This is a genomic window from Actinomadura sp. 9N215 (assembly GCF_044326345.1).
Taxonomy (GTDB): domain Bacteria; phylum Actinomycetota; class Actinomycetes; order Streptosporangiales; family Streptosporangiaceae; genus Spirillospora.
In genome coordinates this window covers 57,193-114,735 of record NZ_JBIRBA010000030.1, presented here as the reverse complement: position 1 = coordinate 114,735, position 57,543 = coordinate 57,193, and the positions used below count along the sequence as shown (strand labels likewise).

Sequence of the window (57,543 nt, the reverse complement as noted above, 5' to 3'; positions counted from 1 at the left end):
GGGTCGTGTTCGCGTGGCGGGAGCCGGCGCTGTTCGCCGCGGGGACGGGCGCGGAGATCCTCGCGGCGGCGGGCGTCGAGGTGGTCGAACTGCCCGAACTGGCCGCCCGCGCCCGCGAACCGAACACCCACCTCCTCTAGGCGGACGTCCGGTCTGGATAAGCCCGGCCCTAGGAGACATCCGGCCCTAGCAGACGTCCGACCTTAGGAGACGTCCGCCTCTCTGGGAGACGCCCACCTGTGGCAGACGTCCCGGCTAGCAGACGCCGCCTCTGGCAGACGTCCGGCTTTAGCAGACGTCCGGCTTTAGCAGACGTCCGGCTTTAGCAGACGTCCGGCTTTAGCAGACGTCCGGCTTTAGCAGACGTCCGGCTTTAGCAGACGTCCGGCTTTAGCAGACGTCCGGCTTTAGGAGAAGTCGGGCTTTAGGAGAAGTCGGGCTCGGCGTGTGGGCGGCCCTTGAGTTCGTGGAATCCGGGGGCGGCGGCGACGATGAGCGTCGCGTCCCAGAGCCGTCCGGCGTCCTCGCCGCGCGGGATCCGCGACATGACCGGGCCGAAGAAGGCCGTCTCCCCCACCGCGATCACCGGCGTGCCGATGTGCGGGCCGACCTTGGCGACGCCCTCGGCCGTCGAGGCGCGGACGGCGTCGTCGTACTCCGCCGACCCGGCCGCGGCGGCGAGGTCCGCGGGCAGGCCGGCGTCGGTGAGCGCGTCGGTGAACGTCCGCTCCTCCATCTCGCCCCGTTCGTGGTAGCGGGTGCCGAGCGCGGTGTAGAAGCGGCCGAGCGCCTCCTGCCCGGCCTCGGCGGCGACGGCGGCGCAGATCCGGGCGGGTATCCACAGGTAGCCCTCGGGGTCGCCCGCCGGGTCGTCGTCGCGGCCCTCGTTCAGCGCGGCCAGGCCCAGCACGTGCCAGCGCGGCTCGATGGGCCGGACCTTCGCCGCCTCCAGCACCCAGCGCGACGTGATCCAGGTGTAGGGACAGGACACGTCGAACCAGATGTCAGCGATGTCGGCCATGGCCCGGTTATACCGGAAGTGCGGTGAGACGCGAGTCTCATTCCCCTTGCCAGCGCCCGGGGATCACATGCGATGCTGTGCCCAAGCAAGCATTCGGTTACCACCGTCGCCCCGGGTCGGGCAGGGAGGCACGGCAGCATGCGCGAGCACGATCGGCTGTTCATCGGCGGCGAGTGGACCGCACCGGCCGGCGCCGCCACGATCGACGTCGTCTCCCCGCACACCGAGGAGGTGATCGGGCGCGTGCCCGAGGGCACGGAGGCCGACATCGACGCCGCAGTCGCCGCGGCGCGCCGCGCCTTCGACGACGGCCCCTGGCCCCGGATGACGCCGGCCGAGCGCGCCGAGATCGTCGGACGGCTCTCCGCCATCTACGCCGAGCGGCAGGGCGGGATGGCCGAGCTGGTCACCGCGGAGATGGGCTCGCCGATCCTGTTCTCGGTGTTCGGGCAGGCCGCCGTTCCGCAGCTGGTGCTCCAGTACTACGTCGACCTCGCCGCCGCCTACACCTGGGAGGACGAACGGCAGGGCATGCTCGGCCCGGTCACCGTGACGCGAGAGCCCGTCGGGGTCGTCGCCGCGATCGTCCCGTGGAACGTGCCGCAGTTCACGCTCATGCTCAAGCTCGCCCCCGCCCTCATCGCCGGCTGCTCCGTCGTCGCCAAACCGTCCCCGGAGACGCCCCTCGACAGCTTCCTGCTCGCCGAGTGGATCGAGGAGGCCGGGATCCCGGACGGCGTCGTCAACATCGTCCCGGCCGGACGCGAGGTCGGCGCGTACCTCGTCGCCCACCCCGGCGTCGACAAGGTGTCCTTCACCGGCTCCACCGCCGCCGGACGCAGGATCGGCGAAGTCTGCGGCCGGCAGCTCAAGCGCGTCACGCTGGAGCTGGGCGGCAAGTCCGCCGCGATCATCCTGGACGACGCCGACCTCGCCGCCACCGTCGAGGGCTTCAAGCTGGCGTCGCTGATGAACAACGGAGAGGCGTGCGCCGCGCAAACCCGCATCCTCGCGTCCCGCCGCCGCTACGACGAGGTCGCCGACGCCCTCGCGGCCATGGTCGGCGGCCTCGCGGTCGGCGACCCCGCCGACTACGGCACCGAGATCGGCCCGCTCGTCGCGCGGCGGCAGCAGGAGCGCGTCGAGAACTACATCCGCGTCGGGCAGGACGAGGGCGCCAAGCTGATCACCGGCGGCCTGAACCGCCCGCACGACCGCGGCTGGTACGTCGCCCCGACCGTGTTCGGCGACGTCGGCAACGACATGCGCATCGCCCGCGAGGAGATCTTCGGGCCGGTGCTCGTCCTGATCCCGTACGACGACGAGGACGACGCCGTCGGGATCGCCAACGACAGCGAGTACGGTCTCGGCGGCTCCGTCTGGACGTCCGACGTGGCCCACGGCGTCGACGTCGCCCGCCGTATCCGCACCGGAAGCTGCGGCGTCAACATGTACACCCTCGACCCGAACACCCCGTTCGGCGGCTTCAAGAACAGCGGCCTCGGCCGCGAGCTCGGCCCCGAAGGGCTCGGCGCCTACGTGGAGCACAAGTCGATCCCCCGGGCGAGCTGATCGCGTTCAGCACAGGAGCGACACTGTCCAGCCGTGGCGGGCGCGGCAGGCCCGGGCCGCTTCGGCGGACGGGGCGCCGGTGACCAGCAGCCGCACGCACGGGACGGGCACACGGCCATGGTCGAACGCGATCGCGCGGAGCTTCGCCGGCGTGACGACCGCGACGGTCGCCCGATGGTCGACGATCGCTTCGAGCAGGTCGCGCGGGCCCGGCGCCGGCACCCCGACGAGGGTGGCGCCCTGGGTGACGCACAGATCGGTCAGCCCGATCCACGTCAGGGCGGGGACGTCCGCCCCGCAGAGAACGAGCACGTCGCCGCCGCCGAGGCCCAGCGCGCCGCCGAGCCGGTAGAGGTCGGCGAGCCGATCGGCGTGCGTGACGTCCTCGGACGGTGCGCACAGCCGCAGCGCCGTGTCGCGCAGCGGATCGGGCGCCGGCGGGGCGCCGACCGCCGGGCCGGGCTCCAGCAGCCGCCCGAACGGCGTCGTGCCCGGAACGTCCCCGAACGCGAAGACCTGTCTGACGTACGAGCGTTCCGCCGCCGCGAGGGACCGGCCGGCGGTGTCCACGCCGGTCAGCAGGAAGCGGGCACCGGACGCGTTCATCAGCGCCGCGACCTCGCCGGCCGCCGCGCCCGGCGGGAGGAGCGCGGGCACGGCGCCGGCCGCGGAGACGGCATGGACGGCGCGGGCCAGGTCGCACACGCCCGCCACGTGGACCGCGCCGACGTCGCCGGGACGCACGCCGTGCCTGCGCAGCCCGTCCGCCGCCGCCGTCACCTCGTCGGCGAACGCCCCGGATCCGAGCTTCCGCGCCGGGTCGATCAGAGCCGGCCTCGCGCCGCGACGTGCGGCGCCGGCCCTGGCCGCGTCCAGGACGGCCTCGGTGATCGTCGTGCCGGCGGCCACGGGCGGGGCGACGCTTCCCTCGGGCATGGGCCGAACGTACGCCGCGCGCCTCCGGCGCCACATCCGAAGAAGTGTGTAGGCGGATGTGTACGTCATGGGGCGAGCCCGACGCGTTCCAGCAGTTCCCGCCGCCGGACCTGCCCGTCCGCCGTGCGCGGGATCCCGTCCACGACGTGCACGGCGGAGACCGCGCTGGTCCGCGGAACGTGCCCGTTCACGTACGCCAGCAGCTCGATCTCGGACGCCGGTTCCGCCAGCACCACGAACGCGTGCGGCGCGAGGCCGAGATCACCGTCCGGCGCCGGGATCACGACCGCGTCGCCCACCGCCGGATGCGCTGCCAGCACCGCCTCCGGCTCGCCCGGCGGATCGGGACGCACGCCGGTCACGCGGCCGAGGACGAAGACGCGTCCGTGGTCGTCGGCGAACGCGGAGTCGCCGGTGGGAAGCCACCGGACGGGCACCGCCGCGGTCCGCGCGGCCGGGAGGCGGACGCACAGCTCGCCTGGCTGGTAGGACGGCTGCGCGACGCCGCTGCGGGGATGGACGATGCGCCACATCACGCCCGGCAGGCCCCGTCCGACCGAGTCCAGCGTGCCCTCCTCGGCGGCGCGCAGGTTGAGGTGCGTGATCCCTCCGGCCTCGGCCAGCCCGTACGCCTGCCGGACGGGGCAGCCGAGCCGGGCCGCGGCGGCGCGGGCGTCCTCGGCGGCCAGCGGCCCGCCCGCCGCGACGACGGCGCGCAACGGGCGCAGGTCGTACCGGGACACGGCACGGTCGCGGGCGAGGGCCTCCACGAGCCGGGGCGGCAGCACCGCCACGGTCGCCCGGTGGTCCCGCAGGGCGCGCAGCAGGTCATGCCCGCCGAGACCGACGACGGTGGCGCCGAGCCGCAGCGCCGGGTTGAGCACGCCGTTCAGGGCGAGGACGTCGCTGAACGGCAACGCGCTCAGCACGGTGTCGCCACCGCCGATCATCCCGGCGTCCGCGACGCGGACCAGCCCGGCCACGACCTCGGCATGCGTGAGCCCGGCGGTCCGGCCGGCGCCGCGCGTGCAGGCGAGCAGGGCGACATCACGGTCGGGATCGGCCTCCGGCACGGCAACGCCCGCGGCATCCCCCGCCATCAGGCGGTCGAACTCCAACACCCGCGCCGTGCCGTCGAACCGCCCCGGCGCCGCGATGGCGGCACGGGCGCCCGCCGCGTCGACCAGGTACGCCGCGTCTACCGGGAACGGCACCGCGCCCGCCGCGGTGACGGCGTGCAGCGCGACGGCGAACTCCGGCCCGTCCGGCAGGAGCAGCCCGACCACGTCCCCGGGCCCGATCCCTTCGCGGACGAGCCCGGCCGCGGCGGCCCCGACCCCGGCCGCGAGCTCCGCGTACGACACCGAACGCCCCGACTCGGCGTCCACGACCGCGACCCGCCTCGGATCAGCGCCCGCACCGAGCACCGCACGCGTCACCGTGACCGCCGGATAGGCGGCGGCCGGGTCCACACCTTTGGAGACCATGCCGAGAACCTAGATCGACGCTCCGCCCCCGCACATGCTCCGAACTGCGCAACCACCGTCGTATTCGACACGCCCCCAATAGCCACTCCTATGTACACACGTAAGCCCGGGCTCAGGACGGCGGACGATCGCGGGGCATGTTCTCCACGGCCCAGGCGGCTATCTGGGCGCGCGAGGAGAAGCCGAGTTTGGTCAGGATGTTGGTGACGTGCCGGGCAACGGTGGCCGGGCTGATGACGAGCTCATCGGCTATGCCGCGATTGCTGAGCCCGCGCGTGACGAGGCGGGCGATCTCGCGTTCGCGCGGGGTGAGGGTGCTCGGCGGCGTCACCGGCAAAGCGGCACGACCATGACGCCCGAACCCAGCGACAGCACCCCCTCCAAGAGGGGAACGCCCAACCTCCTCAGAGGCAGGTCCAAGCTCCCCGTAAGCGAAGCGCCCAGACTCATCGCCCCGCCCACCCGACCCAACATCCGCGCCCCCGTCAGGCTCGGCACCAGTTGCAGACCCACCAAGAACAGAACCCCCGAACTCATCATCGACGAGACCGGATTCTCCGAGATCAGAGCGCCCCGCCTCAGCGCCACGAGCCGACAGCCCGCCCTCAACGGCACCAGAACCAGACCCTTGACGACCAGAACGCCCGCTCTCGTCAGCGGCGAAGGCGGGCCCCCCGGACTCGGCCCGCCCGGACTCGGCAACGTCGGCAAAAGATCCAGGCTCGCCCGCCGGAGCGGGCAGCCCGGCCTCGGTCGCGTAAGCAGAAGGCCCAGGACCCACGGCGGCGGGCAGCCCCACCTCGGCAGCAGCAGAGGCGGGCCCTCCGGTGGCCGACCCCCCGGCCCCGGCAACGTGGGCAGATGAAGCGGGATCCACCCCACCAGCAGGCAGCCCGGCCTCGGCACCAGGGCCAAGCCCTCCGGGCACAGAGCGCCCGGCGGCGGTCACCTGCGCAGATGAACCGGGACCGGCCGTGGAAGCGGTGAGCCCAGGCTCAGCAGCAGAGGCAGGCTCTCCGGAAGCGGAGCGCCCGGACCCGGCTGCACGCGGAGATGATCCGGGGTCTGCCCCACTGGCGGGCAGTCCGGGCTCAGCAGCGGCGGGCCCTGCAAGAGCGGAACGCCCGCTTTCGGCGCCGGCGGGAGCAGGCCCTCCAGGGGCGGGGCGCCCGGGGTCGGCGGCACAGGCGGATGAACCAGGATCGGGGGCGAGCGATCCGGGGGCGGCAGCAGCAGGTGCGAGCCCTCCGGAGTTGGGGCGTCCAGGGCTGGCGGCACTAGCGGATGATCCGGGATCCGTGGTGGGGGCGGGCAGCCCGGGTTCGGCGGTGGCCGCGACAGGCCCTGCGGGCGCGGAGTCGGCCGCGGGGTCAGGTGAACCGGGACCGGCCGTGGAAGCGGAAAGGCCGGGTTCGGCGGTGGTGGGGGCGGGCCCGCCAGGAGCGGGGCGCCCGGGGTCGGGGGCGCGGGCAGGTGAACTGAGATCCGCGGCGGGGGTGGGGAGTTCAGGCTCGGCGGCGGTGGGGGCTGCGGGAGCGGGGCGTTCGGGGGCGCGGGTAGATGGGGCGGCGGCGGTGGGGAGCCCGGGCTTGGTGGTGGAGGAGGCGGGGCGTTCGCGGGCGGTGGCGTGGGTGGGTGGTCCGGGGGCGGGGTGTTCGAGGCGGGGACGAGGGACGCGGTTGGTGGCGGGGGCGCGGAGGGCGTAGCTGATCGCGTCGTCGGTGGGGAGGGTGCGGCCCTCGCCCCAGAACTGGGAGACTAAGGGTTCGCCCAGTTTGCGGCGGATCGGTTCCAGAGTGCGTTCGCGGCGGGCGCCGGTGCCGGGGGCGCGGCCGGTGGCCTCGCGGAGGGCGGACGCGGCGCCGGCGAGCGTCACCGCGCCGCGCGCGTCGCCCTCGCGGGCGACGAGGTCGGCGAAGGCGTCCAGGGCGCGGGAGATGTCCAGCCGGATGCCGGACGAGCGGCTCAGCGTGAGGCTCTGCGAGAGGGACTCGCGGGCGGTGCGGAGGTCGTCCTGTTCGAGGGCGACGCGGCCCAGGCCCGCGAGGGCCCGCGCCATCTCCGGGCGGGCGCCGATCTCGGCGAGGATCGGCAGGACCTCGGCGTAGTGCCCGCGCGCGGACGCGTGGTCGCCGCGCAGCTCGGCGAGGCGGCCGAGGCCGATCATGGCGTGGGAGGCGCCCCACAGCTGCCCGATGCCGTGCATGACGGACGCGGCGGCGTCCAGGTGCTCGCGGGCCTCCCGCAGGCGCGAGCCGCGGATCAGCAGGTAGCCGCGGACAGCGGCGGCGTAGGCGCGGTTCCATTCCTGGCGGGGCGCGGCGGCGATCGCGTCGGCCTCGTCCAGGCGGCCGGCGGCGTCCGCGAGGCGGCCGGCGCGGACCAGGCATTCGGCGCCGGCGATCAGGGCGGACGCGGTCATGAAGTCGTCGCCGCAGGCGCGGCAGGACTCCAGCCCGTCGTCGGCGTACCGCGCGGCCTGCGCGTAGTCGCGGCCGCCGAGGGCGAGCTGGGCGCGGGCGACGAGCGCCGGGCCGAGAACGTCCGGGCCCAGGCCGGGCGCGGCGGCGAGGAAGCGGTCGGTCCAGTCGGCCCATTCGGTGACGCGGCCGCGGACGATCCAGAACGTGCGCAGGGCGGTGCAGATCCGCAGGCCCTCGCGGACGTCGCCGCGGTCGAGGGACCAGGTGAGCGCGGAGCGGACGTTGCCGAGCTCGACGTCGTACCAGTTGAACAGCGCCACGCGTTCGGCCCAGGCGGCGTCGTCGAACGCGACCGCGATCCGGCCGTGCCGCTCGGCCGCGTTCAGGACGGCGTCGCGGTGCCGCCCGCGGAACGTCTCGTCCTCGCCGGCGTCGGCGAGCCGCTCCGCCGCGTACTCGCGGATGCTGTCGAGCTGCCGGAACCGGACCTCCCCGGCGAGCTCGCCGGTCACGGCCACGAGCGACTTGTCGACCAGTGCGGTGAGCAGGTCGAGGACGTCGTCGGCGGGGAGCTCGGCGTCGGCGCAGACGTGTTCGGCCTGCTCCAGCGTCCAGCCCGCGAAGACGGACAGGCGGCGCAGCAGGACGCGCTCCGGGTCGTCCAGCAGCTCGTGGCTCCAGTCGATCGCGGCGCGGAGGGTGCGCTGCCGGGCGGGGGCGGTGCGGTCGCCGGCGCTGAGCAGCCGGAACCGGTCGGTGAGGCGCCGCGCGATCTGCTCCACCGACAGGACGCGGACGCGGGCGGCGGCGAGCTCCAGCGCGAGCGGCATCCCGTCGAGGGCCTGCGTGACGTCGTGGACGGCGTCCGTGCCGGCGAACGCGGGACGCGCCGCCAGCGCGCGGTCGACGAACAGCCGCATCGCCTCGTCGGGTTCCAAGGGCGGCACCCGCCAGACGTTCTCTCCCGCCATGCGGAGCGGCTCCCGGCTGGTGGCGAGCACCCGCAGCCGCGGGCAGCGGGCCAGCAGGACGCCGGTCAGCTCGGCGCACTCCTCGATCACGTGCTCGCAGTTGTCCAGGACGATCAGGGCGGCGGACGCGTGCAGCGCGTCGGCGAGCGTCTCGGTGAGCGGGCGGCCGTCCTCCTCGGCGACGGCGAGGACGGTGGCGACGCGGCGCGCTACCGGCTCCGTCGTCCCGTCCAGGCGGACGTCGGCGAGTTCCACGAACCAGACCCCGTCGGGGCCGGCGTGGAGCATCGTGTGCGCGACGTGCAGCGCGAGCCTGGTCTTGCCGATGCCGCCGGCGCCGCACAGCGTCACGGCGCGCATGCTCTCCAGGAGCCGCCCGAGGTCGCCGACGTCGCGTTCGCGGCCGACGAAGGCGTTGGGTTCGGCGGGGAGGTTCGTCTTCACGGGAGTGGTCGTCGCGGTCATGCTCCCCTGCCGTTTCCGAGCCCGGCGCGGCTCGCGCGCCGGGACATCCGTCATGGCACTGTGAGTGTGTCATCGCTCTGCGTGCATCGCCACGGTTTCGGGTTCTTGATTGTTCACGTACCCGTGGCGCCGATTCCACCTTGGCGGCGTGGTGGCCGTACCGTAGTGCGCCGTGTCCCCCACCTCCGAGAACGCGGCCGCCAGCCTCGACGACGTCCTGGTCGGCGAGGCGGTGCTGGGCGTGTACCGGCAGATGTTCGCGGCGCTGGCCCGCGACAGCGGCGCCGTCGTGGACGACCCGGAGCTCGTGGACGTCGCCGAGACGCTGCTCGCCGCGTTCGCCGACGCGGGCGAGGACGGGCTGAGCCGCGAGCAGATGCGGTACGTGTGCCGCCGCTACCCGCCGGAGGTGTTCGAGAACCGGCTGCGGGTGCTGAAGGGGCTCGGCGCCGTCCGCGAGGTGTTCCCGAAGCCGAACCAGCTCCGGTACCGGGCGTCGTTCACCAGCGTGGTCGGGCTGATGTTCGTGCGGCGGATGATGCTGGACGGCGGCCAGAGCGAGATGCACCGGCTCCTCGCCTTGGAGCAGCTCAACGTGGCCGACCCCCGGATGACGCCAGAGCAGGCGCGCGACGGCGCGGACGGCCTCGCGCGCGCGTTCCGGCTGTGGAGCGTCGAGCTGGTCACGCTGACGAACGGCACCATCGAGGAGCTCCGCGAGCAGGCGCCGAAGCTGTGGGGCACCGAGGAGATCCTGCTGCGCGCCGAGCGCCTGCACGGCGCGATCCTGCGCCGCTGGCCGCAGCTCGACCGGACGTGCACCGACCTGCGCGCCGCCATCTACGCCTACGGGGACGCGTCCCGCCGCGCGGCGGCGCGGCTGTCCGACTCGGCGGGCACGACGCGGAACCTGACCCTGCTGCCGCCGGAGACGTGGCGGACGTTCACGCGCACCGCGTCCCGCGAGGAGCTCGCCGCCGTCCTGGACGGGTTCGTCTTCGACTCCGCCGCGCCGTGGCATGAGCCGTCCGCCGTGGTCACCGCGGTGGAGGACGGCCCGCGCGCCACGCCCCCGCGCCCGGCCCCGCCCCGCCCGTCCGTGCCCGACACCGGCCTCTCGGGCGACACGGGTTCGGACACCGCCGCGATGGAGCGGCTCCGCGGCGTCGCCGAGCAGCTCCTCCGCGGCCGCGACCGGATCGCCGTCGAGGACGTCCTCGCCCAGGACTGGACGGCTGCCCGCCGCGTGCTCGCCGACCTGTCGTCCGCGCACCTGCATCCTGAACTCCCCTACCGGCTGATCTGGTCGGACGGTTTGACCGTGCACCCCACGGGCTCCCCCACGTGGGTCTCGCCAGGCTGGTTCGAGAGGACCCCGCAGTGACCGCCCCCGATCCGGTCGTGCTGGCGCGCGCCCGTGCGCGGGTGCTGGGGGCGCCGCCGATCGCCGTGTCCGAGCCCGTTCCGCCCGGTGTGGTCGGCGCGACGGACGGCACGCGCGTCTGGCTGCTCCCGGAGTGGCCGGACGGTGCGACCCCCGCGCTGCTGGAGGAGTACGAGACCCCGCCCATGCCGCTGGACCGCGCGGGGCAGGCGCGCCGCGTCCTCGGCGCCGCGCTGCGCTGCTGCTGGCCGCGCCTGGACGACGCGCCCTGGCCCGGCGTCCCGTCCAGGGTCGCGGACGTCCTGGACGTGTACGCGAACATGACGCGAGGCGACACCGACCTGGCCCGCCGCTGGGCCACCGGGGAACTGCGCCGCCTGTCGGACACGGGCTGGCTGCTCCTCGACGAGGCGGCCGGCGGCGTCCGCCTCGGCCCCCGCGCCGCCCTGTGGCCGGAGGGTTCGCTCGCGTCGCTGCGGGACCTCCTCCGCCGCCTCCCCGAGCCGCCGCGGCCGGAACCCGAACCGGCTGATTCATCAGCACCTCCTGCCTCCCCTCACCTGCAATCCGACCCTGCCGCACCCCCGGCGCCGCCCGTCGAAGAATCCGAACCTGTGGATAACTCGGAGCGCGGCGCATGAGCGAGCTGTTCGAAGGGCTCCTGCGCCCGTACGACGAGCGCCGCCGCGCCGACCTGGTCGCGGCGTACATGGCGGTGGAGCACGCGGCCGAGCCGGTGTCGGAGGTGCGGTTCGCGGCGCTGCGGGAGCCGGCGCTCCGCCGGACGGTCGAGGAGATGCTCGCGCTGAGCGGCCGGACGCTCGTCCGCTCCGAGCAGACGCGCTGGACGTCCGGCTACGGGGACGACGTCGCCGCCGAACTGGCACGAGACCCGGAGTGCGTAAGGCCCGTCCAGGAGCGGGCCGTCCTGACGCTGGTCCTCATCCATTCGGTGGCCATCCCAAGGGCGGCGGGTTCGCTGGCAGACGACTCCTGGCTGTCGCCCTACCCGACGCCCATGGACGAACTGCGCCGCCGCACGCAACTGCCCCTCGGGGAGCTGGAGGCGTCGCTGCGCAGGCTCCGGCTCGCGGGGCTGGTGTCGCAGGTGAAGGCGGGCGCGGACGACGCCGGAGGCTTCGTCCCGGGCCCGCAGTTCCACCGGCTGACGGACGCGGCGCGACGCCGCCTGCAGGAGGAGCTGATCCTGGCCGCGGGCCCCGACTCGCCGCTCGCCGCGGCGATCCGGGCGCGCCGCAGAGGCCGGGACCACGATCGGGGGGAGAACACATGACGTCCGTCCTCGAACCCGGCCGCGCGGAGCCGCCGCCGGGGCCACCGGTGCCGGAACCGCTGGTGCCGGAGCCCGCGCGCGGCGACGCCGAGAACGTCGTGGGCGGCCGGACGCTCGTGGCCGTGCAGGCGGTGAACATCTCGCGGCTGTCCACGCATCCGGTTCCGACCGTCCCCGGGACGCTGATCGTGGTCGCCGGTCAGGGGCCGAAGGACTCCAACGGCGCGGGCAAGTCGTCGTTCATCGCGGCCATAACGGCGCTCTTGGGCGATGAGCAGTGGCGGTTCGCGTCGGGTGCGCGCTCGGTGGCGGAACTGCTTTTCAACGCGGAACTGGCGGCGCAGGGCGACAGCCAGTGGGCGAGCGCAGACCACGGCTACATCGTCGGTGTCTTCGACTACACCGAGCCCATGGCGGACGACGGCGAGACTGCCGTCACCGTATGGCTGCGGGTGAATGTGGACGCGCCCCACCTGGAGATCCGCTGGCGGCAGGGCGTCCACATGGCGGCGGCCCCGTCGGAGGCCGATCGCGTGTCGCTCGCCGGCCGGCTCTGGGCGGGCCTGCCGCGCAGCGCCGGACGCCGTGATCTGGTCGCGAAGGACCTGTCCCGCGTCCTCTACGGCGGCCAGGTGCGGTGCGTGTCGTTCCTGTCGACGTCGGTGCGGTCGAAGGTCGCGACGAATTTGCTGTCGCAGCCGCTCAACGAGATCAGCCCGGAGCGGATCTTCAGCGCGATCGCGGCGCTGACCGGGCTGGACCGGGAGCTGGAGGCGGAGCGCAAGTCCCGCGCGGAGGAGCACCGCGAGCGCGCCAAGGCGGCGGAGGCGTCCGAGCGGCTCACTGAGTGGGAGCGTGAGGCGGCGTCGCTGCTGAAGACGTTCGACCGGCGCGACCGGGCCCGCGACGAGGTCGCGGCGGCGCTGCGGCACTGGCGGACGCGGCAGGCCCGCCTCCTGGTGGACGCCGCCGACGCCGCCGACGCGCACGCCGCCGAACAGGAGCGGCTGCGCGCCGAGAGCGACGAGCTGGCCGCCGCGGCCAAGGCCGCCGAACGGGAGACGGAGCAGCTCACCGGCGGCGCGCTGGACGCGCAGCTGACCGAGGCCGGAACGGCCCTGGCCGAGCTGAAGGGCCAGGTCGACGAGCTCGGCGCGGATAAGGCCGTGGCCCGCAACCGCCTCGACGAGCTGCGCCGCCGCGTGTCCGCGCTGGAGGAGCGGCAACGCGAGGCGGACGGACGCGACGGCGACACCGCACGCGCCGAACTGGCCGAGGCAGAGGCGCGACGCGACGAAGCCCAGCAGCAGCTGGGCATGGCCAAGGGCGCCGTCGCGCGCGCGGAACGATCCCTGGCCGAGGCTGAGGCCGGCGAAGGAAGTGCCCCCGCGCAGATCCGCGCGCTAGCCGCCGAGGGCATCGCCGCCGTCGGGCTCCTGGACGCGGTAGAGCTCGCGGAGGACGTCCGGGAACGCTGGGAGGCCGCCCTGTGGCCGTACCGGGAGGCCGTCGTCATCGGGACGGACGACCTCGACGCCGCCGTAGCCGCGCTCAAGGACATGCCCGGCTCGACGATCGTCCCGGCCGACGGCGACGGCCGCCTGCCCGAAGGGATCAGCTGCGAGCAGTCGCTGGGACGCTTCTTCGCCTTCCTCGACGACGATCCGGCGACGCCCAACCGGCGACCGGTCGTCATCGTGGGCGGCTTCCCCGAACCGGTGACCGGACGCGTAGCGCGAGTGCGGGCGGCCCAGGCCGCGCTGGAAGCCGCTCAGGAATCCCTGGAGCGCGCGCGGCAGGCCACGTCCGACGCCGCCGCCGACGTGGCGCTCGCCGGGCGGCGGCTCGCGGGCGCGCGCGCCGCGGACGAGCTGGACGGCGTCCGCGAGACGATGGCGGGCCTGCGGGGAAGGCTTGAGGAGCTGGCGGCCGGCGAGTCCCGGCTCGGCCCGCGGCTCGGGTCGGCGGAGCAGGCGCTGCGCCGCCTCCAGGCGAAGGCCGACACGCGCGCGCTGGAGATCGACCGGCTCCGCGGGCGCCGCGAGGCGCACGAACGCGAACGCGACAGGCTCCGGCGCGCGTCGTCCGAGCTGGCCGACAAGCGCGCCGCGCTGGGCCTGGACGGCCTGGAGAAAGACTGGGGCGGCACCCGCGAAGGCGCGGCCGAATGGCTGTCCGGCCTGGACGACGACGAGGCCACGTGGACCCCCGCCGAATGGTGGCACACCGCGGAGAAGCACCTGTCGGAAGCGCTCCGCCGCGTTTTCCCGGACGGCACGTCCGACGACGACATGCCGGAGGAGATCCGGTTCCTGCTGCGCGAACGCGCCGAAGGCGAAGGCCGCCGCACCGACCGCGAACAGGCGACGTTCCCGCGCCTGGTGAAAGCCATGGAGGCGTACCTGCGCCAACAGGAGGACTACGAAAAACACCAGCGGCGGCAGATCGAGGTGCAGCTCTCGGCGCGCCGCGCCGACCTGGAGAAGGCGCAGAAGGGCGCGACGGAGGCGGCGGGCGCGGCCGAAGCGCACCGCACGGCGCTGACCGCCGCGATCCGTGCCCGCCTGCAGCGCGTGTCCGACGCGTTCGAGAAACTCGACGTCGAGTACGGCGGCTACGGCGCGACACTGGAATTCCCCACCCCGGAGCAGCCCGCCGACCCCGAACAGGAGTGGCGCTGGCGGGTCACGCCCAAATGGCGGCGGTCGGACGGGCAGCGGTACGTCCCGTACAACCGGCGCGCCAACACCGCGCTCATGGACGAGAAGGCCGTGAAACTGGTGTGCGCGGCGGCGCTCGCCAGCTCCGGCGGGGCCCGCGAGGCGGGCGGCCAGCACGGGGCCGGGAGCCGGCTCGTCCTCGTCCTGGACGAGCTGGGCCGCAACCTCGGCAAGGAGCACCGCAAGGAGGCCGTCGCGCTGTTCCGCAAGATCGGCGAGACGCACGGCATCACGGTGATCGGCGCCCTGCAGGACGACATGGAGCCGTACGCGATCGACGCGTGCGGCCAGTACGTGAAGCTGCGCCGCTCGTCCGACACGATGCCGTACAACGAACCGCCGGTCGTCGTCGGCTACGACGAGCACGAGGCCCGCGTCCGCAAACTCGCCGAACAGGTCGCCGCCGCCCGCCCGCCCGAAGAAACCGGATGAAAGCGGCGGACTGATCGGGCAGGATGACGCGGCATGCGCGTCGAGGAGCTGCTTTCCGAGATCGAGCCGCTGCCGTTCAAGGAACGGTGCCTGCGCCTGGCCGCGCTGCGCAGCTCCGCCGGGCGACCGGAGATCGCCGCCGTGCTGGACGGCCTGTCCCAAGGCGGGAACTACGAACGCTCCCTGGCGCTGTTCGTGGCGGCCGCCGTGCGGGACGAGGCGTCGCTGGCGCACCTTGCCGCGGCCACGCGCGACCCCGACAACGAGGTGGCCTGCGAGGCGATCCGGCTGGGCGTCCGGTTCGGCGTCGACGCGGCGCCATTCCTGGACGGCCTCGCCGACGCCCCCGCGGCGACCCGGACGGCGCTGTACGACGCCGTCCGCAAGTACCGGCGCACCGACCTCGCGGACGCGCTCATCGGCGAGGTCACCGCGCGGTGGGGCGAGGACGAGGCGGCCGCGATGCTCGCCGCCTGCGGCCCGGAGGTGGCGGCGGCCCGGATCGACGGGCTCGCGCACGCCGTCCCGAACTGGTCGTCGGTGGGTCGCGCGCATCCGGGCGTCATGCTGGACCACGCCGAACGGTCGCTCGCCGACCTGCCCGAAGGCGTCCACGCGTCGTGGTGGCTCGTGCACGCGCCCGGCGTCGCCGCGGCGCTGCACCACGCCCCCGGACGAGTCGTCGCGCTCCTCGAACGGCACCTCCGCACCGGGCCCGTCCCGGACGCGCTGCTGGCCGGCACGGGCGCGCTGATCGCCGCCGAACCGGCCCGCATGCTCCGGTTGCTGCTCTCCGACGGGCACCGCGGCCACCTGCGGCGGCTGCTGTCCCGCCGGTCGGTGCGGGACCGGCTGGCCCGGCTCGGCGACGGCGACGTCGCCGCCGTCGCCCGCGCCGTCCGGGAGGACGAGCCGGCCCTGGCCCTGCTGCTCAGGGCGTTCGCGCCGGGCCGCCGCGCCGCGGTGTTCGACGCGGCGATGGACGGCGTCGACCTCACCGCGCGCGAGTTCGAAACGTCGCTGCTGGAGGTGCTGCCGCGCGCCGTCCGGGTCCGGGAGGCCCGCCGGACGCTCGGCCTGCGCAGGGTCGCCGAGTCCCCGTCGGCGGTGCGGGAGCTGACCGCGTTCCTGCCGTACGACGAGGCGCTGCCCGTCCTGTCCGAGCTGACCCGCCGCCCGGACGCCGACGCGCGCGCCGCCGGGTACGCGCTGCTCGTGGCGTGCGCGGGCCGCGACGGCGACCCCGCGACGCTGACCCGCGCGCTGGAGTCGCTCGGCCGCCTCCGCAACGAGCAGGACCCCGTCCGCTACAGCGCGCTGAACGCGCTGGCACGCGTCCCGGAGCGCCTGCTGCGCACCGAGCGCCGCGGCGGCCGGACGGTTCGCGGACGACGCGCTCAACGCCCGCGACTGCTCGATGTGGACGCGCCAGGCGCTCGGCGGGATCGCCGCGGCCTTCGCTCGGCAGGGCGCGATCCGCGACGACCCCGACCTGCTGCTGTTCGCGCTCGACCTGGCGGAACGGCTGATCGGCCACGCCGGGACGGTGTACCTGGGCCGCCTCGACGCGGTGCTGCGGCGCGGCGACGAGCACCGCCTCGGCGCCACCCTCGCGCCGTACCTGGAGGCCGCCGCGCGCCGCGACGACCACCGGCTGGCGCTGATGACCGTGCGGGCGCTCGGGCGCCGCGCCCACCGCGTACGTCCGCTGCAGGACGCGCTCGAAGCGGCGCTGGACGCCCGCGACGACGGCATCCTCCGCGAGGCGATCGCGCTGTGGCTCGAACCGCCGGGGACGCGCGCGGAGCGAGTCGGCACGGTGGTCGCGAAGGACCCGTCCGCGGTCGCCGTCCCTGCGGTGCTCGCCGCGATCGCCCGCGAGCGCACCGACCTGCTGCACCTCGTCCTGGCCGGGAACACCCCGGAGGGCCGGTTCCGGCGCGCCGACGTCGCGTACGTGCCCGCCGCGACCCGGCCGTGGACACGCCGCTGGACGGCCCGCCAGCGCGACGCCTACCTGGCGCTCCTCGAACGCGCCGCGAGCGGGAACCTCCCCGAAGCCGACCGCGCGGCCGCGGTGGCGCAGATGGCGAGGGTCCCCGGCGTGGACCCGGCCCGGATCACCGCCCGCCTCGACGACGACCCCTACGTCCGCCGCGCCGCGCTCACCGCGCTCGCCTGGACGCCGTCTCCCCAGGGCACCCTCCCTCGCCTGCTGTCGTACGCCTCGTCCGACGACGCGCACGTCGCCGTGTACGCCGCGACCCGCGCGGCCCGGTTCGCGCCGCCGTCGGCGCTGGCGGCGACGCTCGGCCCGATCCTGTCCACCGGGAAGATCACCGCGCGGAAGGAGGCGATGCGGATCCTGCTGCGCAACCACGTGCCGGACGCACTCCGCCTCGTCGCCGCCGTCTGGGACGACCCGGACCAGCACCGGGACGTCCGCGCGGCGATCGTCTCCGCCGTTCGCTCCCACCTCGGCGACCCGGTCGCGCGGCGGATCCTGCGGGAGGCCGCGGACGGGCCGCGCGACCTCGCCCGCCAGGTGATCAACACCGCGCCGCTCCACGTCGAGGAGCGGCACCGCGCGGCCTACGCCGAACTGATCCTGCGGGTGGCCCGTTCCGCCGATCCCGAGGTGCGCGGCTCGGCGCTGCTCACGGCCGCCCTGTGGGCGCCGTGGGCCCCGGACGCTCCCGCGCTCCTGGCCGACGTCGCCGCCGACCTGGGCGACACCCGCCACTGGCGGAGGACGCTGACCCTGCTCGTCGGCTGCGTGACGCGGCAGGGCATCGGCGCCGCCGAGCTGAGCAGGGTGTCCGCCGAACTGACCGCCGCCCCCGCCCTGCCGGACGCCGAGCCCGAACGCGACCTCCCGGCGGCACGGCGACTGGACGCCCTCGTCGCCGACATCCGCGGCGTGGCCGAACGCCATCGCGACGCGGCCGAGCACGCGATCCGCGCCGTCGCGGACCACCTCCCGGACCAGCCGGCCCGCGAACTGGCCGCCGCCACCCTCCGCTGGGACACCCCCGACACGGCCGCCACCCTGGACGCCCTGGTCGACAGCACCACCCCAGCCCACCCGCCGAACCCCACCCCACGCGACGCGCCGAACCACGACACACGCACCACGACGAGCCATGGCGCAGCAGGCGCGCCGGACCATGGCGGAGCAGGCGCGACGAGCCATCGCGGAGCAGGCGCGCCGGACCATCGCAGAGCAGGCGCGCCGGACCATCGCGGAGCAGGCGCGACGAGCCATGGCGCAGCAGGCGCGATGGACCATCGCGCAAGCGACCCGGCGATCCATGGTGTGGGCGGTGTGCTCGCTGTGATGCGCGTTGCCGAGGCGCTCGCCGGGGAGGAGCCGGACCGGTACCTCCAGGCGTACCCCGCCGACCAGCCCGACCCGGCGGAGGTGCTGCCGCACGCCGTCCGGCTCGCGGCGCGAGGCGACCTCCCGGGCGGGCTGTTCGCCTGCGCGCTCACCGGCCGTCACGGCCCCCGCGCAGGCTGGTCCGAAGACTGGCGCTCTCTCCTACGATCCCTCCGCACCCATCCCCTCCCCGACGTGACCTTCACCGCCCGCAACATCCACACCGCCCCCGAGTGACACCCCGCCCCCATCAGCTCAGACGACCCCCGCCTGACAGAACGCCCCCCACGCCCAACCACGGCACCGCTGACAAGCGGGGTCGCTGGCAGACAGCGTCACTGCCGGACAGCGTCACTGCCGGACAGCGTCACTGCCGGACAGCGTCACTGACAGACGGCGTCACTGGCGGGCGGTGCCGGTGCGGGCGGTGCTGTTCGGCGAACAACCGAATGTTGTTCGGTGATTAACCGGTGGGTCGTTCGTCGCGTCAGACTGGGAGAGCCGAGGACGAGCATGAGGAGCGGCCGGTGACGCGGTGGCGGGTGTCGGGGTTCGAGGAGATCCGGGAACTCGGGCGGGGCGCGCAGGGACGGGTCGTCCTGGCGCGGCCACCGGCCGGCGGCGCTCCCGTCGCGATCAAGTACCTGACCCGGGACGCCGACCCGGACGCCCGGGAGTCGTTCCGGCGCGAGGCGGTGATGCTCGGACGGGTCGGCGACCCGCATGTGGCGCGGCTGTACCGGCTGGTCGAGCACGGCGCCGAACTCGCCATCGTGATGGAGGCGGTGAACGGCGTCTCGTTCAAGGAGATCCTCACGCGGTACGTGCGGCTTGAGCCCGAGGCGGCGCTCACCGTGCTGCGCGGCTCGCTGCTCGGACTCGCCGCCGCGCACGCGGCGGGGGTCGTGCACCGCGACTACAAGCCCGCGAACGTGATCGTCCTGGCGGACGGGCTCAGCAAGCTCATCGACTTCGGCATCGCCGCGCCCGAGGGCGCGGCGTCCGGCGGCGGCACCCCGCTCTACATGGCGCCCGAGCAGTGGCACGGCGGGGCGGCCACGCCCGCGACCGACGTCTACGCGGCGACCTGCGTGTTCTTCGAGGCCGTGACGGGCCGCCGCCCGTACGGCGCGGGCGACCGCGCGTCGGTCAGGGCGGGGCACCTGTCCGGGGACGTCCCGGCCGGGGAGGTGCCCGAGCCGCTGCGCCCGCTGGTGACGGCGGGCATGTCGAAGGACCCGGCGGACCGGCCCGAAGGCGCGGCGGCGTTCGTGGCCGAACTGGACGAGCTGGCGCAGACCGCCTACGGCCCGGACTGGGAGTCGCGGGGCGTCCGCGCCCTCGCCGGCGCGGCCGTCGCCCTCGCCGCGCTCTTCCCGCTCGCGGCCGGGCTGGCCCCGGCCGCCGGAGCGGGAGCGGGCGCCGCGGCGGGCTCGACCGGGATCTTCGCGGCGGTCGGCGCCAAGACCGCCGCCGTCGTCGCGGGCACCGCAGTCGTCGGGGGCGTCGGCGTGTACGAGGCGACCAGGGAGGAACGGCCGCCCGTGGCCGCGGTGAGGGCGACCCAGGCCCCGCCCGGCGTGCCGCTGCGGATCGGCCCGATGACCCTCAGGGTCGCGTCGTCCTGGAAGGCCCATGCGGTCCCCAACCGCTCGACGAACTTCGACGGGCCGCCTGAGGATCTGCCACCCGACAGCTACTACGTGAGCACCTGGAAGACGTGCGGCAAGCAGGAACCGATCAGGGCGTCGCTGTACCCCGGTCAGGTGTGGTGTCCGGGCCTCCACGTCCTTGGGCGCTCCTTCCTCGACAACGGCGGTTCCTACATCGCGGCCAAGTACACGACGTCCGACACGTACGCCTCGCTGTTCACCCAGGACGAGGGGATGAGCTGCCCCGGTCACGAAAGCCTGCGGGCCGTCGGCGTCGAGCGCGGCGCCCGGCTGACGGCGAACAGGTTCGCCGCCGTCGGCTCCAAGAGGGCCGAGTACCGCGAATGGACCGTCCCCTGCTACACCCGCGAGGGCCCCAGCGGGTACGGCCCCACCCGCAGGACCCGGTTCACCTACGTCGAACGGCACTGGTACCTGCCGCTCTCCAAGATCTTGATCGTGGACGTCTGGAACACTCCCGGCCTCCAGCGGATCCTCCAATCGGCCGAATGGGCCTGACCGCCCCACCCCAGGCCACGAGCCGGCTCGCCGCGCCGACGCACCAAGTCAGGCGGGACAGGCTGAGGGTGAAGGGTGGTGTGCCGGCCGCTCAGGTATCGGTGTCGGTCAGGCCCAGGTGCTTCGCCTCCTTCGTCAGTTGCGCCGCGGTGGTGGACGAACCGGCCGAGTCCAGTTCGTGGGCGAGTTCCTCCAGTTCGCTGCCGCCCGCCATGAGCGCGGTCAGCTCGTCGCGGGTGATCTCGTCCTTGGTGTGGTAGCCGATGCTCCGGCCGCGGTTGAGGATGAGGAAGCGGTCGCCGACCGGGTAGGCGTGGTGCGGGTTGTGGGTGATGAAGACGACGGCGAGGCCGCGCTCGCGGGCCTGGACGATGTAGCGGAGCACGACCCCGGCCTGTTTGACGCCGAGCGCGGCGGTGGGCTCGTCCAGGACGAGGGCCCTGGCGCCGAAGTAGACGGCGCGGGCGATCGCCACGCACTGCCGTTCGCCGCCGGAGAGGGTGCCGATGGGCTGGTCGACGTCCCGCAGGTCGATGCCCATCGCGGCCATCTCGCCGTGGGCGGTCTTCCGCATGAACTCGATGTCCATGCGGGCGAGGCCCTTGCGCTTCTCGGAGCCGAGGAAGAAGTTCCGCCAGACCGGCATCAGCGGGACGACCGCGAGGTCCTGGTAGACGGTCGCGATGCCGCGGTCGAGGGCCTCGCGGGGCGAGCCGAACGCGACCTCCTCGCCCTGGACGGCGTAGCGGCCGGTGTCGTGGCGGTGCAGCCCGGCGACGACCTTGATGAGCGTGGACTTGCCCGCGCCGTTGTCGCCGAGCACGCAGGTGACCTCGCCGGCGGACGCCTGCAGGCTCACGTCGCGGAGCGCGATGACGTTGCCGTAGTTCTTGCCGACGCCGGTCAGCTCGATCAGCGGGTGCTCCGGTTTGCCCGCGTCCGCCTTCGCCGTCTCGTCCGTCATGACGATCGCTCCACTCTGCGCCGGACGATCAGGTTCACCACGGTGGCGATGAGCAGCATCGCGCCGAGGAAGAAGCGGAACCAGTCCGGGTTCCACTCCGCGTACACGATGCCCTTGTTCGCCATGCCGAAGATGAACGCGCCGATCGCCGCGCCGATCGCGGACCCGTAGCCGCCGGTCAGCAGGCACCCGCCGATGACCGCGCAGATGATGTACAGGAACTCGTTGCCGACGCCCTCGCCCGACTGGACGGTCGCGAACGCGAACACCAGGTGCATCCCGGAGAACCAGGCGCAGAACGCGACGCCCATGAACAGGCCGATCTTGACGCGGGCGACGGGTACGCCGACGGCGCGGGCGCTGGCGGCGGAGCCGCCCACCGCGAAGATCCAGTTGCCGACGCGGGTGCGCAGCAGGATCCAGGTCGCGATCGCGACGAACAGCATCCACCACGCCACAGTGATGTTGAGCCTGAGGTCGAGGGCGTCCTGCACGCCGAGGGTGTCGGCGAGGCCGAGCAGGCCGACCCGGTCGAGGACGTCGAGCAGCCTGACGTCGGACGCGAAGATCGCGCGGGCGGAGTCGAAGCCGTCCATGTCGCGGACGGAGTCGCTGGCGACGTTGCCGGTGAGCGCCTTGGTGACGCCGAGGTTCAGCCCGGCGAGCATGAAGAACGTGGCGAGGGTGATGATGAAGCTCGGCAGCTTCGTCCGGACGTAGAGCAGGCCGTTCACCATGCCGAGCGCGAGCGTCAGCACGAGGGAGATCGCCACGCCCGCCCACACGTTCAGCGTGAGCTGGTAGGCGGTGAGCGCGGCGATCAGCGCCGCCGACGTCACCATCACCCCGGCGGACAGGTCGAACTCGCCGCCGATCATCAGCAGCGACACGCCGACCGCCATGATCCCGAACGTGGAGCTGGCGTACAGCACGGTCGAGAACGACGAGGTCTGCAGGAACGCGTCCGCGACGATGGAGAAGAACACGAACAGCGCGACGGCGCCGAGGAGCGCGCCGAGCTCGGGACGGCCCAGCAGCCGCCGCAGCGGCGACCGCCGGGACAGGCGCTCGTCCGGGCCCGGCCCGGTCACCGGCGGCTCCGCCAGCCCCGATGACGCGGCGTGGGTCATCGCGTCCCCCGGTTCGCGAACGCCTCCAGCTGCGCGGCGTTCTGCTTGGTGACGATCGCGGGGCCGGTCAGCACGGGACGCCCGCCGCCGAGCGAGTTGCCGTTGTTCTTCAGCAGCCACAGCTGGTCGACGGCCTCGTATCCCTGCAGGTAAGGCTGCTGGTCGACGGCGAACTGGATGGCGCCGGAGGTGATCGAGGCGATGAGGTCCTTGTTGAGGTCGAACGTGCCGATCTTGGCCTTGCTGCCGGTCTCCTTGACCGAGTCGACGGCGGTGGCGGCGAACGGCGCGCCGAGCGTGAGGATCCCGTCGACGCCGTCGTCGGCCTGGAGCTTGGCCGTGATGGACGACTTGACCTCCGGCATGTTCGAGCCCTGGACGAACAGGTTCTCCAGCTCGCCGCCGAACGTCTTCTTCGCTCCGGCGCAACGGTCCTCCAGGCCGACGTTGCCCTGCTCGTGGATGACGCACAGCGCCTTCTTCGAGCCGATCCTCGCCATCTCCGCGCCGGCGGCCTCGCCGGCGATCGCCTCGTCCTGCCCGAAGTGCGCGACCGCGCCGAGCTTGGCCGACTCGCCCTGCCCGGAGTTGATCGAGACCACCGGGATCTTCGCGGCGGCGGCGCGGGCGAGGACGTCCTTCATCGCGTCGGGCTTGGCGAGGGTGACGATGATGCCGTCGGCCTTCTTGTCGATGGCGGCCTGGACGAGCTGGGCCTGCTTGCCGCCGTCGGGGTCGGCCGAGTAGAGGAACTCGACGTTGTCCTTGGCGGCGGCGGCCTTGGCGCCCTTCTGCACGATGTCCCAGAAGGTGTCGCCGGGGGCGGAGTGGGTGACCATCGCGATCTCCAGCCGGGGGCCGGCGCCCTCCGTGCGCTCCTCGGCCTTCTTGCCGCCCTCACTGCTGCAGGCGCTCAGCGCCAGCAGCCCCGCGGCGGCCAGGACCGCGAGCCCCCTGGACGTCCCGCGCGCGAAAACGCCTCTCATCGGCTGCTCTCCGTTTCTCCCCGAATGGTCGGTCAGAGGAGTTGATCACAGATGGTGGCGGCGTGTGCGCCGATCCGCCTCGTAACGGGCACGGGCCTCCCGGGTGGACTCCAGCGCCGCCACCTCCGCGACCGGGACGTCCCACCATGCCGCACCGCCAGGGGGGCCTGCCAAGGGGTTCGTCTCAATGTGGATAACCGTCGTCCGCGCGGCCTTCCGCGCCTGGTGGAGGGCTTTTCGCAGATCATCGAGGCCGGCGGCGCGGACGACGTCCGCGCCGAGGCTGGCGGCGTTCGCGGCGAGGTCGACCGGGAGCGGGTCGCCGTCGAGCCCGGTGGCGGTGCGGGCGCGGTGGCGGGTGCCGAACCGCTGCGCGCCGACCGACTCCGACAGGTTCCCGATCGAGGCGAACCCGTGGTTCTGGACGAGGACGACGATCAGCTTGACCCCCTCGCCGACGGCCGTGGCCAGCTCCTGCGCCATCATCAGGTACGAGCCGTCCCCGACCAGGACGAACACCTCGCGGTCCGGCGCGGCCATCTTCACGCCGAGCCCGCCCGCGATCTCGTAGCCCATGCAGGAGTAGCCGTACTCGACGTGGTAGCCCTTCGGGTCGCGGGCCCGCCACAGCTTGTGCAGGTCGCCGGGCATGGAACCGGCCGCGCAGACCACCACGTCCCGTGGCCCGGCCTCGGCGTTGACGGCGCCGATCACCTCGGACTGGGTGAGCAGTTCCCCGTCCTGGGCGGCGATGGCACCGTCGACCTTGGTGTTCCATTCGGCCATGAGGGTTCGGGCTTCGTCGCGGTAGGCGCCGGTCACGGTGTAGCCGTCGAGGGCCGCGTTGAGGCCCCTGATGCCTTCCCTGGCGTCGGCGACGACGGCGATACCGCCGAGCTTGACCGCGTCCGGACGAGCGACGTTGAGGTTCACGAACCGTACGTCCGGGTTGGCGAACAGGCTGTGGGACGCGGTCGTGAAGTCGCTGTAGCGGGTCCCGATGCCGAGAACCAAGTCCGCAGTGCGGGCGAGTGCGTTCGCGGCCGTCGTGCCGGTCGCGCCTATGGCGCCGACAGAGCGTTCGTGGTCCCAGGGCAGGGTGCCTTTGCCCGCTTGTGTCTCGGCCACTGGAACGCCGGTGCGTTCGGCGAACGCACGCAACTCGTCGGTGGCGTGGGAGTAGATGACGCCGCCGCCCGCCACGATCAGCGGACGCTCAGCAGCTTGCAGAACGGCGGACGCCTCCTCCAACGCGGCAGGCTCCGGCAGCGGACGCGGTACGCGCCACACCCGCCGGGCGAAAAGTTCCTCGGGCCAGTCGTACGCCTCCGCCTGGACGTCCTGTGGCAGGGCAAGGGTGACCGCGCCGGTCTCGGCGGGGTCGGTGAGCACCCGCATCGCCGCCAGCAACGCGCTGGGCAACTGCTCTGGACGATTGATGCGGTCCCAGTACTTCGACACCGGTTTGAAGCAGTCGTTGACCGACACGTCGTATGAGCGGGCGTCCTCCAGCTCTTGCAAGACCGGGTTGGCCACGCGGGTGGCGAAGATGTCCCCGGGCAAGAGCAGCACAGGAAGCCGGTTGATGGTGGCCAGAGCCGCACCGGTCACCATGTTGGTGGCGCCAGGCCCGATGGAGGTCGTGCAGGCGAAGGTGGCCATCCGGTCGTTCATCCGGGCGAATCCAGAAGCGATGTGCACCATCGCCTGTTCGTTGCGCGCCATGTAGTACGGGAGGCCGTCGGCGTATTCCAGCAGGGCCTGCCCGATGCCCGCGACGTTGCCGTGCCCGAAGATGCCGAAGCAACCCGCGAAGAACCGCCGCTCGGAACCGTCCCGTTCGCTGTACTGCGCCGCCAGGAACCGGACGACCGCCTGCCCGACCGTGAGCCTCATGACCGTCCCTCCGCCGACGTCAGCGGCAACCGCGCGTCGACCGGCTGTCCCGCCCAGGTGTCGCGGATCCACGCGTGCGCGGGGTCGTCGCAGATACGCCAGGCCCGCTCCGCCGCCGGGCCCGCCATCACGTTCAGGTAGTACAGGTCGTGCCCGGGCGCGGCCATCGACGGGCCGTGCCAGCCATGCGGAATCAGCACCGCGTCACCGCTGCGCACCTCCGCGAGAACGTCGATCGGCCGTCCCGGCGATCCGTACACCCGCTGGTAGGCCATCCCCGACTCGCCGGAGACCTCGAAGTAGTAGATCTCCTCCAGGACGGCCTCGTCCGGCGTCTCCTCGTCGTGCTTGTGCGGCGGGAACGACGACCAGCAGCCGCCCGGTGTCAGCACCTCGCACGCGATCAGCTTCTCCGCGAACGGGAAACCCTCGGGCGTGCCGAAGTTGTTCACCTGCCGGCTGGCCGCGCCCGCGCCACGCAGTTCCACAGGGACGTCCTCGGCGGGGCCGTAGCGCGGTTCCAGTCGCGCCTCACACCGGGCCCCGGCCAGGGCGAACCGTCCCCGTCCCTGCACGCGGACTTGCGCGTCACGCGGCACGTAGGCGAAATCGCTGACGCGGCTGAAGACGCCGTCGCGCCCGGCCACCTCGAACCGTTCCCCGTCGCATTCCACCGTGCACGACCCGGCAAGCGGCAGCACGATCGTCTCGAACTCACCGGTCTCGAACGCGTGGGAGCCGCCGTCCGGCAGCTCCAGCACACGCAGCGCCGAATGCGCCCAGCCTGCCGACTCCGGCGTCACGACCAGCGCGTACGACCCCTCACCGGCGGTACCGGCGGGCAGGTGGTACTTCATCACGCGCCCTCCAGGAGTTCCTCGACTTCGCCCTGCGTGGGCATCGCGGCGGAGCAGGCGATGCGGGACGCGACGAGCGCCCCCGCCGCGCCCGCGAACTCGATGACCCTTCGCAGGTCCCATCCGGACAGGAGGCCGTGGCAGACCGCGCCGCCGAACGCGTCTCCCGCGCCGAGCCCGTTGACGACGTCGACCTTGACCGGCGGCACCTCCACCAGCTCGGTGGACGTAGCGGCGAGCACGCCGTCCGGCCCCAGCTTCACGATGGCGAGTTCCGGGCCGCTTTCGAGGATCGCGCGGGCGGCGGCGCGCGGCTCCCGCTCCCCCACCGCGACCGCGCACTCCTCCAGGTTTCCGACGGCGACCGATGCGCGTTCCAGAGCGAGCCCTGCCCAGTGCGGTGTTTCGCTTGGGTCGTCCCAGAGCATCGGACGGTAGTCGAGGTCGATGACGGTCCGCCCAGGGTGCTCGGCTAGCGCGGTCAGTGTCGCCTCGCGGCTGGGCTCCTGCGACAGGCCAGTGACGGTGGCCCACACGATACGGGCCTCCCGGATCGCCGCAAGGTCCAGCTCATGCGCGTGGATCTCCAGGTCGGGGGCCTTCGGATAACGGTAGAAGTACAGCGGGAAGTCGTCCGGCGGGAAGATCTCGCAGAAGGCGAGCGGTGTCGGCAACCCCGGGACGGCCGTGACGTACCTGTCGTCTACGCCGTAACCCTGGAGCGCCTTGTGGACGAACCGTCCGAACGGATCGTCGCCGGTACGGGTGATGACGGCGGCACGACGGCCGTACCGTGCCGCCGCCACGGCCACGTTGGTGGGACTCCCTCCGAGGTACTTCCCGAACGACTCGACGTCCTCCAGCGGCACGCCCACCTGGTCCGGGTAGACGTCGACGCTCACCCGTCCCATGGTGATGAGGTCGAAGGTCATCGGGCCGCTCCGGCGAGGAAGTCGAGACTCCTGCGGACGTCGTCGTACGGCCCGTCGCCCTCCACGGGCTCTTCGGTCAGGACGGTGTCCTGTTCCATCACGTACCAGCCTTCGTAACCGGCGTCGTCCAAGGCGCGGATGATGCCGGTGATGTCGATGTCGCCGTCCCCGAGCGGTCGGTACAGGCCGTCGCGCACCGCGTCCGTGTAGGCGACCTCGCCGTTGAGCACCCGCCGGGCAAGACCCACGTCCACGTCTTTCAGATGGACGTGCGCTACGCGCCGGCCCGCGAAACGTGCCAGCCACACCGGATCGGTGCCGCCGACGAGCAGATGCCCGGTGTCCAGGCACAGCGGGACGCTGCTGCCGTCCAGCACCCGCTCGACCTCCGCGCGCCGCTCCACGACCGTCCCGACGTGCGGATGCAGGGTGACCAGGCGGCCGCGCGCGGCGGCGCGGAACGTGATGGCGTCGAGGTTGGCGAGCAGGGTCGCCCACGCCTCCGCGTCCAGATCCGGACGCCCGTCGTAGCCGTCGAGCCCGGTGGCGGCGGCCAGCACCAGCACGCCGTCCATGGCGTCCAGGACCCGGTCGATCTCCGGCATCGGATCGGACGCCGGATCGTGCAGCACGACCGGGACGAACGCGCCCACGAGACCAAGCCCGTAGGACGCCAGCAGTTCGTCCCTGGCCTGCGCGGCGCCCGGCAGGAAACCGTCCGGCCCCAGTTCCGTGGCCGCGAGGCCGAGCTCGCGCATCTCGGCGAGCACCCGCGCGGGCTCCATCTGGTGGCCCCACCCAGGAACTTCACACACGCCCCAGGAGATCGGTGCGCCCGCTACCCTCATCGCCGCACCTCCCCGGTCCCGACGACCCGGTTCTCCCGCAGGGACAGCTCGCACGCCTCGGCCAGGTAGAACGCCTCCAGGGCTTCCTCGGGCGGACACGGGTTGCCGCGCCGTCCGGCCACCACGTCCACGAAGGCGCGCAGTTCGGCGTCGTAGGCGTCGGCGAAACGCTCCATGAACCCGCTGTAGGCGGCCCTGGGTTCCTCACCCCGTTCGGGCAGCGCGGTCGCGGGCGTACGCTCGTCCAAGCCCGCGACGATGCTGTCCTTGGACCCGAACAGTTCCAGCCGTGAGTCGTACCCGGCGGCGTTGTAGCGGGTGGCCGACACGACCCCGAGCGACCCGTCGTCCAAGACGAGCAGCGCCGAACCGGTGTCCACGTCGCCGCACTCTCGGAAGAAGTCGTCGCCCCGGTTGGCGCCCGCCGCCATCACCCGGACGACCTCGCGGCCGGTCACGAAGCGGATGAGGTCGAGGTCGTGGATGACGCAGTCGCGGAACAGCCCGCCGGACGCCGGGACGTACCCGGCGGGCGGCGGCGCGGGGTCGAAGCTGCACGAGCGGACGGTGTGCAGCCAGCCGAGCCGTCCGGACGCCAGCGCCTCGCGCGCCGCCGCGTTCCCGGCGTCGAACCGGCGCTGGAACCCGACCTGCACCGGGACCCCGGCGGTGGCCGCGGCCGCCATTGTTTGGAACGTTCCATCAAGATCCGACGCGAGCGGTTTCTCGCAGAACACCGGAATCCGCGCGGCCACCGCCCGCTCCACCAGGCCGGCGTGCGCGTCCGTGGCCGCCGCGACGACCAAGCCGTCCAGGCCGGCGGAGAACAGCTCCTCGACCTCGTCCAGCGCCGTGACGCGTGACTCCGGGGGCAGGCGGGCGGCGAGGTCGCGGGCCCGGCGCGGATCCGCGTCGGCGACGACCAGGGCGTCCACTTCGGGCAGTTCACACATGGCCACGGCGTGGCGCGCCCCGATGCGCCCCGCGCCGGCCAGTCCGATCCTCATCGATCCCCTCCCGGTCGGCGGTCAGGTGAGAGCACGAGTGTGCTGGAGCGTTCCAGCATCGTCAACGATCGAGGGTGAGACTTATCGGCAATGGAGGTGTCCGAAATCTCGGCGATTACTCCAGGCCGACACAGCGCGCCGCCCGCCGGTATGCCATGACCAAGCGCTAGTTTGCCTGGCATGCGGGTTTTCGTCAGCGGCGCCTCGGGGTTCGTCGGATCCCACACCGTCGGCGCGCTGCTGGCCGCCGGGCACCGTCCGCGCGCGCTCGTCCGCGATCCGCGATGGGCGACGAAGGTCCTGCGGACGATCGGCGTCGCCGCCGAGGACGTCGAACTCGTCCCCGGCGACATGCTGGACGCGCACGCGGTCTACGAGGCCCTCGACGGCGGCCCCCGCCAGCCCACGCTCGACACCCTCATGGAGGGTCTCGCCGCCGCGCTCGGCAAGGTGTGGCCACTTCCGGGCGGCGGCGTTTCGGTCATCGACATGCGCGACGTCGGCGAGGCGTTGGCACGTTCCGTCGAGGCCCGGCCGGGGCAGGCCCGCTGGGTTCTCGGCGGCCACTACCTGACGTGGCCGGAGTACGCGGACCTCTGCGACCGCCTCACGGGCGTGCGCTGCCGACGCGTCCGCGTCCCCAGCCGCCTGATGCGGCCACCTGAACCCCCGCCGGGCCGGACGGCTTGCACACCCCGGCGGGCTACGCCCCAAGGAGCGACCGATGCCGACCTTCGTCCAGCGCACGTTCGGACCGGTCTTCCAGCGAATCTCCGGCGCCGAATGGTTCTCCAAGGTGGGCCCGAAGGTCGTCCCACCCATCGACCGGACGCTGCACAGGCTCACCGGCGGCCATTTCCTGCTCGGCCAGCTACTCGTCCCGAGCCTGGTCCTGACGACGACCGGCGCCGTCAGCGGCCTCCCCCGCCGGACTCCGCTCGCATGCCTCCCCGACCCGGCCCCGGACGGCGGCTGGTACGTCGTCGGCTCCAACTTCGGCCGCGAGAAGCACCCCGCCTGGACGGGAAATCTCCTCAAGAATCCAGACGCCGAGGTCAGTTTCCAGGGACGCGCCATCCCGGTCACCGCCCACCTCCTGGACGACGAGGAACGCACCACGATCTGGCCCCGCCTCATCGCCGTGTGGCCCGTCTACGACCGCTATGTGGAACGCACGACGCGCCAATTGAGGGTCTTCCACCTCGCTCCGCGCTGACCCGCGTTCTCAGGAGCCGCGAAGCGTTCTGGAAAGACGGCGGCCCAAAAGGAGATATCCGATCACGACGCCGATGACGTTGAGGATGACGTCGTCGATGTCGAAGGCCCGCCCCACGACGAACGCGCCCTGGATCGTCTCGATGACCAGGGAGAGCACGGCGGTGAGAAGGGCCAGCCGAATGGGGCCGCGGAGGGTCGTCCAGACGATCGGGAGCAGCACGCCCAACGGCATGAGAAGCATCAGGTTGCCGCCCAGCTGGAGGACGGCGTCCTTGGTCGGACGGTCCAGATAGAAGCGGAGAGAGCGGCCGGGATCGGTGTTCCCGCCCGCCTGGCCGCGGTCCGCGACGGGCGTCAGAGTGAGCTTGAAGGCGAAATAGAAGAAGACGCCGAGACCGCCGAGCGCGACCGTCACGACGACGACGCGAAAGGCCACGACATACCAGGGCGCCTTTCGGCCCGGCGTTGCGCGCTGCCACATTTCTACGAACACCCGGCGCATGCTCCCCGCCGCGTCACCGAGCATGCGCGCCCGCGGATTACGGCAGGCCCGAATCCAGGATTGACGCCGAAACGCCCGCGCCGGGGGCTGCCCGGCACGGGCGTTCGGCAACGGCGGCCATCTGGCCGCGATCACCGGTCCGCGACGCGATCGTCAGGCGGCGATGGCGGTGGTGGCCGGTTCGAGAGCCAGGTCAAGAACCTCGCGGACGTCGCTGACGGTGAAGACCGTCAGGTTCTCCAGGACCTCGTCCGGGACGTCCTCAAGGTCCGGCTCGTTGCGCTTCGGCACGATCGCCGTGGTGATCCCGAGCCGGGACGCGGCCAGCAGCTTCTGCTTCAGGCCGCCGATCGGCAGCACCCGTCCCGTCAGCGACACCTCGCCGGTCATCGCCACGTCCGACCGGACCGGCCGTCCCGACAGCAGCGACGCCAGCGCGGTCGTCATCGTGATCCCGGCGCTCGGGCCGTCCTTCGGGATCGCGCCGGCGGGCACGTGGACGTGCACGCCGCGGTCCTTCAGGTCGCCGACCGGCAGCTCCAGCTCGGCGCCCCGCGACCGCAGGTAGCTGAGCGCGATCCGCGCCGACTCCTTCATGACGTCGCCGAGCTGCCCGGTGAGCGTGACGCCGGTGTCGCCGGTCTCCCTGTCTGCCAGCGACGCCTCGATGTAGAGGACGTCGCCGCCCGCGCCGGTCACCGCCAGGCCCGTCGCGACGCCGGGGACGCCTGTCCGCCGCTCGTTCCTGCTCAGCTCCACCTCCGGGGTGTACCGCGGCCGTCCCAGATAGTCCTTCAGGTCGCCCGCGCCGATCGAGACCGGCAGCTCCGCCTTCTCCAGGGCCACGTTCGCGGCGACCTTCCGCAGCACCCGCGCGATCGACCGGTCGAGCGACCGGACGCCCGCCTCCCGCGTGTACTCGGCCGCCAGCAGCCGCAGCGCGTCGTCACCGAAGTCCACCTCGGACGCCTCCAGACCCGCCTTGTCGAGCTGGCGCGGCAGCAGGTGGTCGCGGGCGATCGTGACCTTCTCGTGCTCGGTGTAGCCGTCCAGCTGGACGAGCTCCATCCGGTCGAGCAGCGGCCCGGGGATCGCCTCCACCACGTTGGCCGTGGCGAGGAACAGCACGTCGCTCAGGTCGAGCTCGACCTCCAGGTAGTGATCCCGGAACGTGTGGTTCTGCTCGGGGTCGAGAACCTCCAGCAGCGCCGCCGTCGGGTCGCCGCGGTAGTCGGCGCCGACCTTGTCGACCTCGTCCAGCAGGACGACCGGGTTCATCGAGCCGGCCTCGCGGATGGCGCGGACGATCCGTCCAGGCAGCGCGCCGACGTACGTACGGCGGTGACCGCGGATCTCGGCCTCGTCCCGGACGCCGCCCAGCGCGACCCGCACGAAATTGCGTCCCATGGCCCGCGCGACCGATTCGCCAAGCGACGTCTTACCGACGCCAGGGGGCCCGGTCAGCGCGAGCACCGCACCGCTCCTGCGTCCGCCCACGACGCCCAGGCCGCGCTCCTCACGCCGCTTACGCACGGCCAAGTACTCGACGATGCGCTCCTTGACGTCGTCTAGCCCGGCGTGGTCGGCGTCCAGGATCTCCCTGGCGCCGGTGATGTCGTAGGCGTCCTCGGTACGGTCGTTCCAGGGGATGTCGAGGACGGTGTCCAGCCATGTACGGATCCAGCCGCCCTCCGGCGAGGCGTCGGACGACCGCTCCAGCTTGTCGACCTCCTTCAGCGCCGCCTCGCGCACCTTCTCGGGCAGGTTCGCGGCCTCGATCCGGGCGCGGTAGTCGTCCTCCTCGTCGGCGGGGTCGCCGTTCAGCTCGGCCAGCTCCTTGCGGATGGCCTCCTGCTGCTGCCGCAGCAGGAACTCCCGCTGCGTCTTCTCCATGCCCTCCTGGACGTCCTTGCGGATCGTCTCCGCCACGTCCAGCTCGGCGAGGTGGTCGCGCGCCCACCCGATGACCAGGGTGAGCCGCTCCACGACGTCCGGGGTCTCCAGGACCTCGATCTTCTGCTCGTCCGACAGGTAGGGCGCGTATCCGGCGTTGTCCGCCAGGGTGGACGGGTCGTCGATCTGCTGGACGATGTCCACGACCTGCCAGGCGCCGCGCTTCTGCAGGATCGCGCTGACCAGGCTCTTGTACTCCTTGGCCAGCTCCTGCGCGCGTCCGCCGGACACCGGCGGCGTCTCGATCAGGGTGCCCTCGACCCACAGCGCGGCGCCGGGACCGGTCGTCCCGGTGCCGATCCGCACGCGCTGCACGCCGCGGACGACCGCGCCCGGCTCCCCGCCGGGCAGCCGCCCCTCCTGCTCGATCACGCCGAGGGTGCCGACACCGGCGTACTGCCCGTTCAGCCGGGGCACCAGCAGCACCCGCGGCTTGCTCGCCGACCGGACGCCCGGCCCCTTGGACTGCGCCGCGGCCCGCGCCGCCTCCACGGCGGCGCGCACCTCGGTGCTCTCGGACAGATCCAGCGGCACCACCATGCCGGGCAGAACGGCCCCGTCGTCCAGGGGCAGCACCGGCAGCGTCAGGGTCTCGCTCATGCTCAGCTCCAAGTCCGTCTAGAGGACCCAACCGTAAGTTGAGTCATCCACACTCAAGAAAACGGAGCAGCTTTTTGTTTCCTCAGCAACGTTCGCTCTCAGCGATCAAACCCCGAGTCCTCGCGGGCGGCTGGGAGGCTGCAGGACGTCTTCGCCGGCGGTCGACGGTGAACCGCTTCCCGAACTCGAACCGTTCGGTCTGCTCGACGCTTCCCTCCGAAGTGCTCGCAGCGGCAAAGGAGTGGGAGCGCCATGTCGTTGAGGTGGTGACTGGGCTGCCCGCCGGCGCCGGGCCCGGCACGCTGTCCCCCGCCGAATACGTAAACGCACACCGCGCCAGTGGTACCTAGACGCCGGTGGATGAGCCTGGGCAGACGAACCAGCCCTGAACGATCAGCGTCATAAACCGCATGGCCGAGCCCAGAATAAACACGGGAGGCAACCACTCGGCCGGGCCGCGCCGGACATCAGGCCAGAGCCGGAAGCTTGGGCGCCCTTTCGTGAAGTTGTGGGCGGCGAGCACCCTGTCTGGATTGGGTGACGGCACCACCCAGATCGCCGCGGCCCTGCTGGCCGCCTCCCTCACCCGCGACCCCGTCCAGATTGCCGGGCTCATGATCGCCCATCAGCTTCCCCTGATGCTGTTCGCGCTGCCCGGCGGAGCGCTGGTCGACCGGCTGGACCGCCGTCGCGTCATGATCGCCGCCTGCCTGGTCCGCGCGGCCGCTCTGGGCCTCCTCGCCGCGGCGACCGCTGCCGGGCACGCCTCACTGCCACTGCTCTACGCGACCTTCTTCACGGTCGGCTGCGTCGGCCTGCTGTTCGAGAACGCGTCCATAGCGCTGCTGCCCTTCATCATCGACACCACCCAACTGGAACGCGCAAACGGCAGGCTCCAGGCAGCAACCGTGCTCAGCCAGCAACTCCTCGCCAAACCGCTCGGCGGAGTGCTGTTCGCCATGGCGGCATGGGCGCCCTTCACACTCGACACCCTCGCCCTACTGGCCGCCGCGATCCTGATCAGCGCGCTGCCCACAAGAGCCCCACACCGGTCGCTCAGCGCCTCGACCAGCCCATCGCACACGACCTTCCACGGCGCGATCCGCCAAGGCCTTGGCTGGCTGGCACACCACAGGCTCCTGCGCACCATGTCAGTCACCGTCGGGTTATCCAACCTGGGCTTGGGCGCGGTGTTCTCCATTGCCGTCCTCATCGCCCGCGAACGGCTCGGCGTCGGCCCGGTCGGTTACGGATTCCTCCTCACCGCCGGCGCCGTGGGAGGAGTCATCGGAGGCCTGACCGCCGGTCGAATCATCGCCCTGCTCGGCACCGGCACCACACTGCGCACCGGTCTGATCATCGAGATGCTGGTCCACCTCGGGCTGGCCCTGACCCACAGCGCGATCGTCGCGGGTGGGCTGTTCGCGCTCCTCAGCCTCCACCTGATCGTCTTCTCCACCATCGGAGCCTCACTGCGCCAGCAGATCGTCCCCGCCCGCCTGCTTGGACGCGTCCACAGCGCCTACCGACTGGTCACCAACAGCGGCATGTTCCTCGGCTCCGTCCTCGGCGGCGTCCTCGCACACCACTTCGGCCTGACCGCCCCTTTCTGGCTGGGACTCGCCTGCACCGCCACACTCACCGCATCCGCCTGGCGGACCCTGAGCAACCGCGCCGTCCAAACCGCCCGCGCCCACGCCCCCCAGACTCCCGACTGAACCCACCCACCGAAACGTGAGTCCGAACAAGATCGGCGCACGTCGGCGGCGGTCGGGCAGTGGATCGTGCTGGATTCCTGCTGCCCGCACACATCGTGGTCGATGATCGAGGGCCCCGGGGGCCGCGCCGGGCTCGCGAACGGCGACTGGATCGCCTGGGGTTGCGCCTTCAGCCCGACCGGTGATCCGCAGCTGCCATGGTTCCTCGGGGTCATGGCTCCTTCGGAGCCTTGAGAACTGCTCGGTCGACACCATCAACTAGCGGAAGTGCGGAACACAATCGGCGGCCTGGGCCTGGTGGGCTCCTGACCCCACGTGGCGCCTCCGTCGGCTGTTCTCGGCATCCGTGAAGCACTGCGCGGCGGTAGGTAGTGGAACTACCTACCGCCGCGTACCGCTATGGCCCCGATTGTGCTCGCCCGACGTGGGTCCGGTTTCGATTCGCGCAGCTGAGACGGGCCTTGGCAGACTATGTCCGACATCGGACAATGTACGTATTACGTGTAACCTATGCTGTATACCCTATGGCGTTGCCATCGCGTCCGAAGTGACGGAGGGAGCGGTCATGCGCTCGAGGTGCCGCCGTCACGCCTGGGCCGCACCCCCTCCGAACCCCCTCCGGTCAGGCCGCCGTGCCCGGAGCCCGCACCCCGGCCCGGCTCACCGATCCGTCGCCGTCCATGACCCCGCGGCCAGCGCCGACCGAATCGCCCTGCTGCCACAGCCGACCGAATCGCCCTGCTGGACATCGCCAGCGCCTAGAAACCCCCACCGGGAAGGTGATCATGTACCGCGCAGCTCGGAGACACTCCATCGTCGTCGCGGCCCTCGCCGCACCACTGCTCCTCGGCTCCGCCGCACAGGCGGCGGCGTCCCCAACGGACGGCCAGGTCCGCATCACCACGGCGCACGAGATCCCCGGTGACCGGGTCTACCCCGAGGGAATCACCGCCGACCCCCGCACCGGCGACATGTACGTCGGGTCGTTCGAGGGCGGCACGATCTACAAGCTCACGCCCGGGCAGCGCGTCGCCGAGCAGTTCCTGCCCCCGTTCGTGGACGGGCGCACGCAGGCCCTCGGCCTGGAGGTCGACCGGGCCGGACGGCTGTGGGTGACGGACCGCCTCACCGGCGTCGCGGTGTACGACATCGCCAGCCGTCGCCTGCTGGCCAGGTTCACCATTCCCGACACGGCGCCACGTCTGGTCAACGACATGGCCATCACGCCGGACGGCACCGCCTACATCACCGAAAGCCGGCGGTCCGTGGTCTACCGCATCACGCCCGAACAGCTCGCGAAGGCCCAGGAAGAAGGCGGCGAGGCGCCGCTCACGCCCACCTTCGACCTGTCCGAGGTCGTGGAGCCGCACGCGCCCAACACGATCACCCTCAACGGCATCGTCGCCGAGCCGTCCGGACGCTACCTGCTGACCGTGGACATGACCGGCGGCGACCTCTACCGCATCGCCCTGCCCTCCGGGAAGGTCGACAAGGTGGCCCTGGACGGAGGGGACGTCGTCACGGGCGACGGCATGGAACTGCGAAACGGCACGCTGTGGGTGGCCCACCCCATCACGGGCGCCAACGCGATCAGCCGGTGGCGCATCGGCTCGGACGGCCGGTCGGCCCGGCTGACCCGGCGGGTCGTCGATCCGGCGCTGCGGACCCCGACGACCCTGCTGCGCAAGCACGGCAAGCTGTACGTGGTCGGCTCCCAGTTCGACAAGGGCGGCCCCACGGGACCGGGCACCCCGGAACTCCCCTTCACCATCGTCTCCGTGCGCGGCATGTGAGCTTACGGCTCGCCCGCGCGACCCACGACAGGGTCCGTGACACCCAGCAGACGCCGGCCGTCGCTGGGTGTCACGGCGTTTCGGGCCGACGAACAAGGCGGTGGCGGCGGAGGCGGGAGGGGCGGCCGAGAGGATCGCGGGCAATGCGAAGGCAAAGTCCCGTTCTTGATCACGATTCTTTGCGCCGGGCCCGGTTTACGTCCGCATGACGCGAGGGTACCTACCGCAACGAGACAGTGACAATGAGTGAACGAAAGATCATGGGGGCGGTAAAGCCCCTGGTGGTAATGCGGGAGGGGGCCCGGATGCAGCGTACGGAGCGTGAGACCGGCCCCGGCCGCCTCCCGCGCGGCCCGGTCCGTACGGCCGAGGGCGTCCACGACGCGACCCGCCGCGGCAGGCACCGTCCCCCCACGGGTGCCGCGGCGGGGACGCGCGGCGGCACACCTCGGGTTCTCGGCCGTACCGGACCCGCCGGGCCGCCCGCACCCCGACCCCTGGCCTCCGGCCAGTTCCGGACCCCGGTGCCGCACGCCCCTTGGGCGCCGGCGTCCCCCAAGAGCCGGGTCGGCGGCATCCTCCAGCCGTGCCGCCGGCCCGGCCTCAAGCATCCGGTCGCCGCGACGGCGCCCTCCACCGCTCGCCGGACGGTCCACCGCCCGGCCCCACGAGGAAGGGAGGTGGGAATAGGTCCTGAGAACGAACCGGTGTCACGCCGGTGAACCCCAGGCGGCCGGAACTCCGTCCGACCCCCGTCCCGGCCGCCTGCGCAGCAAGGCAAGGGATCGCTGCGGAGCCGGGCCCGTGGAGGCGCACCGCCCCCGGGCCCGGCTCACAGTTTCTTGCGCCAGACCTGCCCGCTGACCACGCCCCCGAAGCATTCCACCGGCGCCTCTTCCTCCTCCAGGACGAACCCGGCCCGCTCGTAGATGCGGTGCGCCGGACGTTGGAGGGCCGTCGTCCACAGCATCATCCCGGTGTATCCGGCCCCCGCGGCGAAGCGGACGCACTCGTCGACCAGCCTGGCCCCGACGCCCAGGCCGCGGGCCTCGGGCTCGACGTGCAGCAGCCGGAGCTGCGCGACGTCGTCGTCGCGGCGGACGCAGAACACGCCGCCCACCCGGACGCCGCCGGATTCGGCGATCCAGGCGTTCTCCCGCTCCGGGTCGTGGTCCTGGACGTAGTCGGCGACGACCCTGGCGACCAGCGCCTCGTACGTGCGGTCCCAGCCGCATTCGACGTCGTAGAGGGAGGGAGCCGTTGCGCTCCACCACCCAGCCGAGGTCGCCGGGACGCAGGGGACGCAGGACGACGTCGCCGTCCGCGCGGCGCGGCCGGTCGCCGAGCACACCCTGGACGGTGCGCATCGCGGCGAGGAGGCGCCGCCGATCGCCGGCGGGGAGCCCGTCCAGCAGGTCGCGGATCTCGGCCACGGACCGCTCGTCGAGCATCGCGAAGATCTCGCGGCCGCGCGGCGTGAGCCGGACGACCTGGCGGCGGGCGTCGCCGGGCGCGCGCTCCCGCGCGACCAGCCCGTCGGACTCGAAGCGGGTGAGCATCCGGCTGAGGTAGCCGGCGTCCAGGCCGAGGACGCGGCGCAGGGCGAGGACCTCGGTGTCGTCCCGCTGCGCCAGCTCGAAGATCACCCGCGCCTCGGTGAGGGAGTACGGGGACCGGACGATCCCCTCGCCGAGCACGCCGATGACGCCGGTGTAGAACCGGTTGAACGCCCGGACCGTGCCGATGTCCGCCTCGCTCACCGCCATGTCCCGCCTCCAAACGTTTGACTGAGTCAAACGTTACGCGACGGGCGGGTGCGATTTCCAGACCCCGGAGGGACCGGTCAGACGCCGGCCTCCGCCTTCGCGCCCCGCAGCGCCCGCGCGTCGCGGACGACCCGGCGCTCGACGAAGAAGGTCATCAACGGGACGACGCCGCCCAGCACGATCAGCACCATCCGGCTGAGCGGCCAGCCGGTGCGGCGCCACAGGTCGTACGCGACCAGCAGATAGACCATGTAGAGGAAGCCGTGGACGGGCGCCACAATGCCCGCCATTTCGGGCATGTCGGTCGGGCCGTACTTCAGGATCATGCCGATCGTCAGCAGCACCAGCAGCGTGCCGACCACCAGCGCCAGGATCCGGTACCTGGTCACCGCGCCTTCCACAGAACACACCTTTCATCGACCGCCCGCCCCGTGGGGCCGCGTGCGGCGGGGTCAGCCGCGTCCGCCGCCCTGGGAGTTGAGCCGCGCGAGGTAGCGGTTGTAGGCCGCGAGCGCCGGGTCCTCTTCCTCCTGCCGCCGGATGATCTCCCGCTTCACCCCGGCCTCGGCGGGCTCCTCGATCACCTTCGGCGCCGGGGCCGTCCCGGACCGCTCGTCGCGGATCATCTTGACCCACATCACGATCACGAAGAGCGCGAAGATCGGCCATTCGAAGGTGTAGGCCCAGCTGCGGTCGTTGCCGCTCTGGGCGCGGTCGTACTGCCACCAGCCGAAACCGAGGAACGCGCCGCACAGCACGAGCGCGAGCGCGTGCAGCCCGATCCAGCCAGGGGTGAGGAACCGTCGCACGCCCCCGAGCCTACCCCCGCCCCCGCACACCCCCTCCTCGACCCACCCACCACGGGTCGTGCGGCCGGAGGGGCCCCAGCGGAACTTTGCTAGACGAACGCTTTCGTTACGGAACCGATGCTTACGCCCTGTGAGGGGGTTCGTCGAGGTCGGGGCGCCGTCGAGGCTGGTCATGCCGTCGGATGCGTCGCTTTGGAAGGTGGGACGGGACTCGCCGCGCCGTTTCCGGCCGTCCCGCCCCACCGACCCGCCCCCGGCTCGGTGACGTGGTCGGGGGCGGGGATCTACTAACCGCTTGCGCGATGACTGTCCTGATCAGTGGGCGGGGCGTCTGCGTCCGCGTCGAGGACCTCGGCGAGCTTCGCTTCAGCGGCCGTCTGGATCACTAGCGCCGTTCCCGGGAGTAGCCCGTGTTCCCGCATGGCTTCCGCATACGCGGCCGACACCAACTCAACCGCTCGTGCGAGATCGGCGGAACGCTGGTCTGTTGCGCTCATGCCGACACCGGCCGGTGCGGCGTAGCGCCAATCAGCCGTTCCCGTAGCTCAATGCCAGACGACGCGCGCACAAAGAACTCCTTGCCCTTGACCGCCATCCACGTCCCCGAGGGAGGATCGGCCACTATCCCGAAGTGCGGGAATTCCGCGCGTAGTCCCGCTAGAACGGTCGCCGTGTCCACCGGACCGGATGACCGCGCGCCGTTCAAGCTTCGGCCCCTCGACGGATCACCTCGGCGAGCTTGCGCGCCGTCTCGATGTTGCATCGCCCCAGTTCGATCAACGGGGTGCGGCTGCCTATGACCGGACCGTTTTCCAGGCCGAGCGACGGAAGTTTGACGCCCGCCGCGTCGAGCGCTCCCTGTAGGTCTTCGAGCGCATTCCGTGACTCGTCGTATGGGCGGGTCGCCTCCTTGGGCTGTCCGGCTGTCTGCGCCGCTCTCGTCCCGCCCGTGTGGGCCGTAGGGTTGTCCATCGGGTTCGAACCTCCCAGGGGTTCGGATCAAGGCCCTGGGCCGGTGGTGAGATCACCGGTTCCGGGGCCGTCTTTGTGCCGGGTGACACTTACGCTCACCAGAGCATCCCGATCGCGGCTACCTTGGGAACCGTTGACACGTTGACACCCCGAACCGTCAACGCGTTGACGTGGGACAACGGCGATGCCGGAGGGCGAAACGGCGCAATGACGACCTTTGGCCAAAAAATGCTTCAACTGATGTCCGAGCAAGACCTCTCCCTGCGCAGACTTGCGCAAATTGCGTACATCGACAAAGGGCTGTTGTCCAAAGTCTCACGTGGCATCCGGCCGCCGTCCGAAGATGTTGCGAAACGTCTAGACGAGGTACTCAAAGCCAACGGCGAACTGAAGGCGTTGCGCTCCACGAGGAAGCGTGACAAGCCGTCCCGAGCGTCAACACCAACAGCCGACGCAATCGCCCCCCTGGAACTTGTGGGATCCTTGGCATTGCCGGATAGGAACGGCCAGCCGGTCAATGCAGATTTTGTAAATGTCATACGAGAGACGAATCAAGGGCTCGTAAAACTCGATTCGATGTGGGGAGGACATGAAGTCTTCCCGCTAGCGCTACGCGTGTTCAAGGCCGCCAATCACAAACTTGGAATCGGAGCCTACGAACCAGGGATTGAGCGAGACCTAATGGCGGCAACCGGTGAGACGGGCGAAATTGCAGCATGGCTTGCATACGACGCCGACCGACAAAGCGAGTCGCGCCAAATCGTGCATGAAGCGCTAATGCTTTCCCGGCAAGCGGGAGACCGTGACATGGAATTGTTTGAACTAACCCATCTCGCGATGCAGTCGCTCCATCTGGAACGCCCGGCAGAAGCGCTAAGAGTCGCAACCGGCGCGCTTGAACAAGACCTACCGCCGCGCGTAGCCGCACTTTTCGAAATTCGTCACGGGCGTGCACTTGCCCAACTGGCAGACGAAACTGGAGCGTTCCGCGCGCTCGATAGAGCGAAGAATGTGCTATCGGAGAGCATTAGCTTGCGGGATCCTCACTGGACGTGGTGGATAAACGAGACTGAACTGGCGAGACATAAAGCCACCGCCTACCATCAAATTGGGCGATCGGAAAAAGCTGTTCCACTCTTTGAGCAAGTAGTCGAGGCTTGTCGAGGGCGTTACCTGTACGGAAAATTGGACCTGGCCCAACTCCTAAACGCTCTGGTGCATGTCGGCGACTGGCGACGCGCAGAGGAGATAATCGGCGAGATTGCCGCATTGGTCGACGTCGTTTCCGCCGGGCGCTCCGCTAGTTTTCTGAGGAAAACATTTGATGAAATCCGCGAATCGCAGGGCGTGCCGTCCACGGTCGCGGATATTGCGTTTGAACTTGGGAAAATACTGTCCGCAGAAAAAGACGGACCCCGCTAGCCACTCCGGGCAGTAGCGGGGTCCGTTGCGTTGCGATAAACGGTTACGCGCTAGTCGGGACGTCGAGCATTCGGAACGCTTCATTTACGACAACGTCGGAACCGGTGCGGAACCACAGCATCGCCCGCGTTGTCCGGTCGGGCGGCGGTTCGCCCCGACGAGATGCGGAATCAGTTCAAGCGTGGTCCCGATACGGTCGACGATGACGAAATTGCGGAAGTCGCCGTAGAGAAGCAGATAGTTGTTTCCGGTGGCCGCCGCGTTAATGGCGCCGTCCATGTTGGACAGTTCGTTAAGCGGCCGGTTCAGTAGACGCCCTTCCCGAATTTCCGGGAACATGAGCGAACCGTTCGCGGTCTGGAACTGGGCGAGTGTGTTAATGATGGCGAGGTTTGCGCACCATTGCGCGTTGGGCTGGAAACGCGGCGGTAGCGCGTTCTGAATGGTGTACATGTCACCGGCGACGAGTGCCTCCGTCCCGGACGAATTGATTTCCGACGCCGTACCGGCGAGCGCGGTTACCACGGTGGACGAGTCGAGTAGCGCCGTACGTTTCTTCGGATTCTTGGTATTCGTTGACTAGGTCGACGGCGGCGTCTAGGGGCGTGTGTCGGCTGTGTTCCTGTTTTAGGTAGAGGTGGACGGCTGTTACGCACGCTTTGGTGAATCGGTCTTGTGGGAAGTTGGTTCGTGGTTGGTTGTGCGGGGTTTGCCGGCGGTCGAGACAGGTTCGGAGGTAGGCGGTCGGGTTGTCCACTGGTCCGCGTGCGTGGCTCATGGTCTGGGCTATCCATTGGCGGGCGTCGTGGTCGGTCCACCCGGTTTGTTCGGTGACGAGTTTGATGAGGTTTCGGCGTTCGTGTGGTTGGCGGGTTTCTGGTTGGTCTGTCTGTGCCGCGCGGCCGTTTGTCGGCCGCGCGTCGGTCTGATCGTCATCACTGGCCTTAGGGCCAGTGATGAGGGACAAGGGGCGGACATCTGGGTGTCCGGTTGGGGGTGCTGATTTGTCCGGTTGGGGTTCGTGTTTGTCCGGTTGGGGTTCGCCTCTACCGGACATCAGCGTGTCCGGTTGGGATTCCCTATCGGTCATCTGGGTGTCCGGTTGGGAGGCTGGTCCTCTACCGGACACCTGGGTGTCCGATAGGGAATCGCTTTCGGACGCCACTAGGCCCGGTGTGGGTAGGGCAAGTTCGTACTCGGAGGCGAGTGGGGTTTTCCCGGACCGGTGACCACGACGGGTGCGAGTGATCCAGCCGGTGTCACGCGCCCATCCGAGATGACGGCTAACGGTCTTTTCGCTGACGCCCATTGATTGGGCGAGCTGGGCGAGTCCGACGAATCCGCGCCCGTCAAGTCCAAGAAAGGTGCCCACGGTGAGAAGGGTGAGCATGCGGGGGCCGGTCACGGTCGGGTCATCGCGTATGGCGCGTTCCCACGTGAACCGGTAGGGCGGCGTCCCGTAGTCGGGTGCCGGTGGTCCGGTTGCCGCTGTGGGCGTCTCTGTGCGCGCCGTAGCGCTGTCTTGGGCGTGCGGGTGCGCGCGGGTAGCCGTGTCGGGTGTGAGGGCGTCTCCGTTGCTCTGGGGCGCGTTCGCAGTAGCATGGGGGTTGTCATCGCCGCCGCCTTTGATGACGCCGGGGGCCGCCTTCACAGGGGCGGTCCCCGCTCTGTTGTCTGTCATCCAGTGTCGCCCCCCGCGATGAAGGGGCGGAGAAGGTCCCGGATTCGGTCGCGGGCTTCCGAAGTGAGCGGCGGGGCGGTCCGAACGATTTCTTTGATGTCGCGGAGGTATTGCGCCTCGCGATACTCCGCGCGGGCTTGCTCGATCGCTTCTAGGTTCTCCGGGTGCCAGCGGTAGAGGGACGCTAGGCGGGCTTGCGGGTCTTTCGGCTTTGCCACTGCTGCCTCCAATGGATGGCGTTCCCATTGGCGCGGCCTCATTCCGGTCTCATTCTTAGCGCGGTCTGTTTATTTTGGTGGCGGCCCCGCCGAGTCGATTGGACTCGTTGTCCATCCTCATACCGATCCGGTTCGGGATGCAAGCGCGTAAACCCCGCATATTGCGAAACGCCCCCCGGACCGGTCCGGGGGGCGTTCAGCGTGACGTGCGGTCGCGCGCCTATGCGGGGTCCGTGTCGCGAACCCACTTCATGCGCTCGGCGGCGGGAACGCGCCGGTTCCTGACCGGCGACCGTGTAAGACGCACTTCCCCGAGGTACGCGGGCGAAAGAAGAATCTTCGCGACCTTCCGGCGCGTTTCGATCGGTGCGGCATTCCATCGGGCTTTAATGTCGCCACCCGGAGTCATGAGGTCGCGCAGCGCGGACGGGGTTGTGAGTTCCTGTTCTCGTATCTCTTTCTTGCGAATGCTCTGGTTCAGGTTCTCGATAAGGCGGCCCATCATTTTCGCCTCACTCACCGATTCGGGTTCTTCGCGTTCCGCCTTGTCGCGTTCCGCGCGCAGTGCCGCTAGGTCTTCACTGATCTGTCGGACTTCCTCCGACCCCTCCTCGGTTATCGCGATCCCCTCCCACATTTCCGGGCGGGAAAGGTAGTCCCAAATCGCGGCGCGAAGGATTTCGTCGACCCCGTTTTTATCTCCGAAGCGAATGCACCCGTTCACGTGGCAACGGTATTGCTCGATATTGAGCGAAACTCCCCAGCCACAGACGTCGCACTTGATGATTTCGGTAAACTCGTTGACAGCGCGGCCCGCGCGGTCTTTGGCAGAGTTCTGGTGTTTCGGACCGGCGAGGATCTTTTGCACTTTCCAGAACACGGCACGGTCAACGATCTTGGGCCAAATACCCTCGATCAGAGTTCCCTTGTAGACACGCAGACCGGTATAGGCCGGTTTAATGGCAAGGCCGCGCAGATGCTGAGGCGAGAACCGGTTGCCGCGCTTGTTGCGAATGCCGCGCTTTTCCCAGTCGGCGGCAATCGTCTTGAACGCGTGCCCTTTTGTGATGCGGGTGAACAGTTCCTCAATTAGCGGTGCACGTTCCGGATCCTTTTTCCAGTTGAGCAGGCGCCCGGTTCGTTCGTCGTGAACGGCGAGATATCCCCAATTCGGGGCGCCCTGCGGGCGACCCTCCGCAGCGTTCGCCGCGACGGCACGCCGGATCCGGTCGCTCGTCTTGCCGGACTCGTACTCGCTATCCACGGCGTCCTCTAGCAGGGTGCGGCGGTCGCGCGGGTTGGCAGGGTCGTACGTGCGCCCGTGCGTCTTGACGCGGACGAGCACGCCGCGCTGTTCCAGAAGGTCTAGCAGGGTGACCCACTCGCCCACCCGGCGTGATCCTCGCGACGACTCCCACAGGTACAGGATGTCAGCGCCGAACCGGTCTGTCCGCAGATCGTTTAGGAGGTCATCGAACCCGTCCCGCTTCTTTGTGCTGTAGCGGGACGCCGAGACGGCGTCATGTTCGGTGTACGGGGTGCCGAGAACGATGCCGTTGGCGGCGGCGTCCTGCGCAATCTCACCGTTCTGCTGTCCGGGTGACCGCATGCGCCCGTCTCGGTCGCGCGACACCCGGAGGTAGGCGCGTCCGGTGAGCGCGGCGGGGGCGTTCGGGGCGGCGGCGTGTAGGTAGTCGGGGGTCGTGACCTGGGGTTGTAGGGCTGCTGGGGTGAAGATCGTTGCTGGCATACATCCAAAGTACGTCTAAGAAAGTTCCGCGTCAGCGCCGGAGGTCGCACGACCCGCCGCGCGGCGGGCCGTGACGGGGGTTGCGCCAGGGGGTCGCCCCCCTGGGCCAACACAGCCCGTGACGGGGGTTCCAGGGGGTCGCCCCCTGGGCTGAAACTGTCGGTCGAGGGCTCTACGTTCGCGGCATGGCGAGTAGCACCGTGGCGGCAGGGGCCGCGCAGGCGTACACGTACACGCGGCCGTCCGGGCTGGGCGGCGGGCTTCTGGGCCTGTCGACGTCCGGCGGGACGACCAGCGGCGGGCCGCGGCCGCATCCGCATTTCTTCAGCGGCGTCCTCACGCAGGCGGCGCCGGCCGCGGCGGCGCTGCTGGCGCTGGCCGACGTCGCGCAGACCCGGTACTTCCAGCCGCGTCCCACCTCGTTCCGCGATCCCGTCGTCACCTGCAACGGCGACCGGCTGCGGATGGAGTCGTTCTCCGTCTGCGGCGGCGTGTACGCGCGGCTGGACGTGCTGGAGCCCGCGATGGACGGCGACGTGCACGAGCGCGGCACGACGAACGTCGACGTGAACGGACCGCTGCGCGAGGCCCTGGCGCGGGTGGGCGGCTCCGATCCCCTGCATCTGGCGGTCGGCGCGGAGGAACTGGCCGTGACCACGATGGACGGCGCCGTCGTGGAGAAGAAGGTGCCACTGCCGGACCGGTGGCTGCGCGGATTCGCCGAAGTCCAGGTCATCACCGCCGGGTTCGATCCGCGTGCCGAGCTGGCGGGGCCGGACGCCGTCCGGTTCCTGCGGTCATTGCCCAAGCGCGCGCGGGAAGCCCTCTGGGTGGTGCCCGCGGGACGGACGCTGCGGGTCTCGTCCCGTCCGGTGTCCGGTGCGGTGTGCCTGGCGGGGCCCGACCGGCTGCGGACGCTGCTGCCGTTGCTCCGCTTCACGCGGGCCCTGCGCGTGTACGGGCCGTCGGTCGCCAACAGTGGCGGGCCCGTGTCGAGCGTGTGGGAGCTGGAGTTGCCGGGGATGCGGTACGTCCTGACGCTGTCCCCCCAACACTCGCGTGGTTTCTCCGGTGAGGGCGCCGTGCTCGAAGCCCTCGCGACCGACGAGGCGGCAGGAGACGCCGATCTGGTCGGTGCGCTGCTGTCGTTCGAGCCCCGTGTCGACCCGGACCTGCTGTCCGAGCGGTCCGGGCTCACCCTGGAGCGGACGAAGGCCGCGTTGACCCAGCTGGGGACGTCCGGCCGCGTCGGGTTCGACACCGCCGAGGCCGCGTTCTTCCACCGCGAACTGCCCTACGACCCCGCCCGGGTGGCGGCGCTCAACCCGCGGCTGCGTTCCGCGCACACGCTCGTCGAAGAGGGCGCCGTCCGGTTCACGGGCGACGACACGGCGATCGTGCGGACGGACGGCGGCGAACGCCAGGTCCGCTTCGACGGTGACCGCGCCACCTGCACGTGCCCATGGTGGTTCGACCATCGGGGTGAGCGCGGGCCGTGCAAGCACGTCCTCGCCGCCCGCATGGTCCGCCGCGACGCCGGCGCCGACGCGAGCGTGGAGGCCGTTCGATGAGCGCATGGGACGACATCCGGAAGGCCATCGACGCAGGCGACCTGCGACGGACGGAGCACCTGGTCACCGACCTGGACGACGACGCCAGGCGTGCGTTCGCCAAGGAACTCCCCGGCATGCTGAAGGCGATGCGCACCGCGGCGGGCGGATTCCTGGACGGAAGCGCGAGGGAGCCGCTCCTTCTGGCGGGCGCGGCCACGATCGGCGGCGCCGCGGCCGCGGCGGCGTGGCTGTGCCGTTCCGAGCTCCAGCCGTGGTGGAGCGCAGACAGTTACGCCGGTCTCACCACGGCGTTGTGCGCGGTCACGGCGGACCGTCCGGACGATTGGCGCGCGGAGGTCGCCCATCGCGTCGCCGCCCGCATCCGTGTTTCCGACGACGACTGGGCCCGCTGGCACATCGCGGCGGCGTTCATCAAGTCCGCCGGTGTCGCTCCCCCGGTGTCCGATGGTTTCGTCGTCGGCTGGGTGGCCGATGGTGGCAAACCAGACGAACTCGCCGAAGACCCGTGCTTGGACACGCTCGTCCCCAGGCTCTTCGAGGCGGACGGTGTAGGCGCCGCACTAGCCCTGGACGAGGCACACGCCCAATGGGGTCCGACTCCCAAAACCACCTGGGCCGCTTCGATCGTCGCCTTGGCCCGTACCGGGCGACTCGAACGCGAAACCCTCCTGGACGGCTGCGTCAGTCGTTTCCTGCGCGGCGGCACGCCCCACACCCTCCGCTGGTTCGTCCGGCTGCACGACGCGCTTGAGCCCGATGACGAAGAGGCGGCCGCCGGGGAGGCGGCCGCCCGCGTGCGCGACTACGTCCGCCTGCTGCCGACCGCGCCGCCGACCGTCGCCGACCTGGCGCTGCGGCAGGTCCGCCGAGCCGACGACCTGGAACGACTCGACGCGACGCTGTTCGAGGAGGCCGTGGGCGCGGTGCTGTTCCGGCCGGAGCGGAAGCTCGTCCGGGCCGCGCTGACCTGGGTCGACCGGACGGCCCGCAGCCGCGACCGGGTGGACGCGACGCTGCGCGCCCTGCCGGCCGTCTTCGCGTCCGAGTTCCTCGACCTGCGGGAACGCGCGGTCAAGATCGCGGCGAAGCATGCCGCCCTGGCGCGCGACGCCGTCCGCGCGGAGGTCCGGGCCGCCGCCGCCGATCTCCCGGCCGGCCTCCGCGCGACGATCGCCGCCGCGTTCGGCGACGTCGAGGCCGCCGCCGCGCCCGGACCGCTCGCGGCCCCGCCGCCCTTCACGCCCCGCGAGTCGCCCGCGCCGATCGGGACCGTCGCCGAACTGGCCGAGGAGTTCATCGTCCTCGCGGGCTCCGAGGAGAGGTGGCCGACGACCGAACGCTTCCTGGCCGCCCTCGTCGAGTTCGCCTACCGCGACCGCGACGCGACCAGGGACGCGCTCCAGCGAGCCTGCTCCGACCACGCGCCGTGGCTCCTGGAGGTGCTGGTGCACGCGTACCAGCGCGACTTCGTCCGGGGAAACGGGATCCTGTTCGCGGCGCGGAGACTGCTGCTTCCCGCGAACACCCGGCACCAGGCGGAAGGGTTGCGCGCCGCGTTCCGCAAGGGGCGTTCCCGGATCTTCGGGACCGGGTTCCTGCCGCGGCTGGAACGGTTCCTCGCCTGGCGGCGGCACGAGATCGTGTCCGCGATCGGGGAGGCGCCCGTGCTGCTCGCGACGCCGACCGAGGGCAGCGGGCACATCGACCCGGCGGTGCTGGTCGCGCGACTCGAACGGCTGGAGCGCGCCGGCGCCGCGCCCGGCCGGGCCGAACTGGCGCAGGCGATGCTTCGCGTCCCCCGCGAGATCGACGCGGCGGCGGTGGCGCGCGCGAAGGGCCTGGCGTCGAAGGCGGGCCGGACGGTCGCGTCCTGGCTCGCCGGCGGCGGTCTCGCCGACCCCGCCGTCGAGTGCGCGTTCCTCGACGAGCCCGTCACGTCCGTCGGCGGGCGGGACCTTCCGTCCCCGGCCCACGTCCTGTCCACGGTGGACATGCCCGGCGACTCCGACATCGCCCGCCTCTGCGCCCTCTCCAGGTCCGGCTGGACGGACTTCGGCGGATCGATCTACGACCCGTTCGTCGCGTTCTGGCCGTCCGTCCTGCCGTCCCACCGCGAGGTCACCGCCGCGCACCTGCTCCCCCACGTGGCGGGCACCGAGGACGTCGACTGGGGTCAGGGCGCCATCATGCTCGACCTGGCCGAGGCCGACGGCCCCGCCGGCGCCGCCACCGGGACGCTCCTCGCCTGCACGCTGGCGAACAAGGACCAGCACGAGCGCGCGACCGCCGTCGAGGCGTTCCTCGCCTTCGCCGGGCGCGGGCACCTCCCGGCGGCCGAGACCGGCACGGCCCTCGGACGGCTCGCCGCCGTCGGCCAGATCACCCTGCCGCGCGCCGTGAAGGCCCTCACGACGGCCGCCGACGCGGGCGCCCACGCCGGCGTGTGGACGACGCTCGCCGCCGCCCTCCCGCACGCCCTCCCCGCACCGGGTGAGCGCGCACCGGCCGGCACGCCCGACCTGCTCGCCCTCGCCACCCGCCTCGCCGAGACCACGGGCGCCAAGGGCGCGATCCCCGCCGTCGCGGACGTGGCGGCCCGCGGCGGGTCCAGCCGCCTGGTGAGGGAGTCCGCCCGCCTCCACCGGACCATCGCAACGTGACGGACCCGCCCGGTGTTGAGAGAGGTGTCACGGAAAGACAGCGTCGGCGGTGGAATGACGGACCCGCGTGCGACGCTGGACGCGCCGGAAGGAGCACTGAACGATGACCGAGACCCTCGCGTTCGGCACGGTCGACACCGTGCTCGGACGCCTCCTCGTCGCCGAGACCGAGACGGGGGTCGTGTCGCTGCACTTCCGCGACACGCCCGCCGCCCGGGCCCGCACCGCCAAGGCGACCGGCCTGCCCGTCGTGGACGCGCCCGGCCGCCCGGCCCCGGCCCTGTCGGCCCTCCGCGACTACTTCGCCGGCGACCTGAAGAGCTTCGAGGTCCCGATCGACTGGCGGCTGACGTCCGACGTGCAGCGGCAGGTCCTCGCGACGCTGTACGAGACCGTCCCCTACGGGCGGGTCGTCACGTACGGCGAGCTCGGCGACCGCAGCGGCACGGGCGCCCACGCGCAGGTCATCGGGCAGGTGATGGGGAGCAACCCGATCCCGCTGATCGTGCCGTGCCACCGCGTCGTCGCGTCCAACGGCCTCGGCGGCTACAGCGGCGGCTCCGGCGTCGAGGTCAAGCGCTGGCTCCTCACCATGGAGGGCGCGCTGCCCGCCACCCTCGACTGGGACATCACCCGCGCGCCGTGAACTTACCTACCGGTAGTCGGCAACCGTAGAATGGCCGGGTGCCGAAGATCAGTGAGCCGACCGTCGCGGCGCACCGGGCGCGGCAGCTGCGGACGCTGCTGGACGCCGCGCGGGCGCTCGTCGCCGAGGAGGGCATCGAGGCGCTGTCGCTCGCGGCGCTGGCCAGGCGCGTGGGGCTGTCGCGGCCGAGCCTGTACGAGTACTTCCGGTCGAAGGACGACCTGGTCGCCGCGATCGTCGAGGAGGAGCTCCCGCGGTGGGCGTCGCTCGTCGCGGACGCCCTCGCCGGGCCGGACGATCTCGGCGGCAAGGTCGAGGCCTACATCAGGTCCCAGCTGGAGGTCATGACGGACGGACGGCACGCCGCCGCCGTCGCCCTCGTCGAGCACGCGCTCGCCGAACCGGCCCTCGAACGCATCCGGGACGGACACGCGCAGCTGCTGCGGCCGCTCGTCACGGCGCTGGAGGAGAGCGGCGTCCCCGAGCCCGCGCTCCGCGCCGAGCTGATCCAGGGCCTGGTCGACGCCGCGGCCCGCCTCGCGCAGCGCGACCCGTCCAGCGCGGACGCCGTCGTCACCGCGACCCTGACCCAGGCCGTCCACGGCCTCACCTGACACAAACCGTCCCACCCCCGCCTGACGCAGACCGCCCAGCCCTCGCCTGACGTAGACCGTGCAGGCCCCGCCTGACGCAGACCGTGCAGGCCCCGCCTGACGCAGACCGTGCAGGCCCCGCCTGACGCAGACCGTGCAGGCCCCGCCTGACGCAGACCGTGCAGGCCCCGCCTGACGTAGACCGTGCAGGCCCCGCCTGACGCAGGTCGGCCGGGGCCCCGCCTGATGCAGGTCGTCCGAGCCCGCCTGGGTCCGCCGTCCGGTCCCCGCCTGATGCAGGTCGTCCCGGCCCTCGCCTGACGCAGGTTGGTCGGGTCTCGGATGGGGGCGGCGTCAGGCGGGGGCTGGGGCGTAGGCGACGGACGTCAGGTCTTCGGAGATCCGCCAGAGGCGCTCGCTCTGGCCGGGACGGTCCGCGTGCGGCGGCGTGACGGCCTTGGCCGGCGCGCCGCGGTACTGGAGCAGGCGGGGGGCATAGCAGGCGCAGCCCTGGACGTCCGGGGCCGTCGCGGCGTAGAGGGACGGCAGCGCCCCCGCGGCCGCGGACTGCCCGATCAGCGCGTTGCCGACGCCTGCGGCCTTCTCCATGACCGTGCTGCCCTGCATCCTCGGGCCGGTCTGCTGGAGGTTGGTGGCCGCGTAGCCGGGATGGGCCGCGACGCTGGTCAGCTCGGGGACGCGGCGGTCGAGTTCCCTGGCGAAGATCAGGTTGGCGAGCTTCGACTGGCCGTAGGCGGCCCACTTGCGGTAGCGGCGCTCGCCCTGCAGGTCGTCGAAGCGCAGCCGCCCCGCCCAGGCGAACCCGGACGTCAGCGTGACCACGCGCGCCGACGGGGCGTCGCGCAGCGCGGGCAGGAGCAGGCCGGTGAGCGCGAAGTGGCCGAGGTGGTTGGTGCCGAACTGCATCTCGAACCCGTCGGCGGTGGTGCGGCGCGGGAGGGCCATGACGCCGGCGTTGTTGACCAGGATGTCGAGGGGCGCGCCTCCGTGCCGGGCGGCGAACGTCCGGACGGACGACAGGTCGGCCAGGTCGAGCCGCCCGACGGCGACGTCGGCGTCCGGGGCGGCGGCCCTGATCCGGTCCGCGGCGGCCTGGGCGCGTTCGGCGTCGCGGCAGGCCAGGACGACGGACGCGCCGTGCTGCGCGAGCCGCAGCGCGGTGTGGTAGCCGATGCCGCTGTTGGCCCCGGTGACGATCGCCCGCCGGCCGTCCAGGTCGGGGATGTCGCGGGCCGTCCATCCGCCCATGGGCACCTCCCACGTCATGTCGCGATTTCACAAGTTAGACGCGGCGCCCAATAAGGGCAAGGGCGGTCCGGTGTGGCCCGATTCACAACCGGCGGCCACACGGCCACGCATCACAACCGGCGGCTCAGTTGACGGGGCTCAGTCGGCGGATACGGTCGGCGGGCGCGGACACCGGTCACGGCTTGCGGACGCGCCTCCGGGTGGGAGAGGCGCGTCCAGGGGCGGGACTCAGGCCGGGAGGTTCTTCTCGATGGCGGCGACGACCTCGGCGGACTCGGGCTCCGCCTGGGGCGCGAAGCGCGCGGCGACCGTGCCGTCCGGGCCGATGAGGAATTTCTCGAAGTTCCAGCGGATGTCGCCGGTGTGGCCCTCGGCGTCGGGCGCGCCGACCAGGCCCTGGTACAGCGGGTGCCGCCCGTCGCCGTTGACCTCGATCTTCTCGGTCATCGGGAACGTGACCCCGTAGGTCGCCGAACAGAACTCCGCGATCTCGTCGGCGGTGCCGGGCTCCTGGCCCATGAACTGGTTGCAGGGCACCCCGAGGACGGTGAAGCCGCGTCCCGCGTACCGCTCCTGCAGTCGCTCCAGGCCGGAGTACTGCGGGGTGAGCCCGCACTTGGAGGCGACGTTGACTACGAGCACGGTCTTGCCCTGGTACTGGCCGAGGTCAGCGGAGCCGCCGCGCAGACCATCGATCTCTACGTCGAAGACAGACATGAGGCCGATCCTAGGAGATCGATTCAGAACGACCGGCCGTGCCCTAGTCGATCGTGCCGCCGGCGCCGCCGGGCCGGAGGGCCCGCGCCGCGCGCCGGCGCGACCCTACGTGCCCAAGGCGTTCACGAATGCGGCGAGCTGGTTGCCCGCCTCGCCCAGCTGGCTGAACGCGTTGTTGACCACTCCTGCCGCGTCCGTGGGGGAGCTCAGCAAGTAGAAGATGACGAAGGCGATCGCCACATAACGGAGGTTCTTCTTCATCCGTAACGCCGTCCCTGGTTGTAGCGCAACGACACAACTGACCCGATCACATTGTGCCCAGGCGCGTCTGCCCGCAAAGCGCGATTTTACTTGACGCGGGAGCAACGGCTTGCTGCCCGCGCGAAGAAGCCCCGCACCGCCTAGGGCACGGGGCCTCTTGGGCCGTCCCGGGGAGGCGCGGGGGCGTCCCCCGGGGGGAGGCGGGAGCCGGTCCTTCAGCTCGGGATCGCGCTCATGAACTGCGACAACGACTCGGCGCAGGTGCCGAGTCCGCTCAGGGCGTTGTTGACGAGATTCGCCGCCCCCTCGGGCCTGCTGATGACGTACCACGCCCCGAAGGCGATGCCGGCGATCTTCATATGCTTCTTGTTCACTTCAACCACCCTCTGCGGTCAATTGCCTACGGAGGGTGATTCCCCGGAGCGGAGGAACGGAGATCAAGAAGGGTCAAAGAGACGGTCAGGTCCCCTTGGCGTGCGCGGCGAGGTACTCGATGTAGAGGGGACGGAGCGCGTCCGCCAGCTCGCCCTCGCCCGCGTGCGTGAACTCCTCCAGCAGCGACAGCCCGTGGAACAGGTCGAACTCGGCGCGGTCGACCTCCCCGATCGCCGCCGCGGCGGCGGGGATCGCGCGCAGCAGGTCCCACAGGAAACCGACGTCGCGACGCTCCTTCGCGAGGCTCATCGCGCGGTCGTACAACTCCTTGGACGGCAGCTCGTCCAGCTCGGCACCGCCGTCCGGCGTCACATCCGACATGACCCGACTCTAACCAGGCGGGCGCGGCCCAATCGCAGGTCCGCCGTCGTGATGGTGCCTCCGGGTCACTCCGCGAGGGTGTTCGCGGTCACTTCGTGATGACGTCCTTCGGGATCCGCTCGTCCTGCTGGAGGGCCTCGAAGAGCCTGGACGCCTTGGCCCTGTCCCAGGTGATGTAGGCGCCGGCGCTCGCCGAGCTGCCGCCGCCGCCGATCGGGACCGTGGTGGTCACGCCGTCCTTGCCGGAGACGCCCTTCATCGCCCACATCATGCGGACGAGGTGGTGCAGGTGGTCGCCGTCGTCCACGAGGAAGTTGCTGGTGGCGTTCGTCGCCAGCGGGATGCTCCGGAACGGGTTGAGCATCGTCCCCCAGCTCGTCGACTTCTTCATCAGCGCGCCGAAGAACTCCCGCTGCTTCTCGACCCGTTCGAGGTCGGCGCGGGCGTAGGCGCGGGTGCGGACGTAGCCGAGCGCCTGGCCGCCGTCCAGCGTCTGGCAGCCGGCCTGGAGGTCGAGGCCCGCCTTGGGGTCCTTGACGTCGTCCTTGACGCAGATGTCGACGCCGCCGACGGCGTCCACCACGCCCACGAAGCCGTTGAACCCGATCTCCGCGTAGTGGTCGATGTGGATGCCGGTGGCCTTCTCCACGGTCCGCACGAGCAGCTTGGGACCGCCGAAGGCGAACGCCGCGTTCAGCTTGTTTGACCCGCGTCCCGGGATGGGGACGTAGGAGTCGCGCGGGAGGCTGATCAGCGACGTCCCGCCGGACCCGTAGTGCAGCAGCATCATCGAGTCGGTGCGCCGGCCGCCGGTGAAGCCGGTCTTGAGCCGCCTCTGGTCGGCCTTGGACAGGCCATCGCGGCTGTCGGAGCCGACGATCAGCCAGTTGGTCCCGGGCGTGTCGCCGACGCGGCCGGGATAGTCCTCCAGGACGGCCTCCCGCTTCAGCCGCGAGTCGAGGTAGAAGTACCCGCCGACGACGAGGAGGATCAGGACGACCGCGAGGGCGCCGAGGACGCGCGGCCAGCGGCGCCGCCGCCGGCGCGGCCTGATCGGAGGCCCGTCGTACGGGCCGCCCTGGTCGTACCTGCGCCCGGCGAGCTGGTCGCCGGCGGCCGGGTCGTCGTAGGGGTCGCCGTACGCCTCCCGCCCGTAGGCGGCGTGGTGGTGCTCCGCGCGTGCGGAGTGGTCCCTGCTGCGCGCCACGCCGTCGCCCTCCTTGCGTGTCCAGCCTTCCGGCCAGCCGTCGCTCATGCCGTAAACCCTAGACACCCTAGGGGTTCGGGCGCGTCCATCCGCCGCATGATTGTGGACTGCTCCAAATAACCACGCTTAGTGACAAACGCGGCAGACACCGTCCCCCGCAGGAAGCACACTGCCTCTGGCGGGCAGTACGTGCGAAGGGCGGCGCATGGGCACACGACGGCGTTCGGCAAGACGATTCCCCCTGAGACGGGCGGGCCTCTCCCCGGGACGGACGGGCCGGCGGCGCAAGGCCCCTCCCCCGAAGCCCGATCTCCCGGAGCTGAGCGCCCACCGGTGGCACGAGAAGGACGCGGAGCTCGCCGAGACGGGGATGGGCACCGTCGCGCGGCGGCTCCCCGGGGTGATCGCGCAGGCGACGGGCCTGGCCTGGCGGGCCAGCCGGATCGACACGCTCGCGACGATCTCCCTCAACCTCGTCGCGGGGATCTTCACCGCGTTCTGGCTGCTCGCGACGACCGGCGTGCTCACCGCGCTGTTCAGCGGCGGCCCGACGCCGGGGCGGGTGCGCGACGCGCTGCCGTCGCTGGCGCTGGTGGCGGGCGCGGTGGGACTGCGGGCCGGGCTCCAGGCGTGCGCGGGCTGGGCGCAGTCGCGGCTGCGCCCGCAGGTCCAGCGGCTCGCCGAGCTGCGGCTGTACGAGGCCACGACCGCCGTCCATCTGGCCGCGCTCGACGACTCCGACTTCCTGGACGAGTTGCAGCGCGCCCAGACCCGGGGGCTGAACTCGGCGCCGCGGGTCGTCCAGCAGGCGGTGGACGTGCTCACCGGCGCCGTCGGCATGGTCGCGGCGGCCGGGACGCTCGGCGTCCTGCACCCGCTGCTCCTGCCGCTGCTGCTCCTCACGGCCGTCCCGGAGGGCTGGGCGTCGCTGCGCAGCGCGCGGATGCAGTACCTGACGATGCTCGCGCTGGTCGAGGTCGCGCGGCGGAAGTGGATCCTGTCGGACCTGATGGTCGAGCGGGAGCACGCCGCCGAGGTCCGCTCGTTCACCATGCGGCCGTTCCTGCTCGACCAGTACGACCGGTCGGCGGCCTACCAGCGGACCGTCGAGCTGGACCTGGCGCGCCGGCAGACCATCGCGAAGGTCACCGGGGACATGCTGAAGGGCGTCGCGACGGCGGCCGTCTACATCGCGCTGGGCGTCATGCTGTGGAAGGGCGCGGTGCCGCTGGCGGTGGCGGGCACGGCGGTCCTCGCGATCAGGTCGGGGCAGTCGTCGCTGGTCAACCTGGTGTTCGCGGTCAACCAGTGCTACGAGGAGGGCCTGTACTTCGGCGACTACCTGGCGTTCTGCGCCAAGGCGGAGGGACGGATCCCGCGCCGCGCGCTCCCGTCCGCCCCGGCGTCCGCGGGGACGTCCGAGCCGCTTGCGGGGACGTCCGAGCCGCTTGCGGGGACGTCCGAGCGGCTTGCGGAGACGGCGCGCGAGAGGATTCCCGACGACTTCGCGCGCATCGCCGTCGACGACGTCACGTTCACCTATCCGGGCTCGGACGCGCCGTCCCTGCACGGCGTCTCGCTGCATCTGGACAAGGGCGAGGTGGTCGCGCTCGTCGGCGAGAACGGCTCCGGCAAGACGACCCTCGCCAAGATCATGGCCGGCCTGTACGACCCCGACTCGGGCGAGGTCCGGTGGGACGACGTGCCGCTGACGAAGGTCGCGCCGCAGGACGTGTGGGAACGCATCGCCGTCATCGCGCAGCAGTACACGCACTGGCCGATGACCGCCCGGCAGAACATCACGATGGGACGCGGCCGCGATCAGGACGGCCGCGAGCGCGTCCCCAGCGAAGGCGACGGCGGGGGCGACGGCGAGAGCGACGGCGGGGGCGAGGACCCGGAGGTGCTCGTCGCCGCGCGGGCCTCCGGGGCGGACGAGGTCGTCGAGGGGCTCGCCCACGGCTACGACACGCTGCTGGACCGCCGGTTCAAGGGCGGCGCGGAGCTGTCGGGCGGGCAGTGGCAGCGGCTCGCCGTCGCCCGCGGCTTCTTCCGGGACGCGCCGCTGCTGATCTGCGACGAGCCCACCGCGGCTCTGGACGCGCGCGCCGAGCACAACCTGTTCGAGCGGATCCGCACGCACGCCGACGGCCGGACCGTGCTGCTGATCACGCATCGGCTCGCCAGCGTCCGCTACGCCGACCGGATCTACGTCCTGGAGCGCGGCCGGGTCATCGAGGAGGGCGACCACGCGGCGCTGATGGCCGGCGGCGGCCTGTACGCCGACCTGTACTCGCTGCAGGCCGCCGCCTACGCCAACGGAGCCCCGCACCCGCGGCCGGCCACGGACGCAGAGGGCGCCGGGGACGCGCAGGCGGCCGGTTAGGGGGCGGCTAGATGTAGGGGCCGAAGCCGGCGCGGCCGAAGCCGATGCCGGGCTCGGGCGGCGGGGCGTCGGGCAGGTCCTCGGGGCGGAGCAGGCCGATCTCGTCCGGCCCGATCCCGGCGGGCGCGCGGTCGTCGGCGGCGGTGATGCGCTGCGCCTGCCGGGAGATCGCCGCCTCCAGCAGGTTGCGGACGAGC

Annotated in this window: 45 protein-coding genes and 2 pseudogenes (2 of these 47 cut by a window edge); 18 read left to right on the top strand and 29 right to left on the bottom strand. The window is 71.8% G+C overall.

The genetic code is table 11. From position 1 onward, the window contains the following. Positions 1 to 140 carry the end of a deaminase gene (locus ACH34T_RS36535; protein ID WP_396025550.1) on the top strand. The gene continues 289 nt to the left of window position 1, outside the view, so 140 of the gene's 429 nt are visible here — the last part of the coding sequence; its start codon lies beyond the left edge, outside the window; the stop codon is at positions 138 to 140. Positions 141 to 424: 284 nt separating this feature from the next. On the opposite strand, the gene ACH34T_RS36530 is transcribed toward ACH34T_RS36535, so the two are convergent. Then, positions 425 to 1,021, bottom strand: a complete 597-nt coding sequence (locus ACH34T_RS36530) for a disulfide bond formation protein DsbA (RefSeq protein ID WP_396025549.1) — start codon at positions 1,019 to 1,021, stop codon at positions 425 to 427. Between the two features lie 138 nt (positions 1,022 to 1,159). On the opposite strand from ACH34T_RS36530, the gene ACH34T_RS36525 reads away from it, so the two are divergent. Continuing rightward, complete coding sequence (locus ACH34T_RS36525; protein ID WP_396025548.1) at positions 1,160 to 2,593, top strand: aldehyde dehydrogenase; 1,434 nt, start codon at positions 1,160 to 1,162, stop codon at positions 2,591 to 2,593. A gap of 6 nt (positions 2,594 to 2,599) precedes the next feature. Here ACH34T_RS36525 and ACH34T_RS36520 read toward each other — a convergent pair whose 3' ends face one another. From ACH34T_RS36520 to ACH34T_RS36510, 3 genes are all read right to left on the bottom strand, one after another. Further along, complete coding sequence (locus ACH34T_RS36520) at positions 2,600 to 3,529, bottom strand: AMP-binding protein (protein WP_396025547.1); 930 nt, start codon at positions 3,527 to 3,529, stop codon at positions 2,600 to 2,602. Between the two features lie 65 nt (positions 3,530 to 3,594). Beyond that, the gene (locus tag ACH34T_RS36515; protein WP_396025546.1) at positions 3,595 to 5,016 is read right to left on the bottom strand and encodes a class I adenylate-forming enzyme family protein; all 1,422 of its coding nucleotides are present in this window, start codon (positions 5,014 to 5,016) and stop codon (positions 3,595 to 3,597) included. 112 nt (positions 5,017 to 5,128) lie between these two features. Next, complete coding sequence (locus ACH34T_RS36510; RefSeq protein ID WP_396025545.1) at positions 5,129 to 8,875, bottom strand: LuxR C-terminal-related transcriptional regulator; 3,747 nt, start codon at positions 8,873 to 8,875, stop codon at positions 5,129 to 5,131. A gap of 172 nt (positions 8,876 to 9,047) precedes the next feature. Between ACH34T_RS36510 and ACH34T_RS36505 the strand changes: the two genes are divergently transcribed. Genes ACH34T_RS36505 through ACH34T_RS36490 form a run of 4 tightly spaced genes read left to right on the top strand, consistent with a single transcriptional unit; the run spans position 9,048 to position 14,705 of the window. Beyond that, entirely contained in the window at positions 9,048 to 10,259 is a 1,212-nt protein-coding gene (locus ACH34T_RS36505; RefSeq protein ID WP_396025544.1) for a hypothetical protein, read from the top strand. Beyond that, positions 10,256 to 10,900, top strand: coding sequence for a hypothetical protein (locus ACH34T_RS36500; protein WP_396025543.1), 645 nt, complete (start codon positions 10,256 to 10,258; stop codon positions 10,898 to 10,900). The genes ACH34T_RS36505 and ACH34T_RS36500 overlap by 4 nt, the downstream gene beginning before the upstream one ends. After that, complete coding sequence (locus tag ACH34T_RS36495; protein WP_396025542.1) at positions 10,897 to 11,553, top strand: hypothetical protein; 657 nt, start codon at positions 10,897 to 10,899, stop codon at positions 11,551 to 11,553. The genes ACH34T_RS36500 and ACH34T_RS36495 overlap by 4 nt, the downstream gene beginning before the upstream one ends. After that, complete coding sequence (locus tag ACH34T_RS36490; RefSeq protein WP_396025541.1) at positions 11,550 to 14,705, top strand: chromosome partitioning protein ParA; 3,156 nt, start codon at positions 11,550 to 11,552, stop codon at positions 14,703 to 14,705. Before ACH34T_RS36495 ends, ACH34T_RS36490 begins: the two co-directional genes overlap by 4 nt. Positions 14,706 to 14,875: 170 nt before the next feature. On the opposite strand, the gene ACH34T_RS36485 is transcribed toward ACH34T_RS36490, so the two are convergent. Next, positions 14,876 to 15,994 (bottom strand): hypothetical protein, encoded by a 1,119-nt coding sequence (locus ACH34T_RS36485; RefSeq protein WP_396025540.1) that lies wholly within the window; start codon positions 15,992 to 15,994, stop codon positions 14,876 to 14,878. Positions 15,995 to 16,122: 128 nt separating this feature from the next. Between ACH34T_RS36485 and ACH34T_RS36480 the strand changes: the two genes are divergently transcribed. Together ACH34T_RS36480 and ACH34T_RS36475 are read left to right on the top strand one after the other, a co-directional pair. Then, positions 16,123 to 18,321: a hypothetical protein gene (locus tag ACH34T_RS36480; protein WP_396025539.1), complete on the top strand. Its 2,199-nt coding sequence runs from the start codon at positions 16,123 to 16,125 to the stop codon at positions 18,319 to 18,321. A 290-nt stretch (positions 18,322 to 18,611) separates the two neighbouring features. Next, positions 18,612 to 20,255, top strand: coding sequence for a serine/threonine-protein kinase (locus ACH34T_RS36475; RefSeq protein WP_396025538.1), 1,644 nt, complete (start codon positions 18,612 to 18,614; stop codon positions 20,253 to 20,255). 91 nt (positions 20,256 to 20,346) lie between these two features. Here the strand turns inward: ACH34T_RS36475 and ACH34T_RS36470 are convergent, their stop codons facing one another. The 8 genes from ACH34T_RS36470 to ACH34T_RS36435 are packed head-to-tail and all read right to left on the bottom strand — an operon-like array spanning position 20,347 to position 28,875. Further along, positions 20,347 to 21,219, bottom strand: coding sequence for an ATP-binding cassette domain-containing protein (locus ACH34T_RS36470; protein WP_396025537.1), 873 nt, complete (start codon positions 21,217 to 21,219; stop codon positions 20,347 to 20,349). Continuing rightward, entirely contained in the window at positions 21,216 to 22,349 is a 1,134-nt protein-coding gene (locus ACH34T_RS36465; protein WP_396025536.1) for an ABC transporter permease, read from the bottom strand. The genes ACH34T_RS36470 and ACH34T_RS36465 overlap by 4 nt, the downstream gene beginning before the upstream one ends. Continuing rightward, complete coding sequence (locus ACH34T_RS36460; RefSeq protein WP_396025535.1) at positions 22,346 to 23,335, bottom strand: substrate-binding domain-containing protein; 990 nt, start codon at positions 23,333 to 23,335, stop codon at positions 22,346 to 22,348. Before ACH34T_RS36460 ends, ACH34T_RS36465 begins: the two co-directional genes overlap by 4 nt. A 45-nt stretch (positions 23,336 to 23,380) precedes the next feature. Beyond that, complete coding sequence (gene iolD / locus ACH34T_RS36455; protein WP_396025534.1) at positions 23,381 to 25,231, bottom strand: 3D-(3,5/4)-trihydroxycyclohexane-1,2-dione acylhydrolase (decyclizing); 1,851 nt, start codon at positions 25,229 to 25,231, stop codon at positions 23,381 to 23,383. Further along, positions 25,228 to 26,088 carry a 5-deoxy-glucuronate isomerase gene (iolB, locus tag ACH34T_RS36450; RefSeq protein ID WP_396025556.1) on the bottom strand — a complete coding sequence of 287 codons (861 nt, stop codon included), beginning with the start codon at positions 26,086 to 26,088 and terminating at the stop codon, positions 25,228 to 25,230. The genes iolD and iolB overlap by 4 nt, the downstream gene beginning before the upstream one ends. Continuing rightward, positions 26,088 to 27,020, bottom strand: a complete 933-nt coding sequence (iolC, locus tag ACH34T_RS36445) for a 5-dehydro-2-deoxygluconokinase (protein ID WP_396025533.1) — start codon at positions 27,018 to 27,020, stop codon at positions 26,088 to 26,090. Before iolC ends, iolB begins: the two co-directional genes overlap by 1 nt. Beyond that, positions 27,017 to 27,805: a TIM barrel protein gene (locus ACH34T_RS36440; protein ID WP_396025532.1), complete on the bottom strand. Its 789-nt coding sequence runs from the start codon at positions 27,803 to 27,805 to the stop codon at positions 27,017 to 27,019. The genes iolC and ACH34T_RS36440 overlap by 4 nt, the downstream gene beginning before the upstream one ends. A 59-nt stretch (positions 27,806 to 27,864) precedes the next feature. Next, a complete protein-coding gene (locus tag ACH34T_RS36435) occupies positions 27,865 to 28,875 on the bottom strand; it encodes a Gfo/Idh/MocA family oxidoreductase (protein ID WP_396025531.1) in 1,011 nt (336 codons plus the stop codon). A gap of 180 nt (positions 28,876 to 29,055) precedes the next feature. Here ACH34T_RS36435 and ACH34T_RS36430 point away from each other — a divergent pair. Both ACH34T_RS36430 and ACH34T_RS36425 read left to right on the top strand, forming a co-directional pair. Next, positions 29,056 to 29,205, top strand: a pseudogene (locus ACH34T_RS36430) (NmrA family NAD(P)-binding protein); the annotation flags it as partial. A gap of 394 nt (positions 29,206 to 29,599) precedes the next feature. Further along, positions 29,600 to 30,091 (top strand): nitroreductase family deazaflavin-dependent oxidoreductase, encoded by a 492-nt coding sequence (locus ACH34T_RS36425; protein WP_396025530.1) that lies wholly within the window; start codon positions 29,600 to 29,602, stop codon positions 30,089 to 30,091. 9 nt (positions 30,092 to 30,100) lie between these two features. Here ACH34T_RS36425 and ACH34T_RS36420 read toward each other — a convergent pair whose 3' ends face one another. Both ACH34T_RS36420 and lon read right to left on the bottom strand, forming a co-directional pair. Continuing rightward, complete coding sequence (locus ACH34T_RS36420; protein ID WP_396025529.1) at positions 30,101 to 30,529, bottom strand: VanZ family protein; 429 nt, start codon at positions 30,527 to 30,529, stop codon at positions 30,101 to 30,103. 219 nt (positions 30,530 to 30,748) lie between these two features. After that, positions 30,749 to 33,148, bottom strand: a complete 2,400-nt coding sequence (lon, locus tag ACH34T_RS36415; protein ID WP_396025528.1) for an endopeptidase La — start codon at positions 33,146 to 33,148, stop codon at positions 30,749 to 30,751. 410 nt (positions 33,149 to 33,558) lie between these two features. On the opposite strand from lon, the gene ACH34T_RS36410 reads away from it, so the two are divergent. Both ACH34T_RS36410 and ACH34T_RS36405 read left to right on the top strand, forming a co-directional pair. Beyond that, positions 33,559 to 34,866 carry an MFS transporter gene (locus ACH34T_RS36410; protein ID WP_396025527.1) on the top strand — a complete coding sequence of 436 codons (1,308 nt, stop codon included), beginning with the start codon at positions 33,559 to 33,561 and terminating at the stop codon, positions 34,864 to 34,866. 785 nt (positions 34,867 to 35,651) lie between these two features. Beyond that, positions 35,652 to 36,659, top strand: a complete 1,008-nt coding sequence (locus ACH34T_RS36405; RefSeq protein WP_396025526.1) for an SMP-30/gluconolactonase/LRE family protein — start codon at positions 35,652 to 35,654, stop codon at positions 36,657 to 36,659. Between the two features lie 832 nt (positions 36,660 to 37,491). On the opposite strand, the gene ACH34T_RS36400 is transcribed toward ACH34T_RS36405, so the two are convergent. The 5 genes and pseudogenes from ACH34T_RS36400 to ACH34T_RS36380 all read right to left on the bottom strand — a co-directional run bounded on the left by ACH34T_RS36400 (position 37,492) and on the right by ACH34T_RS36380 (position 40,206). Beyond that, positions 37,492 to 38,010, bottom strand: a complete 519-nt coding sequence (locus tag ACH34T_RS36400; RefSeq protein ID WP_396025525.1) for a GNAT family N-acetyltransferase — start codon at positions 38,008 to 38,010, stop codon at positions 37,492 to 37,494. A 202-nt stretch (positions 38,011 to 38,212) separates the two neighbouring features. Beyond that, positions 38,213 to 38,425: pseudogene (locus ACH34T_RS36395) on the bottom strand (MarR family transcriptional regulator); the annotation flags it as partial. Between the two features lie 77 nt (positions 38,426 to 38,502). Next, entirely contained in the window at positions 38,503 to 38,826 is a 324-nt protein-coding gene (locus ACH34T_RS36390) for a DUF3817 domain-containing protein (RefSeq protein ID WP_396025524.1), read from the bottom strand. Between the two features lie 51 nt (positions 38,827 to 38,877). Next, a complete protein-coding gene (locus ACH34T_RS36385) occupies positions 38,878 to 39,234 on the bottom strand; it encodes a hypothetical protein (RefSeq protein WP_396025523.1) in 357 nt (118 codons plus the stop codon). A 702-nt stretch (positions 39,235 to 39,936) separates the two neighbouring features. Continuing rightward, positions 39,937 to 40,206, bottom strand: coding sequence for a hypothetical protein (locus ACH34T_RS36380; RefSeq protein WP_396025522.1), 270 nt, complete (start codon positions 40,204 to 40,206; stop codon positions 39,937 to 39,939). Between the two features lie 165 nt (positions 40,207 to 40,371). Here ACH34T_RS36380 and ACH34T_RS36375 point away from each other — a divergent pair, with 165 nt between their 5' ends. Next, positions 40,372 to 41,628 (top strand): hypothetical protein, encoded by a 1,257-nt coding sequence (locus tag ACH34T_RS36375; protein ID WP_396025521.1) that lies wholly within the window; start codon positions 40,372 to 40,374, stop codon positions 41,626 to 41,628. 84 nt (positions 41,629 to 41,712) lie between these two features. Here the strand turns inward: ACH34T_RS36375 and ACH34T_RS36370 are convergent, their stop codons facing one another. Next, positions 41,713 to 42,153, bottom strand: coding sequence for a phage major capsid protein (locus ACH34T_RS36370; RefSeq protein WP_396025520.1), 441 nt, complete (start codon positions 42,151 to 42,153; stop codon positions 41,713 to 41,715). A gap of 1,594 nt (positions 42,154 to 43,747) precedes the next feature. Beyond that, complete coding sequence (locus ACH34T_RS36365; protein WP_396025519.1) at positions 43,748 to 45,277, bottom strand: recombinase family protein; 1,530 nt, start codon at positions 45,275 to 45,277, stop codon at positions 43,748 to 43,750. 185 nt (positions 45,278 to 45,462) lie between these two features. Between ACH34T_RS36365 and ACH34T_RS36360 the strand changes: the two genes are divergently transcribed. From ACH34T_RS36360 to ACH34T_RS36345, 4 genes are all read left to right on the top strand, one after another. Then, entirely contained in the window at positions 45,463 to 46,848 is a 1,386-nt protein-coding gene (locus ACH34T_RS36360; protein WP_396025518.1) for an SWIM zinc finger family protein, read from the top strand. After that, positions 46,845 to 49,511 carry a DUF6493 family protein gene (locus ACH34T_RS36355; RefSeq protein ID WP_396025517.1) on the top strand — a complete coding sequence of 889 codons (2,667 nt, stop codon included), beginning with the start codon at positions 46,845 to 46,847 and terminating at the stop codon, positions 49,509 to 49,511. The genes ACH34T_RS36360 and ACH34T_RS36355 overlap by 4 nt, the downstream gene beginning before the upstream one ends. 103 nt (positions 49,512 to 49,614) lie before the next feature. After that, the gene (locus ACH34T_RS36350) at positions 49,615 to 50,157 is read left to right on the top strand and encodes a methylated-DNA--[protein]-cysteine S-methyltransferase (RefSeq protein ID WP_396025516.1); all 543 of its coding nucleotides are present in this window, start codon (positions 49,615 to 49,617) and stop codon (positions 50,155 to 50,157) included. Positions 50,158 to 50,195: 38 nt separating this feature from the next. Next, complete coding sequence (locus ACH34T_RS36345; RefSeq protein ID WP_396025515.1) at positions 50,196 to 50,771, top strand: TetR/AcrR family transcriptional regulator; 576 nt, start codon at positions 50,196 to 50,198, stop codon at positions 50,769 to 50,771. Positions 50,772 to 51,104: 333 nt separating this feature from the next. Here the strand turns inward: ACH34T_RS36345 and ACH34T_RS36340 are convergent, their stop codons facing one another. The 6 genes from ACH34T_RS36340 to ACH34T_RS36315 form a co-directional block, all read right to left on the bottom strand. Then, positions 51,105 to 52,037 (bottom strand): oxidoreductase, encoded by a 933-nt coding sequence (locus ACH34T_RS36340; RefSeq protein WP_396025514.1) that lies wholly within the window; start codon positions 52,035 to 52,037, stop codon positions 51,105 to 51,107. 210 nt (positions 52,038 to 52,247) lie between these two features. Continuing rightward, complete coding sequence (locus tag ACH34T_RS36335) at positions 52,248 to 52,736, bottom strand: glutathione peroxidase (RefSeq protein ID WP_396025513.1); 489 nt, start codon at positions 52,734 to 52,736, stop codon at positions 52,248 to 52,250. 105 nt (positions 52,737 to 52,841) lie between these two features. After that, positions 52,842 to 52,997, bottom strand: a complete 156-nt coding sequence (locus ACH34T_RS36330) for a hypothetical protein (protein WP_392898424.1) — start codon at positions 52,995 to 52,997, stop codon at positions 52,842 to 52,844. 215 nt (positions 52,998 to 53,212) lie between these two features. Next, positions 53,213 to 53,371: a hypothetical protein gene (locus tag ACH34T_RS36325; protein WP_396025512.1), complete on the bottom strand. Its 159-nt coding sequence runs from the start codon at positions 53,369 to 53,371 to the stop codon at positions 53,213 to 53,215. Positions 53,372 to 53,456: 85 nt separating this feature from the next. Beyond that, on the bottom strand, positions 53,457 to 53,753 hold the full coding sequence (locus ACH34T_RS36320; protein ID WP_396025511.1) for a hypothetical protein: 297 nt from the start codon (positions 53,751 to 53,753) through the stop codon (positions 53,457 to 53,459). A gap of 88 nt (positions 53,754 to 53,841) precedes the next feature. Beyond that, entirely contained in the window at positions 53,842 to 55,008 is a 1,167-nt protein-coding gene (locus ACH34T_RS36315) for an LCP family protein (protein ID WP_396025510.1), read from the bottom strand. A 157-nt stretch (positions 55,009 to 55,165) separates the two neighbouring features. Here ACH34T_RS36315 and ACH34T_RS36310 point away from each other — a divergent pair, with 157 nt between their 5' ends. Then, positions 55,166 to 57,346, top strand: coding sequence for an ABC transporter ATP-binding protein (locus ACH34T_RS36310; RefSeq protein ID WP_396025509.1), 2,181 nt, complete (start codon positions 55,166 to 55,168; stop codon positions 57,344 to 57,346). A 7-nt stretch (positions 57,347 to 57,353) separates the two neighbouring features. On the opposite strand, the gene ACH34T_RS36305 is transcribed toward ACH34T_RS36310, so the two are convergent. Next, on the bottom strand, positions 57,354 to 57,543 hold the final stretch of the coding sequence (locus ACH34T_RS36305) for an AAA family ATPase (protein ID WP_396025508.1). It continues 3,515 nt past the right edge of the window; the window shows 190 of its 3,705 coding nt (coding positions 3,516-3,705); the start codon falls outside the window, past its right edge; it ends in the stop codon at positions 57,354 to 57,356.

What these genes read in the sequence shown, in the direction of transcription:
- ACH34T_RS36530 (WP_396025549.1), bottom strand. Translation starts at nt 1,021, where the DNA reads ATGGCCGACATCGCTGACATCTGGTTCGACGTGTCCTGTCCCTACACC.
- ACH34T_RS36525 (WP_396025548.1), top strand. Translation starts at nt 1,160, where the DNA reads ATGCGCGAGCACGATCGGCTGTTCATCGGCGGCGAGTGGACCGCACCG.
- ACH34T_RS36520 (WP_396025547.1), bottom strand. Translation starts at nt 3,529, where the DNA reads ATGCCCGAGGGAAGCGTCGCCCCGCCCGTGGCCGCCGGCACGACGATC.
- ACH34T_RS36515 (WP_396025546.1), bottom strand. Translation starts at nt 5,016, where the DNA reads ATGGTCTCCAAAGGTGTGGACCCGGCCGCCGCCTATCCGGCGGTCACG.
- ACH34T_RS36510 (WP_396025545.1), bottom strand. Translation starts at nt 8,875, where the DNA reads ATGACCGCGACGACCACTCCCGTGAAGACGAACCTCCCCGCCGAACCC.
- ACH34T_RS36495 (WP_396025542.1), top strand. Translation starts at nt 10,897, where the DNA reads ATGAGCGAGCTGTTCGAAGGGCTCCTGCGCCCGTACGACGAGCGCCGC.
- ACH34T_RS36490 (WP_396025541.1), top strand. Translation starts at nt 11,550, where the DNA reads ATGACGTCCGTCCTCGAACCCGGCCGCGCGGAGCCGCCGCCGGGGCCA.
- ACH34T_RS36480 (WP_396025539.1), top strand. Translation starts at nt 16,123, where the DNA reads ATGTGGACGCGCCAGGCGCTCGGCGGGATCGCCGCGGCCTTCGCTCGG.
- ACH34T_RS36470 (WP_396025537.1), bottom strand. Translation starts at nt 21,219, where the DNA reads ATGACGGACGAGACGGCGAAGGCGGACGCGGGCAAACCGGAGCACCCG.
- ACH34T_RS36465 (WP_396025536.1), bottom strand. Translation starts at nt 22,349, where the DNA reads ATGACCCACGCCGCGTCATCGGGGCTGGCGGAGCCGCCGGTGACCGGG.
- ACH34T_RS36460 (WP_396025535.1), bottom strand. Translation starts at nt 23,335, where the DNA reads ATGAGAGGCGTTTTCGCGCGCGGGACGTCCAGGGGGCTCGCGGTCCTG.
- iolD (WP_396025534.1), bottom strand. Translation starts at nt 25,231, where the DNA reads ATGAGGCTCACGGTCGGGCAGGCGGTCGTCCGGTTCCTGGCGGCGCAG.
- iolB (WP_396025556.1), bottom strand. Translation starts at nt 26,088, where the DNA reads ATGAAGTACCACCTGCCCGCCGGTACCGCCGGTGAGGGGTCGTACGCG.
- iolC (WP_396025533.1), bottom strand. Translation starts at nt 27,020, where the DNA reads ATGACCTTCGACCTCATCACCATGGGACGGGTGAGCGTCGACGTCTAC.
- ACH34T_RS36440 (WP_396025532.1), bottom strand. Translation starts at nt 27,805, where the DNA reads ATGGAGCCCGCGCGGGTGCTCGCCGAGATGCGCGAGCTCGGCCTCGCG.
- ACH34T_RS36435 (WP_396025531.1), bottom strand. Translation starts at nt 28,875, where the DNA reads ATGAGGATCGGACTGGCCGGCGCGGGGCGCATCGGGGCGCGCCACGCC.
- ACH34T_RS36425 (WP_396025530.1), top strand. Translation starts at nt 29,600, where the DNA reads ATGCCGACCTTCGTCCAGCGCACGTTCGGACCGGTCTTCCAGCGAATC.
- lon (WP_396025528.1), bottom strand. Translation starts at nt 33,148, where the DNA reads ATGAGCGAGACCCTGACGCTGCCGGTGCTGCCCCTGGACGACGGGGCC.
- ACH34T_RS36410 (WP_396025527.1), top strand. Translation starts at nt 33,559, where the DNA reads ATGGCCGAGCCCAGAATAAACACGGGAGGCAACCACTCGGCCGGGCCG.
- ACH34T_RS36405 (WP_396025526.1), top strand. Translation starts at nt 35,652, where the DNA reads ATGTACCGCGCAGCTCGGAGACACTCCATCGTCGTCGCGGCCCTCGCC.
- ACH34T_RS36380 (WP_396025522.1), bottom strand. Translation starts at nt 40,206, where the DNA reads ATGGACAACCCTACGGCCCACACGGGCGGGACGAGAGCGGCGCAGACA.
- ACH34T_RS36365 (WP_396025519.1), bottom strand. Translation starts at nt 45,277, where the DNA reads ATGCCAGCAACGATCTTCACCCCAGCAGCCCTACAACCCCAGGTCACG.
- ACH34T_RS36360 (WP_396025518.1), top strand. Translation starts at nt 45,463, where the DNA reads ATGGCGAGTAGCACCGTGGCGGCAGGGGCCGCGCAGGCGTACACGTAC.
- ACH34T_RS36355 (WP_396025517.1), top strand. Translation starts at nt 46,845, where the DNA reads ATGAGCGCATGGGACGACATCCGGAAGGCCATCGACGCAGGCGACCTG.
- ACH34T_RS36350 (WP_396025516.1), top strand. Translation starts at nt 49,615, where the DNA reads ATGACCGAGACCCTCGCGTTCGGCACGGTCGACACCGTGCTCGGACGC.
- ACH34T_RS36340 (WP_396025514.1), bottom strand. Translation starts at nt 52,037, where the DNA reads ATGACGTGGGAGGTGCCCATGGGCGGATGGACGGCCCGCGACATCCCC.
- ACH34T_RS36335 (WP_396025513.1), bottom strand. Translation starts at nt 52,736, where the DNA reads ATGTCTGTCTTCGACGTAGAGATCGATGGTCTGCGCGGCGGCTCCGCT.
- ACH34T_RS36330 (WP_392898424.1), bottom strand. Translation starts at nt 52,997, where the DNA reads ATGAAGAAGAACCTCCGTTATGTGGCGATCGCCTTCGTCATCTTCTAC.
- ACH34T_RS36320 (WP_396025511.1), bottom strand. Translation starts at nt 53,753, where the DNA reads ATGTCGGATGTGACGCCGGACGGCGGTGCCGAGCTGGACGAGCTGCCG.
- ACH34T_RS36315 (WP_396025510.1), bottom strand. Translation starts at nt 55,008, where the DNA reads ATGAGCGACGGCTGGCCGGAAGGCTGGACACGCAAGGAGGGCGACGGC.
- ACH34T_RS36310 (WP_396025509.1), top strand. Translation starts at nt 55,166, where the DNA reads ATGGGCACACGACGGCGTTCGGCAAGACGATTCCCCCTGAGACGGGCG.